This is a genomic window from Cetobacterium sp. (assembly GCF_051658645.1).
Lineage (GTDB): Bacteria > Fusobacteriota > Fusobacteriia > Fusobacteriales > Fusobacteriaceae > Cetobacterium_A.
The window spans coordinates 1-57,671 of sequence record NZ_JBOFMZ010000030.1 but is presented as its reverse complement, the minus strand read 5'-3'; the positions used below and the strand labels follow the sequence as shown (position 1 = coordinate 57,671).

Annotated in this window: 59 protein-coding genes and 1 other RNA gene (1 of these 60 running past the window's edge); 18 read left to right on the top strand and 42 right to left on the bottom strand. The window is 28.4% G+C overall.

The features are described from left to right. The 8 genes from ACRCZX_RS02460 to ptsP form a co-directional block, all read right to left on the bottom strand. Nucleotides 1-333: the 5' portion of a tetratricopeptide repeat protein gene (locus ACRCZX_RS02460; protein WP_438581360.1), read on the bottom strand. The gene continues 225 nt to the left of window position 1, outside the view; the window shows 333 of its 558 coding nt (coding positions 1-333); its start codon is at nt 331-333; its stop codon lies off the left edge, out of view. A 123-nt stretch (nt 334-456) separates the two neighbouring features. Then, nucleotides 457-807: a 50S ribosomal protein L20 gene (gene rplT / locus ACRCZX_RS02455; RefSeq protein WP_438581359.1), complete on the bottom strand. Its 351-nt coding sequence runs from the start codon at nt 805-807 to the stop codon at nt 457-459. 51 nt (nt 808-858) lie between these two features. Then, nucleotides 859-1,065 carry a 50S ribosomal protein L35 gene (rpmI, locus tag ACRCZX_RS02450; protein ID WP_438581358.1) on the bottom strand — a complete coding sequence of 69 codons (207 nt, stop codon included), beginning with the start codon at nt 1,063-1,065 and terminating at the stop codon, nt 859-861. Nucleotides 1,066-1,092: 27 nt separating this feature from the next. Next, a complete protein-coding gene (infC, locus tag ACRCZX_RS02445; RefSeq protein WP_438581357.1) occupies nt 1,093-1,605 on the bottom strand; it encodes a translation initiation factor IF-3 in 513 nt (170 codons plus the stop codon). 256 nt (nt 1,606-1,861) lie between these two features. Further along, a complete protein-coding gene (locus ACRCZX_RS02440) occupies nt 1,862-3,484 on the bottom strand; it encodes a S1 RNA-binding domain-containing protein (RefSeq protein ID WP_438581356.1) in 1,623 nt (540 codons plus the stop codon). Beyond that, entirely contained in the window at nt 3,471-4,343 is an 873-nt protein-coding gene (gene ispH, locus ACRCZX_RS02435; RefSeq protein ID WP_438581355.1) for a 4-hydroxy-3-methylbut-2-enyl diphosphate reductase, read from the bottom strand. The genes ACRCZX_RS02440 and ispH overlap by 14 nt, the downstream gene beginning before the upstream one ends. A gap of 3 nt (nt 4,344-4,346) precedes the next feature. Continuing rightward, nucleotides 4,347-4,616: an HPr family phosphocarrier protein gene (locus tag ACRCZX_RS02430; RefSeq protein WP_438581354.1), complete on the bottom strand. Its 270-nt coding sequence runs from the start codon at nt 4,614-4,616 to the stop codon at nt 4,347-4,349. Further along, entirely contained in the window at nt 4,613-6,370 is a 1,758-nt protein-coding gene (gene ptsP, locus ACRCZX_RS02425) for a phosphoenolpyruvate--protein phosphotransferase (RefSeq protein ID WP_438581353.1), read from the bottom strand. The genes ACRCZX_RS02430 and ptsP overlap by 4 nt, the downstream gene beginning before the upstream one ends. A gap of 181 nt (nt 6,371-6,551) precedes the next feature. Between ptsP and hrcA the strand changes: the two genes are divergently transcribed. The 10 genes from hrcA (at nt 6,552) to smpB (ending at nt 16,385) form a co-directional block, all read left to right on the top strand. Then, entirely contained in the window at nt 6,552-7,547 is a 996-nt protein-coding gene (gene hrcA, locus ACRCZX_RS02420; RefSeq protein WP_438581352.1) for a heat-inducible transcriptional repressor HrcA, read from the top strand. After that, nucleotides 7,537-8,070 carry a nucleotide exchange factor GrpE gene (grpE, locus tag ACRCZX_RS02415; RefSeq protein ID WP_438581351.1) on the top strand — a complete coding sequence of 178 codons (534 nt, stop codon included), beginning with the start codon at nt 7,537-7,539 and terminating at the stop codon, nt 8,068-8,070. The genes hrcA and grpE overlap by 11 nt, the downstream gene beginning before the upstream one ends. 36 nt (nt 8,071-8,106) lie before the next feature. Continuing rightward, nucleotides 8,107-9,918: a molecular chaperone DnaK gene (gene dnaK, locus ACRCZX_RS02410; protein ID WP_438581350.1), complete on the top strand. Its 1,812-nt coding sequence runs from the start codon at nt 8,107-8,109 to the stop codon at nt 9,916-9,918. A gap of 78 nt (nt 9,919-9,996) precedes the next feature. Beyond that, the gene (gene dnaJ / locus ACRCZX_RS02405; protein WP_438581349.1) at nt 9,997-11,154 is read left to right on the top strand and encodes a molecular chaperone DnaJ; all 1,158 of its coding nucleotides are present in this window, start codon (nt 9,997-9,999) and stop codon (nt 11,152-11,154) included. Between the two features lie 73 nt (nt 11,155-11,227). Continuing rightward, nucleotides 11,228-11,500 (top strand): preprotein translocase subunit YajC, encoded by a 273-nt coding sequence (gene yajC, locus ACRCZX_RS02400; RefSeq protein ID WP_438581348.1) that lies wholly within the window; start codon nt 11,228-11,230, stop codon nt 11,498-11,500. Between the two features lie 72 nt (nt 11,501-11,572). Continuing rightward, complete coding sequence (locus tag ACRCZX_RS02395) at nt 11,573-12,604, top strand: N-acetylmuramoyl-L-alanine amidase (protein WP_438581347.1); 1,032 nt, start codon at nt 11,573-11,575, stop codon at nt 12,602-12,604. Between the two features lie 9 nt (nt 12,605-12,613). Further along, nucleotides 12,614-13,153: a GerMN domain-containing protein gene (locus ACRCZX_RS02390; RefSeq protein WP_438581346.1), complete on the top strand. Its 540-nt coding sequence runs from the start codon at nt 12,614-12,616 to the stop codon at nt 13,151-13,153. 53 nt (nt 13,154-13,206) lie between these two features. After that, complete coding sequence (gene yqeK / locus ACRCZX_RS02385; RefSeq protein WP_438581345.1) at nt 13,207-13,770, top strand: bis(5'-nucleosyl)-tetraphosphatase (symmetrical) YqeK; 564 nt, start codon at nt 13,207-13,209, stop codon at nt 13,768-13,770. A 17-nt stretch (nt 13,771-13,787) separates the two neighbouring features. Continuing rightward, complete coding sequence (gene rnr / locus ACRCZX_RS02380) at nt 13,788-15,938, top strand: ribonuclease R (protein WP_438581344.1); 2,151 nt, start codon at nt 13,788-13,790, stop codon at nt 15,936-15,938. Between the two features lie 3 nt (nt 15,939-15,941). Continuing rightward, on the top strand, nt 15,942-16,385 hold the full coding sequence (gene smpB / locus ACRCZX_RS02375; protein ID WP_438581343.1) for an SsrA-binding protein SmpB: 444 nt from the start codon (nt 15,942-15,944) through the stop codon (nt 16,383-16,385). A gap of 56 nt (nt 16,386-16,441) precedes the next feature. On the opposite strand, the gene ACRCZX_RS02370 is transcribed toward smpB, so the two are convergent. The 26 genes from ACRCZX_RS02370 to obgE all read right to left on the bottom strand — a co-directional run bounded on the left by ACRCZX_RS02370 (nt 16,442) and on the right by obgE (nt 39,753). After that, nucleotides 16,442-16,861, bottom strand: a complete 420-nt coding sequence (locus ACRCZX_RS02370; protein ID WP_438581342.1) for a YchJ family protein — start codon at nt 16,859-16,861, stop codon at nt 16,442-16,444. Continuing rightward, nucleotides 16,851-17,243 (bottom strand): hypothetical protein, encoded by a 393-nt coding sequence (locus tag ACRCZX_RS02365; protein ID WP_438581341.1) that lies wholly within the window; start codon nt 17,241-17,243, stop codon nt 16,851-16,853. The genes ACRCZX_RS02370 and ACRCZX_RS02365 overlap by 11 nt, the downstream gene beginning before the upstream one ends. A 16-nt stretch (nt 17,244-17,259) precedes the next feature. Further along, nucleotides 17,260-18,084 (bottom strand): NAD+ synthase, encoded by an 825-nt coding sequence (locus ACRCZX_RS02360; protein WP_438581340.1) that lies wholly within the window; start codon nt 18,082-18,084, stop codon nt 17,260-17,262. Nucleotides 18,085-18,094: 10 nt separating this feature from the next. After that, on the bottom strand, nt 18,095-18,991 hold the full coding sequence (gene ylqF / locus ACRCZX_RS02355) for a ribosome biogenesis GTPase YlqF (protein WP_438581339.1): 897 nt from the start codon (nt 18,989-18,991) through the stop codon (nt 18,095-18,097). A 12-nt stretch (nt 18,992-19,003) separates the two neighbouring features. Beyond that, on the bottom strand, nt 19,004-19,669 hold the full coding sequence (gene rsmI / locus ACRCZX_RS02350) for a 16S rRNA (cytidine(1402)-2'-O)-methyltransferase (protein WP_438581338.1): 666 nt from the start codon (nt 19,667-19,669) through the stop codon (nt 19,004-19,006). A gap of 19 nt (nt 19,670-19,688) precedes the next feature. Then, nucleotides 19,689-20,966, bottom strand: a complete 1,278-nt coding sequence (locus ACRCZX_RS02345; protein ID WP_438581337.1) for a S41 family peptidase — start codon at nt 20,964-20,966, stop codon at nt 19,689-19,691. Then, nucleotides 20,963-21,769 carry a TlyA family RNA methyltransferase gene (locus ACRCZX_RS02340; protein ID WP_438581336.1) on the bottom strand — a complete coding sequence of 269 codons (807 nt, stop codon included), beginning with the start codon at nt 21,767-21,769 and terminating at the stop codon, nt 20,963-20,965. Before ACRCZX_RS02340 ends, ACRCZX_RS02345 begins: the two co-directional genes overlap by 4 nt. Further along, nucleotides 21,769-22,599, bottom strand: a complete 831-nt coding sequence (locus tag ACRCZX_RS02335; protein ID WP_438581335.1) for a phosphohydrolase — start codon at nt 22,597-22,599, stop codon at nt 21,769-21,771. The genes ACRCZX_RS02340 and ACRCZX_RS02335 overlap by 1 nt, the downstream gene beginning before the upstream one ends. Next, nucleotides 22,586-24,409, bottom strand: a complete 1,824-nt coding sequence (gene dxs / locus ACRCZX_RS02330) for a 1-deoxy-D-xylulose-5-phosphate synthase (RefSeq protein ID WP_438581334.1) — start codon at nt 24,407-24,409, stop codon at nt 22,586-22,588. Before dxs ends, ACRCZX_RS02335 begins: the two co-directional genes overlap by 14 nt. Nucleotides 24,410-24,420: 11 nt before the next feature. Beyond that, nucleotides 24,421-24,882, bottom strand: coding sequence for a divergent PAP2 family protein (locus ACRCZX_RS02325; RefSeq protein ID WP_438581333.1), 462 nt, complete (start codon nt 24,880-24,882; stop codon nt 24,421-24,423). 24 nt (nt 24,883-24,906) lie between these two features. Then, on the bottom strand, nt 24,907-25,215 hold the full coding sequence (gene yhbY / locus ACRCZX_RS02320; RefSeq protein WP_438581332.1) for a ribosome assembly RNA-binding protein YhbY: 309 nt from the start codon (nt 25,213-25,215) through the stop codon (nt 24,907-24,909). Between the two features lie 44 nt (nt 25,216-25,259). Beyond that, nucleotides 25,260-27,173, bottom strand: coding sequence for a ribonuclease J (locus ACRCZX_RS02315; RefSeq protein WP_438581331.1), 1,914 nt, complete (start codon nt 27,171-27,173; stop codon nt 25,260-25,262). 1 nt (nt 27,174) lies between these two features. Continuing rightward, a complete protein-coding gene (gene mrdA, locus ACRCZX_RS02310) occupies nt 27,175-28,965 on the bottom strand; it encodes a penicillin-binding protein 2 (protein WP_438581330.1) in 1,791 nt (596 codons plus the stop codon). Continuing rightward, entirely contained in the window at nt 28,962-29,357 is a 396-nt protein-coding gene (locus ACRCZX_RS02305) for a hypothetical protein (RefSeq protein WP_438581329.1), read from the bottom strand. The genes mrdA and ACRCZX_RS02305 overlap by 4 nt, the downstream gene beginning before the upstream one ends. Nucleotides 29,358-29,375: 18 nt before the next feature. Next, nucleotides 29,376-30,359, bottom strand: coding sequence for a LytR C-terminal domain-containing protein (locus ACRCZX_RS02300; RefSeq protein WP_438581328.1), 984 nt, complete (start codon nt 30,357-30,359; stop codon nt 29,376-29,378). Next, nucleotides 30,334-31,656 (bottom strand): tRNA (N(6)-L-threonylcarbamoyladenosine(37)-C(2))-methylthiotransferase MtaB, encoded by a 1,323-nt coding sequence (mtaB, locus tag ACRCZX_RS02295; RefSeq protein WP_438581327.1) that lies wholly within the window; start codon nt 31,654-31,656, stop codon nt 30,334-30,336. Before mtaB ends, ACRCZX_RS02300 begins: the two co-directional genes overlap by 26 nt. After that, the gene (locus ACRCZX_RS02290) at nt 31,646-32,356 is read right to left on the bottom strand and encodes an RsmE family RNA methyltransferase (RefSeq protein WP_438581326.1); all 711 of its coding nucleotides are present in this window, start codon (nt 32,354-32,356) and stop codon (nt 31,646-31,648) included. Before ACRCZX_RS02290 ends, mtaB begins: the two co-directional genes overlap by 11 nt. 9 nt (nt 32,357-32,365) lie before the next feature. Then, the gene (locus ACRCZX_RS02285) at nt 32,366-32,791 is read right to left on the bottom strand and encodes an RrF2 family transcriptional regulator (RefSeq protein ID WP_438581325.1); all 426 of its coding nucleotides are present in this window, start codon (nt 32,789-32,791) and stop codon (nt 32,366-32,368) included. 5 nt (nt 32,792-32,796) lie between these two features. Further along, a complete protein-coding gene (ruvB, locus tag ACRCZX_RS02280) occupies nt 32,797-33,786 on the bottom strand; it encodes a Holliday junction branch migration DNA helicase RuvB (protein ID WP_438581324.1) in 990 nt (329 codons plus the stop codon). Nucleotides 33,787-33,795: 9 nt separating this feature from the next. Continuing rightward, the gene (locus tag ACRCZX_RS02275; RefSeq protein ID WP_438581323.1) at nt 33,796-34,398 is read right to left on the bottom strand and encodes a DUF445 domain-containing protein; all 603 of its coding nucleotides are present in this window, start codon (nt 34,396-34,398) and stop codon (nt 33,796-33,798) included. 276 nt (nt 34,399-34,674) lie between these two features. After that, on the bottom strand, nt 34,675-36,240 hold the full coding sequence (gene rny, locus ACRCZX_RS02270) for a ribonuclease Y (RefSeq protein WP_438581322.1): 1,566 nt from the start codon (nt 36,238-36,240) through the stop codon (nt 34,675-34,677). A 20-nt stretch (nt 36,241-36,260) separates the two neighbouring features. Beyond that, nucleotides 36,261-36,608, bottom strand: coding sequence for an STAS domain-containing protein (locus ACRCZX_RS02265; RefSeq protein ID WP_438581321.1), 348 nt, complete (start codon nt 36,606-36,608; stop codon nt 36,261-36,263). A 1-nt stretch (nt 36,609) separates the two neighbouring features. Then, the gene (locus ACRCZX_RS02260; RefSeq protein ID WP_438581320.1) at nt 36,610-37,002 is read right to left on the bottom strand and encodes an ATP-binding protein; all 393 of its coding nucleotides are present in this window, start codon (nt 37,000-37,002) and stop codon (nt 36,610-36,612) included. Between the two features lie 4 nt (nt 37,003-37,006). Beyond that, complete coding sequence (locus ACRCZX_RS02255; RefSeq protein ID WP_438581319.1) at nt 37,007-37,393, bottom strand: hypothetical protein; 387 nt, start codon at nt 37,391-37,393, stop codon at nt 37,007-37,009. A gap of 107 nt (nt 37,394-37,500) precedes the next feature. Continuing rightward, complete coding sequence (gene miaA / locus ACRCZX_RS02250; RefSeq protein ID WP_438581318.1) at nt 37,501-38,397, bottom strand: tRNA (adenosine(37)-N6)-dimethylallyltransferase MiaA; 897 nt, start codon at nt 38,395-38,397, stop codon at nt 37,501-37,503. A gap of 69 nt (nt 38,398-38,466) precedes the next feature. After that, nucleotides 38,467-39,753 carry a GTPase ObgE gene (gene obgE / locus ACRCZX_RS02245; RefSeq protein ID WP_438581317.1) on the bottom strand — a complete coding sequence of 429 codons (1,287 nt, stop codon included), beginning with the start codon at nt 39,751-39,753 and terminating at the stop codon, nt 38,467-38,469. Nucleotides 39,754-39,939: 186 nt separating this feature from the next. Between obgE and ACRCZX_RS02240 the strand changes: the two genes are divergently transcribed. The 5 genes from ACRCZX_RS02240 (at nt 39,940) to ssrA (ending at nt 43,833) form a co-directional block, all read left to right on the top strand. Next, the gene (locus ACRCZX_RS02240; RefSeq protein ID WP_438581316.1) at nt 39,940-40,932 is read left to right on the top strand and encodes a chorismate synthase; all 993 of its coding nucleotides are present in this window, start codon (nt 39,940-39,942) and stop codon (nt 40,930-40,932) included. A gap of 14 nt (nt 40,933-40,946) precedes the next feature. Beyond that, a complete protein-coding gene (locus ACRCZX_RS02235) occupies nt 40,947-41,435 on the top strand; it encodes a deoxycytidylate deaminase (protein WP_438581315.1) in 489 nt (162 codons plus the stop codon). A 14-nt stretch (nt 41,436-41,449) separates the two neighbouring features. After that, complete coding sequence (trhA, locus tag ACRCZX_RS02230) at nt 41,450-42,079, top strand: PAQR family membrane homeostasis protein TrhA (RefSeq protein ID WP_438581314.1); 630 nt, start codon at nt 41,450-41,452, stop codon at nt 42,077-42,079. Between the two features lie 23 nt (nt 42,080-42,102). Then, complete coding sequence (locus ACRCZX_RS02225) at nt 42,103-43,440, top strand: MATE family efflux transporter (RefSeq protein ID WP_438581313.1); 1,338 nt, start codon at nt 42,103-42,105, stop codon at nt 43,438-43,440. A 45-nt stretch (nt 43,441-43,485) separates the two neighbouring features. Further along, nucleotides 43,486-43,833: a transfer-messenger RNA gene (ssrA, locus tag ACRCZX_RS02220) on the top strand. 73 nt (nt 43,834-43,906) lie between these two features. Here the strand turns inward: ssrA and ACRCZX_RS02215 are convergent. The 4 genes from ACRCZX_RS02215 to ACRCZX_RS02200 form a co-directional block, all read right to left on the bottom strand. Beyond that, nucleotides 43,907-45,073 (bottom strand): class I SAM-dependent rRNA methyltransferase, encoded by a 1,167-nt coding sequence (locus ACRCZX_RS02215; RefSeq protein WP_438581312.1) that lies wholly within the window; start codon nt 45,071-45,073, stop codon nt 43,907-43,909. A gap of 118 nt (nt 45,074-45,191) precedes the next feature. Then, complete coding sequence (locus tag ACRCZX_RS02210; protein WP_438581311.1) at nt 45,192-45,452, bottom strand: hypothetical protein; 261 nt, start codon at nt 45,450-45,452, stop codon at nt 45,192-45,194. Nucleotides 45,453-45,532: 80 nt separating this feature from the next. Next, the gene (gene ppk1 / locus ACRCZX_RS02205) at nt 45,533-47,566 is read right to left on the bottom strand and encodes a polyphosphate kinase 1 (RefSeq protein ID WP_438581310.1); all 2,034 of its coding nucleotides are present in this window, start codon (nt 47,564-47,566) and stop codon (nt 45,533-45,535) included. 81 nt (nt 47,567-47,647) lie between these two features. Further along, complete coding sequence (locus tag ACRCZX_RS02200) at nt 47,648-49,162, bottom strand: Ppx/GppA phosphatase family protein (RefSeq protein ID WP_438581309.1); 1,515 nt, start codon at nt 49,160-49,162, stop codon at nt 47,648-47,650. Between the two features lie 161 nt (nt 49,163-49,323). Between ACRCZX_RS02200 and lon the strand changes: the two genes are divergently transcribed. Beyond that, nucleotides 49,324-51,699 (top strand): endopeptidase La, encoded by a 2,376-nt coding sequence (lon, locus tag ACRCZX_RS02195; RefSeq protein WP_438581308.1) that lies wholly within the window; start codon nt 49,324-49,326, stop codon nt 51,697-51,699. Between the two features lie 28 nt (nt 51,700-51,727). On the opposite strand, the gene yfcE is transcribed toward lon, so the two are convergent. Continuing rightward, the gene (gene yfcE, locus ACRCZX_RS02190) at nt 51,728-52,273 is read right to left on the bottom strand and encodes a phosphodiesterase (protein ID WP_438581307.1); all 546 of its coding nucleotides are present in this window, start codon (nt 52,271-52,273) and stop codon (nt 51,728-51,730) included. Nucleotides 52,274-52,495: 222 nt separating this feature from the next. Between yfcE and ACRCZX_RS02185 the strand changes: the two genes are divergently transcribed. Beyond that, nucleotides 52,496-52,675 (top strand): indolepyruvate ferredoxin oxidoreductase subunit alpha, encoded by a 180-nt coding sequence (locus tag ACRCZX_RS02185; protein ID WP_438581306.1) that lies wholly within the window; start codon nt 52,496-52,498, stop codon nt 52,673-52,675. 130 nt (nt 52,676-52,805) lie between these two features. Continuing rightward, a complete protein-coding gene (locus ACRCZX_RS02180) occupies nt 52,806-53,885 on the top strand; it encodes an SEC-C metal-binding domain-containing protein (RefSeq protein ID WP_438581305.1) in 1,080 nt (359 codons plus the stop codon). A 211-nt stretch (nt 53,886-54,096) separates the two neighbouring features. Here ACRCZX_RS02180 and ACRCZX_RS02175 read toward each other — a convergent pair whose 3' ends face one another. From ACRCZX_RS02175 to ACRCZX_RS02165, 3 genes are all read right to left on the bottom strand, one after another. Further along, nucleotides 54,097-55,629 (bottom strand): AbgT family transporter, encoded by a 1,533-nt coding sequence (locus tag ACRCZX_RS02175; protein WP_438581304.1) that lies wholly within the window; start codon nt 55,627-55,629, stop codon nt 54,097-54,099. Nucleotides 55,630-55,767: 138 nt separating this feature from the next. Continuing rightward, nucleotides 55,768-56,835, bottom strand: coding sequence for an aminopeptidase P family protein (locus ACRCZX_RS02170; protein ID WP_438581303.1), 1,068 nt, complete (start codon nt 56,833-56,835; stop codon nt 55,768-55,770). Between the two features lie 400 nt (nt 56,836-57,235). Next, on the bottom strand, nt 57,236-57,671 hold a 436-nt coding region (locus ACRCZX_RS02165), incomplete at its 5' end, for an HNH endonuclease signature motif containing protein (protein ID WP_438581302.1).

Sequence of the window (57,671 nt, the reverse complement as noted above, 5' to 3'; positions counted from 1 at the left end):
ATTTCCGAGTAAAAAATATATAAACGCATCATTTGGTTCTTTATCTAAAAACATATTAAAATATTTTATACTCTTTGAATAATTTCCTAACTCATAATTTAAGTGTCCTAAAAATCCTATTGTATCGCTATCTTTTTTTCCTAAAGCTCTAAGTTTCTCATAAATTTCTAAAGCACTTTCACAATCTCTTTTGTAAAAAAGAATTGTTCCTAATTTTTCTAAATTTTCAACATCATTAGTTTTTGTTAAAAGTTCAAATCTAATTTCTTGCTCTTGTTTTAATAATTCTTCTTTACTTATGTCTATTCTCTTTAAGATTTTTTTTCTTAGCATTTTAAACCCCCTTAGGTTTTTTAAAACTACTTCTCGAGAAATTATATCATATTTTTGCTTTTTATTTAAGAACTTTTAAAATAAATAAATAAAAAAAAGAGCATATGCTCTTTTTAATTATAATTATAATGCTGCTTTTGCAGTTTCTGCTAATTTAGCAAATTCAGCTGCATTGTTTAAAGCTATATCAGCTAATACTTTTCTATCTAACTCGATTCCTGCTCTCTTTAATCCATTCATTAAAGTAGAGTAAGTTAATCCGTTGATTCTTGCAGCAGCGTTGATTCTGATGATCCATAATTGTCTCATCTTTCTCTTTCTAACTTTTCTATCTCTTGTTGAGAAAGCTTCTGCTCTCATTACTGCTTGTTTAGCTTGCTTGAAAACGTCACCAGACGCTCCTCTAAATCCTTTTGCAGCTTTTAAAACTTTTTTATGTCTTTTTCTTCTAACTATTCCAGTCTTAACTCTCATTTAATTTCCTCCTAAAATTGGTTCTTTAACAATAATATTCCTGAAGAATTATTATCTTCCTACTCCGTATGGTAATAATCCTTTTAAGTGCTTCACTAATGTTGAAGTGATTACTGTATCTTTCTTTAATCTGTTCTTTCTTTTTCTTGATTTCTTAGTTAAGATATGGCTCTTTCCTGGCTTCTTAACAACAAACTTTCCAGTTCCAGTAACCTTAATTCTTTTTTTAGCACCTCTATGAGTTTTCATCTTTGGCATTGTAATGTTCCTCCTCTCAAATATTCACTATTTTTTTGGTGATAAGATCAAATATTTTTGCTTATCGTTATATTTTTTATCAACGTCTGCGATTTCAATGAATCTTTCAGATATATGATTTAACATTTCAATTCCCTGATCAGCGTACATTCTTTCTCTACCATACTGAACAAGAGTTATTTTTACTTTATTATCTTTTTCTAAGAATTTAGTAACATGACTTATTTTTGTATCCATATCATGTTGGTCTATTCTAGCTCTAAATTTAACTTCTTTAAGAATAACCTGCTTTTGATTTTTCTTAGCTTCTTTAGCTTTTCTAGTTTGCTCGTATTTGAATTTTCCATAATCCATAACTTTACATACTGGTGGAGCTGCATTTGGAGATATTTCAACTAAATCAAGTTCTTTCTCTGCTGCTAATTCTAACGCTTCAGATGCTGACATTATACCTAATTGTTCTCCAGTTTCAGAGATAATTCTTAATTCTCTACCTCTTATTTTTTCATTAATTCTAACTTTGTCTGAAATAATAGACACCTCCTAATTAACTATCAAATAAAAAAAAACAGGACGTAAATTTCCTGTTAAACTCAAATAATTATTAAGGATCCCCTTAAATAAAAATTTAGATACCTTTATGAATATAAAGCTCCATAAGGTGAGAAACAGGAAGTTTCTTCTTGATAAATCTTATTAATTGTCTTTAATAATTATAACATAATTATTAAAAAAGTCAACTTTAAATTTGAAATTATTTTAAGTAGTCCTCTTAAATTAAGAGGACTACTTAATTTTATCTTTCGCTAGAAGAAGTCCCATATTTTTCTAATAATTCTTCATTCTCATTTTTCTCATTTTCTAGCTCTATTTTTTTAGCAGAAAGTTTTATTCTCTTTTTTTCAGAATCGATTTCAACTATTTCAGCTGAAATTAATTGCCCTACTTTAAAAGTATCTTTTAAGTTTTTTACAAAATCTCTAGATGCTAATTGAGTTGGGATAAATCCATCTACTCCATCTTCTAATTTAACAAACATTCCAAATTCTTGAATATTTTTTATTTCTTTTTCTACTTTATCTCCTACTTTGTAGTTCGCTAAAGCTACTTCCCATGGACTTTTTGTTAAAGATTTTATACTTCCTTTAATTTTCTGACTTTCTAAATTTAATTCAGATACTTTAAATTCAACTTTGTCTCCTTTAGAATATCTCTTATTTCCTGCCCATACAAAATCTGAATTATGAATAAATCCATCTACTCCCTCTTCTATCTGTACAAAAATTCCAAAAGGCTTAACTTCAACTACTACTCCTTCTAAAACTGAACCAATTGCAAATCTAGTTGCTCCATCTTTCCAAGGATTTACACTCAACTCTTTTATACTTAACTTTAATTTTCTCTCTTCTGGTTTCAATTCATTAATAACGGCTTTTACTTCGTCTCCAATTTTAACAAAATTATTTATATTAACTTTATTACTTGTCCATGAGAAATCAGAACTATGTATTAATCCTTCAACTCCTGGTGTTAATTCAACAAAAGCTCCATAGTTAGTTATTCTTGTCACTTTCCCTGTTACTTCTGAACCTACTGCATTATTCTGAGCAATTACTTCCCAAGGATTTTGCTTCAAAGCTTTTATTGATAACTTAATATTTCTTTTATCTTTTTCAATTTCAATAATTTTAGCTTCAATTACATCTCCAGATTTATATAACTTTTGTAAATCTGCAGTTTTTTTCCAATCTATTTCAGAGATATGAATAAACCCTTTTAAATCTCCTAATTTAACTGTTAGTCCAAACGCTAGAACTTCTAAAACTATAGCTTCAACAACTGTATTTAAAACTAATTTTTCAATTGCTTCTATCTCTTTTTTAGCTACAAGTTCTCTTCTTGAAACAAGAATTTTCTTTCCTTTTTTATCTTCTTTTATTTCTTTTATAGTTACATTTAACTCTTTACCTACAAAAGAGTCTCCTTTATCAAAAGGAATTTCTGATAATGAATTTGGTAAAAAACCTTGTTGTGAGAACATTTCAACTATGTAACCACCGTTAACTCTTCTTACTACTTTTCCAGATACAATTTCATTATTTTCAAATGCAATTTGTAATTTTTTTGCTCCAGCTTCTTGATCTACTCTTCTTTTTGAAGCTATCAGAATCATAGAATCATCTTCTTCTGCTTGCGCTATTACAAGAACTTCAATTTCATCTCCTAATGAATATCCTTCTAATTCCTCTGTTCTTACTCTTACAGCCTTAGGCTCTCCTGCTACTTCTAGATATGAAAAATTTCTATCCTTACTTACTATAATTCCAGTTACTTTACTTTTTATTTCCTCATCCTCTTTTACTGGCATATATTCGTTTAGTAACGCTTCAAAATCTTCATTGTAATCAAAGTTTGACATTAAAGTTCCCCCTTATTTTATTTTCTATTTTTTTTATGATATTTTCTGGAGTTGATGCGCCTGCTGTTATTCCAATTTTCATATTTTCAGAAAATATAGACAAATCCAATTCAGTATCATTTTGAACCAAGTAACTTTTTGGATTCTCAGCTATAGCTACCTCTAGAAGTTTTTTACTGTTTGAGCTTTTTAAATCTCCTATTACAATAACTATATCACATGCTCTAGAAAGCTTTCTAGTAGCTTCTTGTCTTTCACTTGTCGCTCCACATATCCTATCAAATATCTTTGCATTTGGATAGTATTTTTGTAAATATTCTTTTATCTCTACAAATTTTCTTTTATTTAAAGTTGTTTGAGTTAGTACTGAATATTTTTTACTAAGATCCAAAGAGTTTTCTTTTAATTCACTTAAACTTTTAAAAATGTTTATTTTTCTTCCAAAAGATACTATACCTTTTACTTCTGGATGCTCTTTATCTCCAATAAAAATTATTTCATCACCTAAAGATTCTCTCTCTATTAAAATTTCTTTTATTTTATCCACAAAAATACATGTTGCATCAATAATTACTACTTCTTTCAATTTCAACAATTCTATTACTTTATTTGTTGTTCCATGAGCTCTAATAATAATACTATCCCCTTTTTCAAGTGGATCTTTTCCAGATAAAATATCTTCTTCATTTATTATTATAAATCCTATTCTTTCCATTTCTTTTACTACATCTTTATTATGAACTACCATACCTAAAATAAATTTTCTGATTTCTTTTTCTTTAGATAGTTCATAACAAGCTTCAACTGCTTTTTTAACACCAAAACAAAAGCCCATCTTTTCAGCTCTTATTATCTCCACGATTTACTCCTCGTTAAACTTCTTAACTTCAACTAACTCTACTAATTCTTGAATCATTGCGTCTTCATCTTCTCCATCACACTCTAAAGTTAATATTCTTCCTTGCTCTGCTGCTAAAAGCATTAAACCCATTATACTTTTTCCATTTATAATTTCATCTTCAAAGATTACATTTATATCAGAATCATATTTACTGGCTGCTTGAACAAATAAAGAAGATGGTCGTGCATGTAAACCCGCTTTATTTTTTATTGTAACTTCTACTTTTTTCATAATTTACCTCTCCCTTCAACTCTATTTAAATACTCATTTAATATCATTTTTACTTCTGCTGAATCACTTGCATTTAATAAAGCAATTTTAATTTCACTTAACTCTGAAATATTAATTTTTCTAATAAGATTTCTAACTTTGGGTATATATGCTGGTGCCATACTTAAATCTCTTATTCCTAAACTTAATAGTGCTATAACAGCTTGATTTTCTCCAGCCATTTCTCCACAAACAGAAACTTTTTTATTTTTTTGAATTCCTGCTTGTGCAACTAGGTTTATTGCTCTTATAACAGCTGGGTCATAACAGTCATATAACTTTTCAGCTATTGGACTATATCTATCCGTTGCTAATATATATTGAGTCAAATCATTAGTACCTATAGAGAAAAAGTCGACATAATCAGCAAAAATTTCTGCTAATAATACATTTGATGGAACCTCTACCATCATTCCTATCTCTATATCGTGCTTAAATTCTTTTTTTTCTTCAAGTAGCTCTTTTTTACATTCTTCAACTAATTCTTTAGCTTCTCTAATTTCTTTTAAATTAGTTATCATTGGATACATCATTTTTATATTATGATTCTTTGCTGCTCTTAATATTCCTTTAATTTGATTTTTAAAAAGTCCTTTATTTGAAAGTGTTAATCTCATTCCTCTACAACCTAAAGATGGGTTTTCTTCATCTACCATTTTATAATAAGATAATTTTTTATCTGCTCCTATATCTAATGTTCTTATTACTATTGGTTTTTTAGATTGAGATTCTTCAAATTCTTTTGCTATATTTTCATATATTTTTCTTTGCTTTTCTTCATCTGGAAACTCTATTGCATCCATGTAAATTAACTCTGTTCTCAAAAGTCCTATTCCATCAGGATTTTTTTTACTAACTTGAGTTATATCTAATCTACCACCTATATTTAAATGTAAAAATATTCTTTCGTTATCAAGAGTTACTGTTTCTTTATTAATAGATTCATCTATCTCTTTTATTTTCTTTCTATATTTATTTTTTTCCTCATCATACCTATTTAACGTTTTAATATCAGGATTTGTTATAACCTTTCCTTCCATAGATGTTGTATCTAATATAATTTGATCTCCCCAATCTACAGAAAACAAATCATTCCCACCCATCAACGTTGGTATTTCTAAGGCTTTAGCTAAAATTGCTGTATGAGATGTCTCTCCCATATACTCCATTATTATTCCACTTAACTTTATTCCACTATAATAAAGTTTCAAAAGTTCAGATGGAAGGAGCTCTCTAATAACTAAAATTCTACCATTCAGATTTAAATCCACTTCTTCTTCTGAAGTTAAATTCATTATAATTCTTTCACTTATATCTTTTATATCTAGCGCTCTTTGCTTATATATTGGATCCGCAATTTTCTCAAACATTTCTATATATTTATTTGAAACTTTTCTTACAATCGATTCTGCATTACTTTGATCTTTCTTAATACCTTTTTTTATATCTGTAATAAATTGTGGATCATCTAACATCATAATATGAACTGTTAAAATTTGAAGATCCTCTTTATTTATTTTTCCTTCTAAATTGTTTTTAATTTGTTTTATATCATTTTTAGCTTTTTGAACAGCTTCTAAAAACCTTTCAATTTCTTCATCTATTTTTTCTAAAGATATTCTATAATTTTCAATATCAATTTTCTTTTTTTTCTCTATATAAGGTTTCCCGATAATTATTCCTGGGAAAATACTTTTCCCTATGACAACTCCCATTTCGTTACCCCCTTTATTTTTAAATCACTAAAAAAATTATACCGTATTTTTACTAATTTTTAAACTATTATTTCATAATTTTAAAAAAAATATTGACTTTTGTTTTAATTTGTATTATATTTATTTCAAGGTTAGCACTCTAATGATGCGAGTGCTAACAAAAGTTAAAAAGGGTGATTATATGGTTGTCAGTGATAGAGAAAAACTTGTTCTCGGAGCTATTATAGATTTTTATCTTCTTTCTGGAGATACTATTGGTTCTAGAGCTCTTGTAAAAAAGTATAATATAGACCTATCTTCTGCAACAATAAGAAATGTGATGTCCGATTTAGAAGACATGGGATTTGTAATCAAAACCCACACATCTTCTGGTAGAATCCCTACAGATAAAGGATACAAATTTTATCTAGAAGAACTTTTAAAAATTGAAAAAATTTCAAGAGAAGAACAAGCTAGAATAAATTCTGTCTATGAAATTAAAATGAGAGAACTCGATTCTGTTCTAAGAAAAACTTCAACTCTATTATCTAAACTAACTAATTATGTTGGAATAGTGATTGAGCCTACACAAAGAAAAGAAAAAATTAAAAAAGTTGAACTCGTTCATATTGATGATTATATGGCCATGGCTGTAATTGTTATGGAAAACAAAAGTGTTCGAACAAAAAAGATTTTCTTTGATGAAATGTGTAGCGAAGAGCAGCTTGTAACTCTTTCACAAAAAATTAACTACGAAATTAAAAATCATCTAATTGAATCCCACGAAATTGAAAAAATAATTGATTTTGTTTCTGGAGAAGTTGAAGGAAAACTCTTTTGGGAAAACTCTTCTGAAATATTCAAAAACAAACAAGTTAATGAGATTAGTGATGTTTTAGATATTTTTTCAAAGCGTAAAAAAATAAAAGAACTCTTTGAAGATGCGATTAAATTTAAAACTTTCAAAGAAGGTGAAGTAAATGTTATTTTCGGCGAGGAACTCGCTGTAAAAGGATTAGAAGATTATAGTTTTGTTTATTCTGTTTATAATATGGATAATTCTCCTGGAATAATTGGTGTTATGGGTCCAAAAAGAATGTCTTATTCAAAAACAATGGGACTTATACAACATGTTACAAAAGAAGTTGATAAAGTTATAAAAGAAATAAATAATGAAGGAGATAGTAATGACAGATAAAGATATGAATGAAGAAATAATTAATGAAACAGTTGAAAATACTGAAACAACTGAAGAAACTATTTCTCAAGAACAAGAAACTTTAAAATTAAAATCTGAAGTTGATGACTGGAAAAATTCTTATTTAAGAAAGCAAGCAGAATTCCAAAACTTCACAAAAAGAAAAGAAAAAGAATTTGAAGATTTAAAATCTTTTGCTTCTGAAAAAATAATAGTAAAAGTTTTAGATATAATTGACAATCTAGAAAGAGCAATTTCTGCTTCTTCTGAATCAAAAGATTTTGATTCTCTTGTTAAAGGTGTTGAATTAACTCTTTCTCAAATGAAGAGCACTATTGCAAGTGAAGGTGTTGAAGCTATTGAAACTGAAAACACAGCTTTTGATCCTCATTTACATATGGCTGTTGCTGCAGAAGATTCAGCAGATTTTAATAGTGATGATATCATTTCTGAATTTCAAAAAGGTTACAAAATGAAGGGTAAAGTTATTAGACCCTCAATGGTTAAAGTTTGTAAAAAATAAATTTAAAAATTTAGATATATTTAGGAGGTTTTTTTAATGGCAAAAATTATAGGAATTGACTTAGGAACTACTAATTCATGTGTATCAATAATGGAAGGGGGATCTACTACTGTAATCTCTAACGTAGAGGGAGCTAGAACAACTCCATCTGTTGTAAGTATAAAAGAAAATGGTGAAATTATTGTTGGAGAAATTGCAAAAAGACAAGCAATTACAAATCCTACATCAACTATTTCATCTATCAAAACTCATATGGGAACAGATTATAAAGTAGATGTTTTCGGTAAAAAGTACACTCCTCAAGAAATTTCTGCTATGATTTTAAAGAAATTAAAATCTGATGCTGAAGCATACTTAGGAGAAACTGTTACTGAAGCTGTAATAACTGTTCCTGCTTACTTTACAGATGCTCAAAGACAAGCTACAAAAGATGCTGGTGTTATTGCTGGTTTAAATGTAAAAAGAATCATAAACGAACCAACTGCTGCTGCTCTTGCTTACGGATTAGAAAAAGCTGGACAAGAGGAAAGAGTACTAGTATTTGATCTTGGTGGAGGAACATTTGATGTTTCTATTCTTGAAATTGCTGATGGTGTAATTGAAGTTATTTCAACTTCTGGTAATAATCATCTTGGTGGAGATAATTTTGATGATGTAGTAATTAAATACTTAACTGAAGAATTTAGAAAAGAAAGTGGAATTGATTTAGCTAATGATAAAATGGCTTACCAAAGACTTAAAGATGCTGCAGAAAAAGCTAAGAAAGAACTTTCTACATTAACAGAAGCTCACATCTCTTTACCATTCATAACTATGGATGCTACTGGACCTAAGCATTTAGATTTAAAATTAACTAGAGCTAAATTTAATGATTTAACTAGAGAATTAGTTGAAGCTACTCAAGTTCCTACAAAAGATGCTCTGAAAGCTGCTGGATTAAATCCATCAGATATCGATGAGATTTTATTAGTTGGAGGATCTACAAGAATTCCTGCTGTTCAAGAATGGGTTGAATCTTACTTCGGTAAAAAACCAAACAAAGGAATAAATCCTGATGAGGTTGTTGCTGAAGGTGCTGCTATACAAGGTGGAGTTTTAATGGGAGATGTTAAAGATGTTTTACTTCTTGACGTAACTCCATTATCTTTAGGAATCGAAACTTTAGGTGGAGTATTCACTAAGATAATTGAAAGAAACACTACTATACCAGTAAAAAAATCTCAAGTATTCTCAACAGCTGTTGATAATCAACCAGCTGTTACTATAAATGTATTACAAGGTGAAAGAGCTAAAGCTGTTGATAACCATAAGTTAGGAGAATTCAATCTTGACGGAATCCCTGCAGCGCCAAGAGGAGTTCCTCAAATCGAAGTTACTTTTGATATTGATGCTAATGGAATTGTTCATGTTTCAGCAAAAGATTTAGGAACTGGAAAAATCAGTAATGTTACAATCTCTGGTTCTACAAACCTATCTGCTGATGAAATTGAAAGAATGAAAAAAGATGCTGAAGCTAATGAAGCTGAGGATAAAAAGTTTAAAGAGTTAGTTGAAACTAGAAATAAAGCTGATATGTTAATTGCTTCTACTGAAAAATCAGTAAAAGATTATGCTGAAAAAGTAACTGAAGATGAAAAGAAAGCTATTGAAGACGCTATTGAAGAACTAAAAGCTATTAAAGATAATGGAGATAAAGAAGCTCTTGATGCTGCTATTGAAAAATTATCTGGAGCTGCTCATAAATTAGCTGAAGAAATCTATAAGGATGCTCAAGCAAACCAACAAGGTACTGCTAATCCTGAAAATAAAGCTAAAGATGATGTTGCTGACGCTGAGATAGTTGACTAATATTACTAATTAATATATACTTTATTAAGGGATAGAGCTACTCTATCCCTTATTTTAAGAAACGGAGGATTTTTTTAAATGGCTAAAAAAGACTTTTATGATATTTTAGAGGTAGCTAAAGGCGCTTCTGATGTCGAGATAAAAAAAGCATACAGAAAAGCTGCTATGAAATATCACCCTGATAAATTTAGTGGTGCTAGTGATTCTGAAAAAACTGTAGCAGAAGATAGATTCAAAGAAATAAATGAAGCTTATCAAGTTCTTTCAGATGAAAATAAAAGAGCTCAATACGACAGATTTGGACATTCAGCTTTTGAAAACGGTGGTGGTGGTTCTGGATTCGGTGGTGGTGCTGGGTTCGGTGGTGGTTTTGAAGATTTAGGAGATATTTTCGGTTCATTCTTCGGTGGCGGAGGTGGATTCGGTGGTGGTTCTCGTCAAAGAGGTCCTGAACCTGGAGAAGATTTAAGATACAATCTTGAGTTAACTTTAGAAGAAGCTGCTAAAGGTGTAGACAAAACATTGAAATATAAAAGAACTGGTAGTTGCAACAGTTGTAATGGAACAGGTGCTGAAAAAGATTCTAAAATGAATAAATGTTCAAAATGTAATGGTAGTGGTACTATTCATGTAACGCAAAGAACAGTTTTTGGTAATTTCCAAACAGCTCAAGAATGTAATTCTTGTCATGGTAAAGGAAATGTTCCTGAAAAAAAATGTAAAAAATGTCATGGTACTGGTATTGATAATGAAACTGTTGAAAAAACTATCAAAATTCCTGCTGGTATTGATGAAGGTCAAAAATTAAGACTTTCTGGAATGGGTAATGCAAGTACAGAAGGTGGACCAAATGGAGACCTTTATGTTTACATTTCAGTTAAATCTCATCCTTTCTTTGAAAGAAATGGCGTTGATATAGTTTGTGATGTTCCTGTTACTTTTGCTAAAGCAACTCTTGGTGGAGAAATTGAAATTCCTACACTTAACGGAAAGAAAACTATTAAAATTCCTGCTGGAACTCAAAATGAAAAACTATTTAGAATGAAGGGTGAAGGTATTAAAAATCCTAGAAGTCCTTATACAGGAGACCAAATAGTTAGAATTAAAATTGAAGTTCCTATCAATTTAAATTTAGAGCAACAAGAACTATTAAAAAAGTTCGAAGATAGTTTAAAAGACAAAAATCACAAAGATAATAAAAATTTCTTTGATAAACTAAAAAACTTCTTCTCTTAAATTTTATTGAAAAGAGCATATCCTTGTGGTATACTTATCTTATAACAATATTATCTAAGGGGGCTTTAATAATATGAATGAACTATTCTCTAAATATGGTGGAATGGCTATTACATTTGCTATTTGGGCAGCTGTATTCTATTTTCTACTTATTTTACCAAACAAAAAGAAACAAAAGAAACATCAAGAGATGCTAAATTCTCTAAAAGAAGGTGCTGAAGTTATTACTTCTGGTGGTATTAAAGGCACTGTTTCTAATATGGGTTCTGAATTTTTAACTATCAGAATTGATAAAGGTGTTAATGTTCAAGTACTTAGAAGTTCTGTAACAAGAGTTTTAAAATAAAAATATTTACAAAAGATAGGATGGATAACTTTTCCATCCTCTTTTATTATTATAAATTGATGGAGAGTAATTATGAAAAAATATTTTATTTTTTTTATGTTTTGTTTTTTTTCTCTAACTATTTTTGCTAACAGTACTATCCAAAAAGTTCGAATGAATAATAATCCACCTCAACTAGTTTTTGATATTTCAGCTACTACTAAACCTAAGTTTAATAGTAACTATGATGAATACAATAGATTACTTTTCTTAGAGGTTGAAAAAGTTAAAATGGGCTCTAAGTTTAACCCTTCTAAATTTATTGGAAAAAGTATTGAAAAAATAGATTTTATCGATTATGGTTCTAATGTTGGATTTTTTATAAAACTCAAAAAAGGCGCTGGGCATAAAGTTTACTCTCTAAGTAAACCTTATCGAATTGTAGTTGATTTAAAACCTACAATTTCATCTAAAAAAGAATTTACAATTACTATCGATGCTGGGCATGGCGGTAAAGATCCTGGAGCTATTGGATTTAAAAAATATCAAGAAAAAGATATAGCATTGGCTGTTGCTAAAAAGCTTCAGTCTAAATTATCCAAAGATTTTAATATTGTAATGACAAGAAGTAGCGATACTTTTATTAAATTATCTGAAAGAAGTCGTATTGCAAATAAAAATAAAGCTGATTTGTTTATTAGTTTGCATTTAAATGCTTCTAAAAATGCCACTGCACAAGGAATGGAAATTTTCTATTTTTCAAAAAAATCTTCTCCTTATGCTGAAAAAATAGCTTCTTATGAAAATAGTTTTGGTGAAAAATATGGAGAAAAAACTGGCAGTATTGCTCAGATAATGGGTGAGTTATCATACAATAAAAATATGGAGAAATCTATTACTGTTGCTAAACCATTAAATACATCTATGGCTAATCGTTTAAAGATGAGAGATAGGGGTATCTATGGTGCTAATTTTGCTGTACTTAGAGGTTTTAATGGACCTGGAATTCTAGTAGAATTAGGTTTTATAACAAATCAATCTGATGTTGCTAAACTCTCTAAAGAAGCTAACCAAAATATTATGGCAGATGAATTAGCAAGTAAAATTAGAGCATTTTTTTATTAGGAGGTTTCTATGTCAAATAAATTAAAACTATTTTTAGTTGCTTTAATATCTGTTGCTACTATAACTGGAATCTATTCAAAGCAACTTGATAAGAATAGTAAAACTATAACACAAATTTCGGTGCCAAAAATTCAAGAAATTAAAAAATTAGAGTTTAGTACACCTATTTTCTTTCCAGATTTAAAAGCTGGAAAACTTAATACTGAAAATATAGTTTTAACATCTAATTTAAAAGAAAAAGAAGAAATTTTAAAAGAAATTATTAATAATCTCCTAATTAAGTTAGAAAACACAAAAATTATAAAAAAAGAAAATTATAAATATGAGCTATTTATAAAAAATAGAATTCTTTACCTAGATTTAGATTCTAAAATTCTTTTATCTGCTACAACTCCTCAAGAGGAGCTACTTTTAATTTATTCTTTTGTGAATAGTTTATTAACTCCTGGAGGATCAGACACTGTTGTTTTACTCGTAAATGGTATTCCTACAAATAAAGTTAATTTTATTGATATAAATAAGAGCTATAAATTAAACAGTAATATATAATTTTTAGGGAGTTTCTAATTTTTGAAACTCCCTTTTCAAAATTTGGAGGCTATATGAATATTAATTTTCTTAAAGATGAATTAAAATTGGTTGTATCAAAAAAAAGATATGATCACTCGATAAGAGTTTTAAAAACTGCCCTTCATTTAGGGGAAATTTACAATGTTGATTTAAATAAATTAACCATTGCATCTCTTTTACATGATTATGCTAAAGAGATGCCTAAACAAGAATTGATTAAAATTTCTAAAGATAATTTTATAATAGAATCAAAGGATTATCTTGATAATTCTGAAATTTTACACAGTTATGCAAGTGCTTATATTGCTAAAAATACCTTCAAAGTTGAAGACTCTGAAGTTTTAAATGCAATAAAATATCATACTACTGGAAGACAAAATATGAAATTAATTGAAAAAATTGTTTACTTAGCTGATGCTATCGAGCCTAAAAGAGATTATCCATATGTTGAAAAAATTAGAGATTTAGCTCTAGTAAACTTAGATAAAGCCATTTTACTAGAAGTGAATAAAAAAATTGAGTATCTTTTGAAAGAGAATTATGTTATACATATAGACTCAATCGAGATGCGAAATTGGCTTTTAAAAACAAGCTAATAGGAGGATTAAAATTTATGAAAATAAAAACAAAATTAGATAAACAACTTGAAGATTTAAAAAGTATTTTAAAAGAAAGCAAAGCTTTAACACTAGATGAGATTACAAAAGCTCTTGGCTGGTCTCCTAAATATAAAAAAGATAATAGAGATATCGTTGAGCAATGGGTAGAATCTGGCGAAATAATGAAAAACAAACGAAACAAATATAATATTCCTGAAAATCTAGGATTTATCAAAGGTAAGTTTTCAAATATTAAAAATAAATTTGGTTTTGTTGATACAGATACAGAAGGTTACTTCATTCCTAGAACTAAGTTTGGTACAGCTTTGGATGGTGACGTAGTTTTAATTAATGTTACTTCTCCTGAAGGTAAAGGTAAAAAAGAAGGTGAAATTGTTGAGGTTCTTTTAAGAGAAAAAAATACAATTATTGGTATTTTTGAAAAAAAAGAAAACTTTGGTTTTGTTAGGCCTACACAATCTTTTGGAAGAGATATATATATCCCTAGAAATTTCTTTAATAAAGCTAAAGATGGAGAATTAGTTGTTGTAGAAGTTACATTCTGGGGAACTGATGAAAAAAAACCTGAAGGTAAAATTGTAGAACAGATTGGTAATCCTTTTGATACTAGTAACATGGTTAAAGCTCTATTATTAAGAGAAGGTTTATCTGAAGATTTTCCTGATGAAGTTTTAGCTGAAGCTCGTCAAATCCCTGTCTCTATTTCACAAGAAGAGATTAACAAAAGAAAAGATTTAAGACATTTACCTATTATAACTATTGATGGTGATGATGCTAAAGATTTAGATGATGCTGTTTATGTAGAAAAACTTGAGAACGGCTATTATAAATTAATTGTTGCTATCGCTGATGTTTCTCATTATATTCCTACTGGTTCTAAACTTGATAAAGAAGCTGAGAAAAGAGGAAATTCTGTATATATGGTTGATAGAGTTTTACCGATGTTCCCTAGAGAAATTTCAAATGGAATTTGTTCTTTAAATCCCCATGAAGACAAATTGACTTTTTCAGTAGAAATCTTAATTGACTCTCAAGGTAGAGCTATAGACATTCAAACTTATAAATCAGTTATTAAAACAGCTCATAGAATGACTTATACAAATGTAAATAAAATAATTGATAAAGATCCAGAAATGGTTGAAAAATATAGTGACATTGTAGATATGATTTCTACTATGTTAGAACTTTCTAAAATTATAAGAGCAATAAAATACAATAGGGGTTCTATTGATTTTGATCTTCCTGAAGTGAAAGTTATTTTAGATGAAAATAAAAAAGTGAAATATTTAAAAACTATTGAAAGAGGAGAATCAGAAAGAATAATAGAAGATTTCATGATTATGGCTAATGAATCTATCGCAGAAAAACTTTTCTGGTTAGAAATTCCATCTGTTTATAGAGTACATGAAACTCCTGATCCTGAAAGAGTAAAAACTCTAAGTGAAACTCTATCTAAATTTGGATATAAATTACATTCTTCTGAAGATCTTCATCCTAAGAAATTCCAATCTATAATTAAAGACTCTGAAGCAAAAGGAATAAGTATGATTGTTCACAAGATGATTTTAATGTCTCTTAAACAAGCTAAATACGGTGTCGAAAATCTAGGTCACTTTGGGCTTTCATCTAGTTACTATACTCACTTTACATCACCAATTAGAAGATATGCTGACCTTTTAATACATAGAATTTTAAATATTGCCATAAATGGATACCCTACTAAAAAACAATATGGTACTCTTATAAATTATCTTCCTGATGTTACAGCTCATATTTCTCAAACCGAAAGAAAAGCTATGAAAATAGAAGATGAAAGTGTTAAAATAAAAGTTGTTGAATACATGATTGATAAAATTGGTGATGAATTCAAAGCAACTATAGTTGGATTTAATAACAAAAAAATATTCTTCGAAACTGAAGAACATGTTGAATGTTTCTGGGATGTAACTACTGCTCAAAACTTCTATGAATTTAATGATTCTGATTATGTAATGAAAGATACTGATACTGATAGAGAATTCCACTTAGGAGATAAGATGGATATTCTAATTGTTAGAGCTGATTTACAGATGCTTGAAATTGAAGTTATTCCTACAGAATTTCATCAAGAATATACAGGGAGAAGAAAAGAAAGGAGATTTTAGATTATGATATTAGCTAATAACAAAAAAGCTTTTTTTGATTATTTTGTTGAGGATAGGTTTGAAGCTGGAATTGAACTTGTTGGATCTGAAGTGAAATCTATTAAAGCTGGAAAAACTAGTATAAAAGAAGCCTTTATCAGAATAATTAATGGTGAGGTTTTCATAATGGGAATGAGTGTTGTTCCTTGGGCATTTGGAAGTACTTATAATCCTGATGAAAGAAGGGTTCGAAAGTTACTTTTAAATAAAGCTGAAATTAAAAAATTACATGAAAAAGTTACACAAAAAGGATATACTGTTGTTCCGTTAAATGTTCATCTATCTAAAGGTTTTGTTAAAGTTGATATTGCTGTAGCTAGAGGTAAAAAGAATTATGATAAACGTGATTCTCTAGCTAAAAAAGATCAACAAAGAACTATGGAAAGAGATCTTAAAGATAACTACTAATAAAAGGACAGATGAAAAAATTCATCTGTCCTTTTTGGATTATTTAAATAAAATATTTACTTTGCACAACATTTTTTATATTTTTTCCCTGATCCACAAAGACATGGATCATTTCTTCCAATTTTTTCCTCTTTTACTATAGTTCCCTGTAAAGGTAACCAACCATAATATAACCATTGTCCATCAACTTTTATGAATTTACTTTTTTCATGATGAACAATATCTTTACCATTTTCTTTGTATGATGCTTTAAATTCTACAATTCCTTCTTTATCACACTCTAAGCCTTCTTCTGTAGAAACAATCTCTAAACCTATCCATTCAGATTCTAATGCCCATTTTTTTGTTTCTTCAACATCCATATCAACTTTAGTTTCTGGATGATGTGTTTCTACTATAAAGTCTATATCTCCAGTTTCAAAAGCACTATATCTTGCTCTCATTAATTCTTCGGCTGTTTTAAAATTATTTATCATTTTTATTTTGCACCTCTACTTTTTTTAATTCATCTATATCTTTTTCAATTTTTTTTGCTTTTTTATAAATTTCATTTATTCTAAATTCCAAAGAATTCAATATCCAAAATTGAAAATGACTCGCTCTTTGTGATTCATAATACATCCAAATAAGTTTTATAACACCAAATAAAATTGCAACTTGAACAGCTAATTCAGGAGCTATTCTATTAAATACTCCTCCTAAAACTAACAACGCAACTATTATTACAATCAATATTATATTTATAATCTTATTTTGTTTATCGTTTGAACCACCTATTTGACCTACGATACTTCTAATTCTTTCTTTTTCTTTTTGAAATTCTTGTAACTCTTCTCTTAACTGCTCTTCTCCTCTCAAATTTGAGCCTCCTTTTTTAGACTCCCCAATCTCTAGGGTATCTAAAATCTCTTCCTATAGTTCTATTAGATATCTTTGCTATCAAAGGAAGTTTTCTTTTATATTGAGACATCTGGATTTTCCAAATTATTTTATCAATAATTTCTTCTGAATAACCTGCATTTAAAATCTCTTCTTTCTTTTCTCTTCCATCTATCAAAGAAATTAAAATTTCATCAGCTAATTTATAAGAGAATCCTAACTCACTTTCATCAGTTTGCCCTTCCCAAAGATCAGCACTTGGCTTTTTATCAATTAATTCTTTTGAAACTCCCATATGTCTTGACAATTCCCAAACTTGAGTTTTGTATAGATCTCCTATTGCATTTATGGCTGAAGCTGCATCTCCAAACTGAGTACTATAACCTAATAACATCTCAGTTTTATTAGATGTACCTAAAACCAAAGCCTTTTCTTTTGCTGAATAATCGAATAGAATACACATTCTTTCTCTTGCCATTCTATTTCCTTTTCTTAATCCATCCATATCTGGATTCATTTGAAAATATGGTTCAACCATTGGAGTTATCTCTATTAATTTCGATTGTATTCCTAAATCCTCTACTACTAGTTTAGCGTGTTCTACACTTTCTTTACTAGAAGTTTTATAAGGCATAAGTATTCCTAAAACATTTTCAGGTCCAAAAGCTTTTGCCGCTAAATATGCAACTAAAGCAGAATCTATTCCACCTGATAATCCTAATACTACTTTAGAAAATCCAACTTTATTAGCTTCCTCTTTCAAAAAATGAACTAATATCTCTTCAACTAAATTTAAATCTAAATCCAACTTATGACTCATCTTTTCTCTCCTACTTATATAAGTTTTTAATCTCTTCTGCTATATCCATATCTAAACCAAACTTACCTAATTTACAAGCTCTATAATCTCTTAAAATGGTATATGTTGCTTGCTGAACATTTGGAATACCACCTTTTTGTAGCATATTCATTCTAACTGCAATCGACTCTATAATTGCTCCTGTTACTTGTTCAAAATCTTCTTCTAAAAGTTTATATTTATCTTGTAATATATTCTTTTTTCCCATTTTTAGCATTTTTTCTATTAAAAGACATGCAACTTCATCTATTGGAAGTATTTCATCTCTTATAGCTCCTGTTATTGCTAAATTATAACCTACTTCTTGGTTTTCAAATTTTGGCCATAATATTCCTGGAGTATCTAATAACTCTAAACCTTCTTTAATTCTAAACCATTGTTTTCCTCTAGTGAATCCTGGTTTATTTCCTACTCCTGCACTGCTTTTACCTACTATTCTATTAATTAATCTTGATTTACCTACATTAGGTATTCCTACTATCATTAATCTTGTGTTTACTTTTCTTAATCCTTTTTTCAACATTTTTTCTTTTTTTTCTTTAGATACTTTTTCAATAATTGAATACAACATCTTCATATTAAATCCTGTTTCTGCTGATAGTTCTAGAACTTCATCGGCAAAATTATTATCTTTAAAGAATTTTTTCCAAAAATTTATCTCTTCTTTTGTTATTAAGTCAGCTTTATTTATAACAATTACCCTTTTTTTATTCTTCGCAAAACCAGCTATATCTGGGTTTTTACTTGATAAAGGAATTCTTGCATCCACAATCTCAAGAACAATATCTATTAAAGGCATATTTTCTTTTATTATATCCTTCGTTTTTTTCATATGTCCTGGATACCAGTTAATTTTTGTCATTGACATTTTTTCTCACCTCTATTTTTCATTACCCTTTATTAAAAGAACTATCTCTCCTTTTATAGGATTTTGAGATAACTTTTCGATTAACTCTGTAGTTGTTCCTCTTAAAATTTCTTCATATATTTTTGTTATTTCTCTTACTATTACAACATCTCTAACACCAATAAAAGTCTCTATATCTTTTAAAGTTTTTTCTATTCTATGTGGAGATTCAAAAATTATAATTGTTCTTTCTTCTGTCGCTAAAGATTTCAAAAGAGTTTGTCTTCCTTTTTTCTTTGGTAAAAAACCCTCAAAACAAAATCTTCTAGTTGATATTCCTGCAACTGAAGCCGCTGCTGTCATTGCACTTGCACCTGGAATAGGTATAACTTTTATTCCTTTTTTTAGAGCTTCATCTACAACTTCAAATCCAGGATCTGATATACAAGGTGTACCTGCATCTGTTACTAATGCTATTTTATTTCCATTTTCTAACATATTTATCATATTTGAAATTTGATGCATTTTTGTATGTTCATCATATCTATTCACAACTTTTTCTATTCCTAAATGATTTAATAACTTTTTTGTAACTCTCGTATCTTCTGCAAAAATAAAATCTACTTCTTGAAACGTTTTTATAGCTCTCAAAGTTATATCATCTAAATTTCCTATTGGTGTTGCTACTATATAAAGCATTTTATACCTCATTTCTTGTTTATTTTTTCTGTAAAAGTTTAGCCATCTCTTCAATGGCTTTATCTAATTGAACATCTTTTTTTGATATTATTTTATTGCCTTCCTCTTCACCCTTTACTTCTTTGATAATTTCATTTCTATTTTCTTTTGTTTCATCTTCATTTATATTTGTAACAAAACCATTAAAAAATAAAAAATCATCTTTTTCTTCAACTAAAATATCAGGCTCAATTCCAACGCCATGAATAGAAACACCACTTGGTGTATAATATTTAGCTATTGTTATTTTTATTCCATCTCCATCTGGTAAAGGCAATAGTGTTTGAACACTTCCTTTTCCAAACGATTTTTCTCCAATTAAAAGTCCTCTTTTATAGTCTTTTATTGCTCCTGAAACAATCTCAGAAGCTGAAGCACTTCCTTCATTTATTAAAACTATTAAAGGAAAATCTCCGAAGAATTTCCCTTCTCTGTAAGCTACTTCCTCTTCACTATTTTTACCTTTTGTACTAACTATTCTTCCATCTTTTATAAACATAGATGATATCTTAACAGCTTGTCCTAAAGATCCACCTGGATTACTTCTTAAATCAAAAATTATACCTTTGGCACCTTTTTTTAATAAATTTTCCAAGTCTCTACTCAGATCTTTATATACATCTTCTCCAAATTGAGTTAGTCTTAAATAACCAACATCTTTTCCAATCATTTTGCTTTTAACATATTTAAGCTGAATAATTGATCTCTTTAATTCGACTTCTTTTGTTTCTTTGGCTTCTTCTCTATAAACTGTAAGCTTTACTGAAGTTCCTGGTTCACCTTTTAACTTTTTTACACTTTGTTCACTTGTTAGTTTATAAGTACTTTCTCCATCAATAGCTATAATTTTATCTTTTGCCCTTATCCCTGCTAAATATGCTGGGGTATCTTCTATTGGTGAAACTACTATTAAAGGTTCATCTGCTTTTTTCTGAATTACCATACCTACTCCAGCATATTTTCCTTCAATATCTTCTTTAAAACTTTCTAGTTCTTCTTTTGTAAAGTAGTTGGAATGTGGGTCATCTAATGATTCCATTATTCCTTTTAATGCGCCTTGCATTAATGTCGTATTTGTAGGTTCTTTTTCTCCACCAACATGATTTTCTTTTATTATATTCATAATATCAGAAAGTTCTTTTAGTTCTTTTATATTACTAATAAATCCATTATCTACAGAATATGTTGAAACTGAATTTACAAGCATAACCCCGGATAAAAGTAGAGCTACTCCAGTATTTCTTAACAGTTTAATCATAAGGCTCCTCCTAAGTTTTTTCCTAGCTTTACAACTGATTCGATGTTAATATGAGAATCTTCTTCTCCTATCTCAAATATAGATATATACTCAACATTTCCTTTTGTACCTGTTATTGGTGAAAAATCTAGTGCTTTCAATTTAAGCCCAGATTTTTTAGCTTCTTCTATAACCATTTCTATTGCCATTATGTGTTTTTTACTATCTTTTACTATTCCACCTTTTTCAATGTTTTCTTTTCCAACTTCAAATTGTGGCTTTATTAGTGCCATCAATTTTGTATCTTCTTTAAAAAACTTGATTAAGTGCCCTATTACTTTTGTTATTGATATAAAAGAAACATCCATAACTATACAATCTACTTTTTGATTATCTAAATCAGTAAGTTCTAAATCTTTTATATGAGTATTCTCTAAAGATTTCACTCTATTATCTGTTCTCAACTTCCAATCTAATTGATTTGTTCCAACATCTACTGCATATACAAATGATGCTCCATTTTGCAAAGAACAATCTGTAAATCCACCTGTTGATGATCCTACATCTAAAACTCTCTTTTCTTTAAAATCTAATTGAAAAACACTAATTGCTTTTTCTAACTTCATTCCACCACGACTAACATATTTACATGCATCGCCTTTTACTCTTATTGTTGGTTCTTCATCTATTTTTATAGATGTTCCTGGCTTATCTATTTTCTTATCATTTACTATAACTAATCCTGCCATAATTGCTCTTTTAGCTTTTTCTCTAGTTTCATAAAATCCTCTTTCAACTAGTAAAACATCTATTCTTTCTTTCATTACTGCACTTCCTTTTCAAAAATCTGATCATCTTCTAAATAATTTAGCAATAAATTTTCTAAAATAAGATTTTCAAATCCTAATCTATCAACTGATCTTATTAACTTTTCAGTTTCTCTAACTCTTTTTGTGAAAAAGTCATCTCCAATTGGTATTTTTTTCTTACTTTTATAATATCCCAGAAGTTGCTTTGTATTTTTTAATCTTAATTCATGCTTAGCTCTTTTTAAACGATCTTTTATAACTCCTGTTGTACAGTTGAATTTTTTAGCTACTTCATCTATGTTCATTCCTTCACTCATAAGTTTTAAAATTTTATCAGCGCCAATAGGATTTATTCTATGGTATTTAGCTGAATACATATCTGCTCTATGAACTATATGAGCTTCTTTTGTATTAGGTTGAATTTTACCCCATTTTCCATGGTGCGATATAACTATATGAGTTATATTCTTTTTGATTTTATCCACAATTTTTAAATTTAAAGCTTCTTCAATTTCAGATAAAACCCTTTCTGCTTCTTTTATAATATATTCAGGTTTTTTTATCATCATTTGAGAATGCGAAAGTTTTTCATCAGCTTTTCTGATGCTTCCCTTGCTCAAATCATGTATTATTACTCCTACTACAATTGAAAAAAACTCTATTTTTTCTCTAGCTTCTCTTAAATCTCTAAAATCTCTTTTTATCTCTTCAAACGATATTTTTAAAACATCATATGTATGAGTAGTTACTTTAACTCCTTGATCCTCATGATGATCTAAATCTAAAACCATTTCATGATTTAATAAAACTTTTATAAACTCTAATGCATTACTATTTTTCGCCATTAATGCTGTCCTCAATTCTCTCTATTAGTTTTTTACCTCTTAGTCCATATTCCTCTAACAGTATATTCCTTGTACCATGAGGTATTGCTACACTTTCTAATGCTATTATATTTATATTAATTGCTATTTTTTTCTTATTTAAGAAATTTAATATTTCATCTCCAAATCCACCTCTTTTATAACCATCTTCAAAGGTAAATATATTTTCATACTTAGAGAACTCTCTTAATATAAAACTTTCATCTAAAGGTCTTATTGATGAACAACTTACTATAGCTCCATCTAACCCCTTTTCTAAAAGTTGATTTTTTATATTTATAACCTCTTTCAACATAGATCCAGTTGCCAAATAAAGGTTTTTTTCTCCTTTTTTTACCTCTTGCCATTTCCCTATTTCAAATTTTAATTCTAGATTTTCTTCTAACTCAAAAGCACTTCCTCTAGGGAATCTTATTGTTAGAGGTCCTTCTTCAAAATTTTTAGAAAATTCCATTATTTCAGCTAGTTCTTTTCCTGTTGTTGGAGCTAGAACTCTATAATTTGGCATAGTTAAAAATATATTTATATCATGTATTCCTTGATGAGTTTTTCCATCTTCTCCAACAATTCCTGCACGATCAATTATAAATCTAACTGGTAAATTTTGTAACCCAACATCATGAATTAATTGATCTTGCGCTCTTTGGAAAAATGTTGAGTAAATTGCGACATAAGGTTTTTTTCCAGAAATTGCTAAACCTGCTGAAAATGTAACTGCATGGCCTTCTGCTATTCCTACATCTACACATCTATCACTATACTTACTTTGGTATTCTCCTAATCCAGTTCCTTTCACCATTGCTGCTGATATAGCATATATATCTTTATCAGTTTCAGCTAATTCTACTAATTTTGAACCAAAAATATTAGAATACGTTCTTCCAGTTAATTGAACTTCACCTGTTTCAGGATTAAATGGAGAAATTCCGTGGAATTTTTCTTTATTTTCCTCTGCTAATTGGTATCCTTTTCCTTTTTCTGTTTTTATATGAATAAAAACAGGTCCCTCCATCTCTTTTGCTATTGTTAAATTCTTTATTAACTCTTCAATATTATGACCATCAATAACTCCTAAAAATTGATATCCTAAAGTTTCTGAGATACTAGATGGTAAAAAAAACTGTTTTACAGAATGTTCTATTCTTTCTAGTAAACTTTTGACTTGTATGCCCACTTTTCCTTTACTTATTACACTTCTAACATCTTTTCTAATATTCATATAAGCATTGCTAATCATTAATTTTCCAAAAAAATTTGATAATGAACCTACATTTTCTCCAATAGACATTTCATTATCATTTAATATTACTATTAGATTTTTTATATTGTTTCCAATATTATTTAAGGCTTCTAAAGAGTGCCCATTGGCAATTGAAGCGTCACCTATTACTACAATTATCTTCTCATTTGGATTCGCCACTGCTATCCCTGCTCCAGCTGAGAGTGCACTTCCTGCATGACCAGCTATAAAGAAATCATACTCACTTTCTTTGGGATCAGAAAAAGGACCTATTCCATCTTTTGTTCTTAAAGTTTTAAATCTTTCTTTTCTATCTGTTAGTAATTTATATACATACGATTGATGTCCTACATCAAACAACAATTTATCTTTTGGTAAATTAAATACCTCTATTATAGATTGAGTCAATTCGACTACACCTAAATTTGGTCCTAAGTGTCCACCGTTTTTACTTGTTATTTTTACTAATATGTCCCTAATCTCTTGACTCTCTTCTTTTAATATATTTATATACGTCTTATCTACCTTCATCTTTTCCATCCTTAAGCTTGAATATAACCTTTAAATAAAAAGGCCACAACCACTCCCAATATAGCCCCCACTAAAACTTCTAAAGGACTATGTCCTAAAAGTTCTTTTAGTTTTTCATCATGTAACCTCTCGCCAACTTTTGCTGCAAATCTATCCAACAAAGTATTTAAAAGACCTGCATGTTTTCCTGCTGCTCTTCTAATTCCTGCTGCATCATACATAACTACTCCTGCTAAAACAAATGAAATAGCAAATATTGTACTCTGTGTTCCATGAGCCAAAGCGACTGCTGTACTTAATGATGACATAGTTGAAGAGTGGGAACTTGGCATTCCTCCAGTTTCAAAAATTCTTTTTATATTTAATTTTTTATCAATAAATATTGTAGTTACAACTTTATAAAACTGTGCTATAAACCAAGCTATAAATACTACGTCTAGAATCCTACTACCTAAAATTATTCCCTTTTGCATAGTTTCCCCACTCTCTTTAATATTTTATTTAACTGACTTTAATTCTAATGATATTGTAGGTTTATCTTTATTTTCTTTGAATAAAATAATAGTTCTTCCAATTACTCCTACAAGTTCTGCTTCAATTGCATCTGCTAATTGTTGAGCCACTTCATTTTTATTTACTTCAGAGTTTTGAAGAATTTTTACTTTTATTAATTCTCTAGGAATTAAAGCTTCTAAAACACCTTGTGTTAAAGATTGAGTAAATCCATCCTTTCCTATTCTAAATATTGGATCTAATTTGTGTGCCTTCTTTTTTAAAAATGCTCTTTTTTTACTTGTTAAATTCATTTTATCTCCTCTTAAATCTTTGGTTTTTATTTTATATAAATTTTTTATACATCCATTATTATAGGCAATATTACTGGTGTTCTTTTGATTCTATTATAGAAGAATTTGCTCGCTAAATCTCTTACACTATTTTTTATAACTGCCCAATCTTTTGTTCCAGCAACTTCAAACTCTTTTAATTTAATTTTAATTTGGTCATTTGCTTCATTTAGTATCTGATCTGAATCTCTTGAATAAACAAATCCTCTAGTTACTATATCAGGTCCACTTAAAACTTTTCCTGTTTCTTTATCCAATGTAAATACAACTATTACTACTCCATCTTGAGATAATTGCTGTCTATCTTTTAGAACTATATGCCCTATATCTCCAACGCCTAATCCGTCAACTAATGTAGCTCCTGCATTTACTTTACCTTTTATTTTTGCACTTGATTTTGTAACTTCAACTTTACTTCCATTTGTTGCAATTACAATATTTGCTCTTGCAACACCTGTTTCTATAGCTGTTTCTTTATGTGCTTTTAACATTTTAAATTCACCATGTACTGGCATAAAGTGTTTTGGCTTTATTAAATTAAGCATCAATCTTTGTTCTTCTTTACTTCCGTGACCTGATACATGTATTCCTGCAATTTTTTTGAATACAACCTCTGCATCATATTTTAAAAGACTATTTATATTATTTGATACAGCTTTTTCATTTCCTGGAATAGGTGTAGCTGATATTATTACTGTATCTCCCTCTTTTACTTTTGTATGCTTATGCATATTTTTAGCAATTCTTGATAAGGCTGCCATTGGTTCTCCTTGTGTTCCAGTACAAAGAATAACAACTTTATTATCTTTCATTTTATCTAATTCTGATAAATTTACCATAATATTTTCTGGTAACTTTAGATATCCTAATTTTGATGCAATATCAAATATTCTTATCAAACTTCTTCCATCTATTGCTATTTTTCTTCCGTGCTCATTTGCTATATTTACTACTTGTTGTAATCTATGCACATGTGATGCAAAAGCAGCTATTATAATTCTTCCTTTTGCTTTAGCAAACTCAACTTTAAAAGCTTCTCCTACACTTCTTTCTGAAGGTGTAAAGCCATCTATTTCTGAATTAGTAGAATCCGAAAGTAATAAATCTACTCCTTCTTCTCCTATTTGAGCTAATCTTAAAAAATCTACTCCCTTTCCATCAACTGGTGTTAAATCTATTTTAAAGTCTCCTGTATACATAACTCTTCCTGCTGGTGTTGTTACAACTACACAATATGCGTCAGCTATTGAGTGAGTCACTCTAATAAACTCAACTTCAAAATATTTTCCAACTTTTACTTTATCTCTTCCAGTTACTTCTCTCATTTTAGGGGCAATTTTAGAAACTTCTCCACTATCAAATTTAGATTTAATAAGTGCTAATGTTAGCTTTCCTCCATGAACAGGAATATTTTTATCGATTTTTTGGTATAAATATGGAATTGAACCTATATGATCCTCATGTCCATGAGTTATAAATACACCTTTTACCTTATCTTTATTACTTTCAATATAGCTGAAATCCGGTATTACTAAATCAATCCCTAGAAGTCCATCATCTGGGAAAGTTACTCCTGAATCAATTATTATGATTTCATCTCTATATTGAACTAAAGTCATATTTTTACCAACTTCATCTAATCCACCAAGAGGAATAACATACATTTTTTCTTCTTTTTCAGTTTTCACTGCTGGCTTTTTTACTTCATCTTCAGAATCATTTTTTTTAGTTGGCTTTTTTTTAGGTTTTTGAACTTTTTGTTCTTCAACAATTTCAACTTTTTCTAACTCTGATGCTTCTTTTACAACTTCAGCTGACAAAACTTTTTCACCTTGTTTTCCTTTATTGTAATATTTCCTATGTTTTGGTTTCTTTTTTTCTACTTCTTTCTCCTTTTCAACAACATTTTCTAAATTCATTTTATTTTATCTCCTCATTGTAATATTTCAAATATTCATCTACAAATTTCTTAGCAACTCCACCCGCAACACTTCCGCCTCCACCGGCTCCTTCTAACAGAACTGTAAAGACAATTTTTGGCTGTTTATCTGCTGGAAAATACCCTGCAACAAGAGCATGTGTTTTATCAAATCCTGAATTTTGAGATGATCCACTTTTTGCTCCTACAACCAATCCTTTTGTTCTTAAAGCTTTTGTTGTTCCATTGTTTTTTTCAACTGTATTTATTAAAGCTTTATTCAAAGCCTCATAATACCAACCAGGATAATTTGTTTCATATAAAATCTCTGGTTCTATATTTATTCTATCTTTTCCATTTTCCATGTAATCTACAACATGAGGTACATAAGCTTTACCTCTATTTGCAAGACCCATATACGATACTGCAACCTGCATTGGGGTTGCTAATAAGTATCCTTGACCAATAGATAATATTATTGTATCGCCTTTAAACCAAGATTGTTTAAATTTTTTCTTTTTCCACTTTTCATCTGGTAATACCCCCGCTCTTTCTCCAGAAACATCAATTTTAGATAACTTTCCATATCCAAAACTACCTGCAGTTTCAATTATTGGTTCAAGACCATATTGATCTGCAAATCTATAGTAGTATGGATTTACTGATTCAACTATTGATTTTTCAAAATCAACTGTTCCATGCCCACCTTTTTTCCAAGCTTTCCAACTCCATTTTCCTATACTATAAACTCCATTATCAAAGATTTTAGTTTTTGGATCTAATCCATTATTGAAAAATGCAAAAGCTGAAAATGGTTTAAATACTGATCCAGGAGGATATTCTCCTGAAATAGTTTTATTTGTTAGAGGTTTTCTTGTATCACTACTTATTCTACTCCATTCCTCTTGAGATATCTTTGAGCTAAATGTTGTTAGTGAATATGTTGGATAACTTACCATTGTTAATACTTTTCCTGTTTGAGCATCTAAAGCAATTAAAGCTCCTGATAAATTTTCTTCTTCAAAAATTTTTTCCATGTGTTCTTGTAATCTCATATCTAGTGATAAATGTAAATTGTACCCAGAAGTCGGTTCTTTACTTTTTTCAATTTTTTGAGCTTTATTTAATGCATTTACTTCTATATAGTCATAACCAGGTTTCCCCTTCATATTTATATCATAAACTTTTTCAATTCCAGTTTTCCCAACAATATCTCTTGGTGAATATCCTTCTTCTCTTAATTTTTCATATTCTTTTTCTGTAATTTTTTTCACATAACCAATTGTATGTGCTGCTAATGAGTCATATATATATTTTCTTTTAGAATAACTCTGAACTTCTAGATATGGATAATCACCTATTTTTTCCATTAATTTATGGGCTAGCTGTAATTCTAAATCTTCTATTAATATGTTCTCTTTTGTATAAGTAACAATTTCACCATATTTTATTCTTTTCTGAAGATAATCACTTGTATATCCTGTAGCTTCTACCATCTCTTCTAATTGACTTTTACTAACCGTTCTTTGATTTAAATAAACTAATCTATAACCCAAAGTGTTTGTTACTATAAGCTGTCCATTTGAATCATATATATTTCCTCTTTCAGCATCAATCTTTCTTAATTTAACTCTATTTTTTTGAGCTAAATAATTATATTTTTCTTTTTTTATAATTTGTAAATATGCCATTCGAGTTCCTAATAGCACAAAAATTATAAATATAAATACTTTATATATATCTCCTCTAAACTCAAAACTTTTACCTAACTTTATTCCAAGATTTTTTTTCACTTAGTTGCTCTCCTCATGTACAACAAATTTATTATAAAATAAAATACTGAAAGTATCATTATATTTACTATAACAAACGGAATATTTACATAAAATTTCCAAGCTACAATTTGTAAAATAGATAATAAATATACATTCCCAATATTGTAATCAAAGTTTATAAAGTATAGGTAATAAAAAACTATATTTAACCCTACAAATAAAAAAGAATGTGCAGGTTCTCCTGAATGAAGAGCTAATATAATCGATAGTATTGGAAATAAAAATGCTATCTTTTTATCTTTTCTATAAGATAGATAAGCCAAATAAGGCATTATTAAAAAACCTTTTGATGTTGTTTGAGGAATATTATCCAATATAAAAACAAATAAAATTGAGATAAGATCTAGCATTTTCACTCCTTCTAATTCTTAATCTATTAGTACATTTATTCTATTGTTTAAAGAATTGTTTTCTAACATATTAGTAATACTTAATTTTTTAGCAATTTTTAATGCTGTATAGTAATCCTCTTTATTGTATTCAATAACAGCTTTATCTATACTTTTAGACTCTTCTTTTAAAGATAAATTTCTATATCCTAATGCATCTAAATCTTTATAAGCAGATTTAGCTGTTGCTGAAGTTCCTTTAATCTCAACTTTAAAATTGATCTCTTTTTCTTTTCCAAGAACTAAAACTACACTTGCTAATGTAGGCATTCCTGTATCTTCTTTTACTTTGAAGTATTTTTCATTAACATTAATTAATATATTCTCTATATTTTCTTTACTTATCTCATTTATACTGATTAAGCTATAGTCTGTATTTTTTTCGTAGTTGGCTGCTGTATATGTTAATGATAATTTGTTTTTCAAATTTTCACCAGTTTTTCTAGCGTAGCCACCTACACCATTTGCATTAAGTATATCAACAACTAGATTAGTAGAATTTTTTAAACTTCCACCATATAAATCTGCAAACAAAGATTGTGTTCCTGATGTAAGAATATATTTCTTATCATCTATTACCATTTCTGGGATATTTCTAGCGTTCTTTACATTTAAAGATACTTCGCTATATTTAACAACTTTATAGTTTTCAACTTTTTCAGGTAAAAAATTATTTATAGATTCCATAACCATTTTATAGTTCTTAGAATCTACCAACTTTTTTATTGTTGTCTCTTTATCAACTTGAACATCAAATGGTATTTTTACTGCTAACTTATCTTCATAAACTACAATAATGTTATTTTTTCCAATAACTGCATACCTATCCCAATCTTCTAATCTTTTACTATCTCTATTTAGATTATAACCCAAGAAAACTCCTAATACACCTATAACCAATAGAGCTAATATAAGCCCACCTAAATTTTTACTTTGTCTATTCAGTCCTTTTTCCCTTTTCATTTGCAATTAGTAACTCCTTTTCTAAGTTTGAAATACCTACTTTTACTAATTCATTCACACCAGATGTTGCAACCAACGTTTTTATTCTTAAATAATTTTGACTATAACCATAAGAACAACCATCATCCTTAACTTCTTCAACTAAAACTTCTAACTCTTTTCCTATATATTTTTCTCTTCTTTCTTTTGCCATTTCTTTTCTTAACTCTTCTAACTTTTCTGCTCTCTTTTTCTTTATATTTACATCAATTTTATCTGTAAATGTATTTGCTAAAGTTTTCTCTCTATCAGAATATTGGAAAACATGTAAATCTGAGAAACCAATACTCTTTATAACATTGTATGTGTTTTCGAACATCTCATCTGTTTCTCCTGGGAAGCCTACAATTACATCTGCCGTATACTCCATATTTTGAACAGCATTTCTAAGTTTTAGAAGTCTTTCTAATATAAGTTCAGAACCATAATTTCTTCTCATTCTTTCTAAAACGTTATTATCACAAGATTGTAAAGAGATATGAAGATGTGGCATAAGTTTTTCATTTTCTTTCATAATATTAATAAATCTATCTGAAATTTTGTCTGGATACATTGAACCTATTCTAACTCTTTCCACACCTTGTTGCTTTACAACTGTTTCTAATAGTTTTTCTAAATTTACATCTGAATTTAGATCTTCCCCATAAGCACCTAAGTTAATTCCTATTATTATAAACTCTTTGAATCCTTCTCGAGTTAAAACTTCAACTTCTTTACATATACTCTCTAAAGAACGTGATCTGCTCTTTCCTCTTCCAAAAGGTATTTTACAATAAGAACAAAAATTATTACAACCATCCTGTATTTTTATATATGCTCTAGACATTTCTCTTAATGTTGCAAATTCATACTCTTCATATGCTCTTTCTTCAAAGATATTTTCTGTTAAAATCTTAGATTTTTTACTTTCAATATCTTGAATAAAGTTAACAAGACCACTCTTATTACTATTTCCAACAACAAAATCAATCTCTTCAATTTCCAATAACTCTTTTGAATTAGTTTGAGCATAACAACCTGTTACAATAACAATAGATTCTGGATTCATTTTCTTTGCTCTTCTTAATACATTTCTAGTTTTCTTATCTGCTATACTTGTTACAGTACATGAGTTAACTATATATATATCAGCTTTATTTTCAAATTGCTCTTCTTCATACCCTATTTTTACCAATTGGTTTTTTAAACTTTCACTTTCATACTGATTAACTTTACATCCTAAAGTATAAAATGCAACTTTTTTATTTTTAATACTCATTTACTAATATTCCTCCTACTATAATTGAGGCTGTTTCAGCTCTTAATATTCTTTTTCCTAAAGATACAGGAGTCACTCCTTTTTCAATTAAAAACTCAATTTCCTCTTTTTCAAATCCACCTTCTGGGCCAACTATATAAAGAATTCTTTTAGGCTTATTTTTATTTTTATTTAAAATATTTCTCAAAGAATTTTCATCTTCACATTCATAAGGAACTATTGCTAAATCATACTTACTAAAATCTAGATCTTGTAATTTTTTAGGCTCTTCTATTTCTACTAATTTAACCGCTTGGCATTGTTTTGTAGCTTCCTTTACAATCAAATCCCACTTATCTTTCTTTTCTACAATTTTAGCTATACCTCTTTTTGTTAATAAAGGAACTATTTTTGTTATTCCAATTTCAGTTAATTTTTGGATTGTTAAATCCATTTTATCATTTTTTAAAATGCCAATTGCTGCATCAATTTCAACTTTTGAAGAAAATTTATCTTCGTTTTTCTCTAATATCTTTACCTCTATTATTTTTTTTTCTATAGATAAAACTTCACAAATATATTCATATTCACCATCGACTGCTCTTATAATCTCACCAATTTTTATTCTAAAAGCATTCTTTAGATGATTAATGTCACTTTTCTCTATAATTTCTATTATTTCATTTCCTATATTTTCTTTAGATATTATAACACTTATCATTACAAACTCCTATATCATATCCTTATTTTTTATTAACTCTGCTAGAGTTGTGTCCTCTAAAATTTTAGTCATTGCTATATCTAATTTACTCCAAATACATGTTGTTGAACATTCGTCAACTTTACTTGAGCAATTTTTACTTTTATTATTTTCATTACAATCAATAACTCTTACTTCCTCATCTAGTATTTTATAAAGTTCATGTAATGTTATTTCCTCTGGATTTATTGAAAGTTTATATCCTCCGTTTGGTCCTCTTTTCCCTTGAATTATATTTTCATTTTTTAATTTAAATAAAATCTGTTCTAAATATTGAACAGATATAGCTTCTGATTCAGAAATTTGTTTTATTCTAGCTAGATTTCCTTTTTTTGTAGCTTCTGCTATATATACTAATGCTTTTACACCATATCTAACTTTTGTACTTATTTTCATGCTCATTACTCCTTTATCTCAAAATGATTATAAGCTTTTTCTGTAACCATTCTACCACGACTAGTTCTTTTTATATAACCAATTTTAACTAAATAAGGCTCATAAACTTCTTCTATTGTTCTCTTATCTTCTCCAAGCATCAAGGCTAATGTTTCAACACCAACTGGGCCACCTGAATAATTATTTATTATTGATTTTATTATATCTCTGTCTAATTCATCTAATCCTTGTTTATCTACGCCTAATATCTTTAAAGCTTTTACTGTACTATTAAAATCTACAACTCCATTTCCTTTTATTTCGCAATAATCTCTTACTCTTTTTAAAAGCCTATTTGCTATTCTTGGAGTTCCTCTACTTCTCAGAGCTATCTCTTTAGCTCCATCTTCCTCTACTTTAATACCTAGAATTAATCCTCCACGTCTCACTATTCCTTCGAGTTCATCCTCTTTGTAGTAATCCATTCTATGAACTACTCCAAATCTATCTCTAAGAGGTGAACTTAAAAGTCCTGCTCTCGTTGTTGCACCTATTAATGTAAATGGTGGTAATTCAATTCTTATTGATCTTGCTGAAGGCCCTTTTCCAATAATTATATCCAACTCTCCATCTTCCATTGCAGGATATAATATTTCTTCAACGGATGTATTCAGTCTGTGTATTTCATCTATAAATAAAATATCATTTTCTTCTAAAGATGTTAAAATTGCTGCAAGATCCCCTGCTTTATCAAGTATAGGACCAGAAGTTATTTTCAAATTAACTCCCATTTCAGTCGCAATTACACCAGCTAAAGTAGTTTTACCTAATCCTGGTGGCCCATATAAAAGAACGTGATCTATGCAGCTTCCTCTTCTTTTTGCAGCTTCCATAAAAATCTCCATTTTTTCTTTTAAAGATTCTTGTCCTATATATTCGGCTAAACGCTTCGGTCTTAAATTTTTTTGAATCTCACCTTCAAATTCTAACTCTTCATTAGAAACTATTCTATTCATTTTTTCTCCTTAAACAAACAATGTTATTGCAAATTGTGCTACTCCAATAAGAGCGCCTAAAATTGCACCAACTATCTCTATATGTTTCAATTCTTTTTTAGCTAAAGAAAATACAATTCTTTCTAACTCTTCTAAAGAAAACGCATCTACTTTCTCAACTATAATCTCTTTAAAATCAACATTTTTTTCTAAAGATTCAAATAACATATTTATTATTTGATCTTTATTTTCCATTATTGAATTTTTTATTATTTCTTTTATTTTATTTAATGTTGATTCATTTAAAAACATTGCTAACATCGGAAACTTGCTAGTTATTTCTGAAGCGAGTTTTTTTTCTAAAATATCTTCAATTACTGTTTCCATTTGAACTTCTATATTTGCATTTTCTAACTTTTTAGTTATATCATCCATTGATATAAATTCATTTTGAATTGTTTCAGCTAAACTCAATCCAATCTCACATCTTCTTTTAGGTATTAATCCTTGAATTTTAAAGAAACCTAAATTTATCTCTTTATATGGTCTAAATAACATTTTTATTGCAATATAGTTCGTAATCCATCCAATCATAGATCCAATTATAATTAAAAGTGCAGCTTTTACTAACATTTTTCCCCTTTACAATTCTTTATCAATTTTATAAATTATTATTTATTATACCATTTTATACTTAATATATCCAATACATTTTTTCCACTTCTACACTATGAAAACAGTAGTTTTTTTATTTTTATTATTATAATTAAACCTCACCGAAAGAAGAAAAGTTATATAAAAAAAATTAGGTGAAATATTTAAATAGAAAAGGAGATGCTATATAGCATCTCCTATATAGCATCTCCTTCAAATAATAAGAAAGAAAAGAATCTTCTCTTTTTCAAACAATTATTTTGCGTATTCAACCGCTCTAGTTTCTCTTAAAATAGTTACTTTTATCTGCCCTGGATATTGCATATTTTCTTCTATTCTCTTAGCTATATCTCTAGCCATTTTTGTAGCAGCATCATCTGATACAATTTCAGGGTTGATTATTATTCTTATCTCTCTTCCAGCTTGAATTGCATATGAAGATTCTACTCCCTCAAACGAAGTTGCAATCTCTTCTAATCCTTCAAGTCTTTTTAAGTAAGTTGATAAAGTTTCTCTTCTAGCACCAGGTCTAGAAGCTGAAATAGCATCTGAAGCTTGAACTAATACTGCTTCAACACTTTCAAATTCAACTTCATTATGGTGAGCCATAACCGCATTTATAACTGCAGGTTTTTCTCCAAACTTCTTTAAAAACTCTCCACCAATTATAGCATGTGAAGCTTCAATATCATGATCTAAAACTTTTCCTACATCATGTAAAAGACCTGCTCTTTTTGCTAATTTTGTATCCGCTCCTAATTCTGCTGCTAAATTTGCTGCTAACTTTGCTACTTCAATTGAATGTGTTAAAACATTTTGACCATAACTAGTTCTATACTTTAATTTTCCTAAAGTCTTAATAATTTCCATATGCATTCCTGGAATTCCTAACTCTAGTAAAGCTTGTTCTCCCGCTTCAACTATATCCTTTTCAATCTCTTTTCTAGACTTATTTACAACCTCTTCTATTTTACCAGGATGTATTCTTCCATCATTTATTAATTTTTCAATTGCTCTTCTAGCAACTTCTCTTTTTACACCATCAAAACTTGATAAAACTACAGCTTCTGGAGTATCATCAATTATTATATCTACACCCGTTAAAGCTTCAATAGTTCTAATATTTCTTCCTTCTCTTCCTATAATTCTACCTTTCATCTCATCATTTGGTAAATTTACAACTGATACTGTAGCATCTGCAACAAATTCAGATGAAGCTTTTCCTATCGCAGTTGATAAAATTCTTTTTGATAATCTATCTTTTTCATCTTCTAGCTTGTATTCAAACTCTCTTATTGCTAAAGCTGTTTCGTGAACTAAATCATCTTTTAATTTTGAAATCAACATATCTTTTGCTTCGTTTTTTGTCATTTCAGATATTTTTTCTAATGTTTCTTCTTGAACTTTTTTCAAATCTTCAATTTCATTTCTTTTATTTTCTAAAGATAAATTAACTTCTTCTAATTCCGTTGCTCTTACTTCTATTTTTTCTATTTTAGATTCAAGATTTTCTTCCTTTTTAGTTAATCTCAACTCTTTTTGTAGCATATCATTTTTAGCTAATTTTATTTCTTTCTCTGCTTCTTCTTTTAAATGATAAGCTGTTTCTTTTGCTTTTATTTCAATTTCTTTACTTTTAGCTATAGATTCTTTTTCTGCTCTTTCTAAGATTTCTTTTGCTTTTATTTTCGCTTTTAACTTTTCATCTTCTAAATTATTAAGTTCTTCTATTTTTTTATCTATAGTAGATTTTTTATACATCACACTAAATATGATAGCTAATCCAATTATAGCTAATCCAATTCCAATTATTAAATTCATCGTATCTCCTTTTTATAATATTATTTAAAGCTAGCTATTGCTTCTTCTTCAGTTATATAAATATCAAATAATTCGTCTAATCCAATCATCTCAAATATAGTCTTAATATGATCATTTAATCCTACTAATTTTATATCTCCTCCAATTTCTCTAACAACTCTTAATTTACCTCTTAAAATACCCATTGCCAAACTATTTATATGAACTAAATCTGTAAAATCTATAACAAATTTATTTACATCAAGTTCTACTTGCTTAGCTATTCTCTCTTTTAATTTTGGCGCTACTAATGCATCTAATTCTCCACAAACTTTTATCACTCTTATATCTTCCACTGTCTTTTCAATTATTTCAAAATTTATTGTCATTTTATACTTCCTCCTTGACTTTTTTTTCTACTTTTATTTTTGTTCCGTTGATTTTTCTTTCTACTTTAAAATTATCTGCCATAGCTTTTGCTAAAAAAAGTCCCATTCCGCCTTCATCTTTACTAATTTTAGATTCGTCAAAGCCAATTCCATTATCTTCTACAACTAAATGTATAACGTCATTATTTTTTTGAAGTTCTATAATTATATCACCAGTTTTATACTCATAGCCATGTTCTATAACATTTGTAGCAAGTTCATCTACTATAGATAATATTTTCATAATATCCTTTTGATCTACTTTTTGATGTTCTAAATATGTCTTTGTCATAGCTCTAATGATAGAAAGATTTTTTAAAGATGATGGAACATACAGTTTTATTTCATTCTGCATTTTTTCACCTTCTCTCTGTAAATTTGGTTATTTTCCAATCACCATTTAAATATTTGTATTCTACATTAAAATAAAAAATCTCTTCACTAAATCCAAAACCTATTACATTACTGCCTGAATTTTTAAAAAATTTTGGTTTTGTGAAATAAAAGTTAACTTTAGATAAATCATATTGAAGTAATTTATTTATTTCATACTTTTTAATTAATGAGACATCTAAACTTTCTTTTAATATTTTTGAATCATTCACCTTCAAATCTTTTTCAATAAGCTCTAATTTAGATAATAATTTATTTTCAACATTCAAATAATTTTCATCACTTATTTTGTCCAAATTTGAACAAGAAGCAGTCAAAATAATTAAAAATATAACATAAATCTTCTTTATCATCCAACACTTCCTTTTAAAGCTTTTCTGTACAATGATACCATATGAATACTTTTTTATCAAGATTATTCTTTTAATGATTTATAGTAAACTATGTGTTAATTAAGGCTTTATAAGGTATTGAATCTTTCTAAAATATCTTTAAATATTTCATCTTCATTCATCTTATCCAAATCATACCATTTGTACTCTTGATCATTTTTAAACCATGTAAATTGTCTTTTAGCATAATTTCTAGAATTTTTCTTTATTAAATCCTTGGTTTCCTCTAAGTTTATCTCTCCGTTCAGATATGATATTATTTCAGAATAACCAATTATATTTATTTTTTTTAAAATATCTCCATATTTGTCGTAAAGAATTTTTACTTCTTCTAAAAATCCTTTTTCCATCATTAAATCAACTCTCAGATTTATTCTTTCATATAGAGAAGATCTATCTCTCTCTAAAGCGACCTTTAAAAATTTAAAATCATTTCCTTTTACATTTCTTTTGGATAATATCGAAAACTTTTCTCCTGTTTGATAATAAACTTCTATTGCTCTCTCTACTCTTCTTTTATTATTTTTATGAATACTTTCTGCACTTTCAGGGTCCACTTCATTTAAAATCTGAAATAAAGTATCTACATCCTCTGCCATTAATTTTTCTCTAATAACAAGATCACTTTCTGGCAAATCAGAAAGTCCCCTAATTACAGAATCTATATATAGTCCTGTACCTCCTACTAATAAAACATTTTTTTCTTCAATATCTTTTAAAATTCCATTTACTTTTCTTTGATAATCTCCAACGCTATATTTTTTTGTCGGTTCTACTATATCTATCATATAGTGAGTTATACCTTTCATTTCTTCTTTGTTTATTTTAGCTGTTCCTATATCCATACCAGTATACACTTGTGCTGAATCAGCCGAAATAACAGCGGCATTTAAAGCTTTTGCTATTTTTATTGACAACTCTGTTTTCCCTACTCCTGTAGGTCCCACAATCACTATACCTTTCAAATCTCTCACCTCTCAAAATTTAAATACAAAAAAGCTGAACCTACTGGCTCAGCTAAAAAAAACATTCAATTAATCAACAAATTCAAATTCTGTTTCTGCAATTCTTATTGTATCTCCATCTTCTACTCCAGCATCTCTTAGTGCTTCTTCTAATCCTAAAGTTCTAAGCATATGTAAGAAGTTTACTACTGATTCTTCGTCATGAGTTATAATATATTTAGCTAAAACTCCATCAATTATTGAACCATCAACAACAAATACTCCTTCTTCGTCTTCAGTTACAGTAAATGGTTCTTTTTGAACTTTATTAGCTCTTAATACTTCCATGATGTTAGCTTCTTCTTCTAACTCTTCTCTTGGAGTATCTTGTAGCACATGCCAAGCTTTATTTAAGACTTCTTTTAATCCATCTCCTAATATAACAGATACAGGAAAAACTTCATTCCCTTGAGCTTCTACATATTTTTTAAATTCTTCATACTTTTCCATATCCCAAATTAAATCCATTTTGTTAGCTAAAACAATCTGTTTTTTATTTGCTAATTTCCCACTGAATTTTGTCAATTCATTGTTTATTCTTTCATAATCTTCTATTGGATTTCTTCCTTCAATTCCAGCAACATCTACTATATGAAAAATCATTTTACATCTTTCAATATGCTTTAAGAATTTATCTCCCAATCCTACTCCTTCATGAGCTCCTTCAATTAATCCAGGTATATCTGCTACAACAAACGATCTTTCTTCTCCAAGTCTAACTACACCTAACTTTGGTTCTAATGTTGTAAAATGATAACTTCCTACTTTAGAATTTGCTGCAGATATTTTGTTTATTAAACTTGATTTTCCTACTGAAGGATAACCAACTAATGCAACATCAGCTAAAAGTTTTAGTTCTAATTTAACTCTTAATTCTGATCCTTCTTTACCTTTACCTGCCATTGTAGGTGTTCTTCTAACTGCAGTTTTGAAGTTTGTATTTCCTAATCCACCTCTTCCACCTCTTAAAAGAATTCTTTCTTCGCCTAGATTATTCATATCTAAAAGTAATTTACCTGTTTCAACATCTCTAACTTGAGTACCTACAGGAACTTTTATAACTAAAGTATCTCCAAATTTTCCAAACATATTCTTTTTAGCTCCGTTTTCACCATTTCCTGCTTGGAATAATTTTTTATATTTGAAATCTATTAATGTATTAATATTTGAATCGGCAATAAATATTAAATCTCCGCCTCTTCCTCCATCTCCACCATTTGGACCTCCAAATTGTATGCATTTTTCTCTTCTAAAAGTAGCCGCTCCGTCTCCACCGTTTCCTGCTTTTACCGTTATAGTTACCTCATCTATAAACATAGTTATCTCCTCCACTATCTTTCAAATCTATATTAACAATTATAATTAATTCACACTAGTTAATCATTATATTCTACACTTTTTTCTAATATTTTGCAATTAATTTTACTATGTTTTTATTTAATCTTTATGAAGTTTTGTGTTAAAATTGATTAGTGTAGATATTTTTGATTTAGGAGGATTTTTATGAATAGTTTTGGTTCTCAATTTAGAGTTCATATTTACGGAGAATCTCACGGTTCTGGGATTGGAGTTTTAATAGATGGTGTTCCTGTCGGTCTCAAACTTTGCGTTGATGATTTTATTGTAGATCTTTCAAAAAGAAAACCTGGAAAGACTGGTACCACTTCAAGAATTGAAGAAGATATACCTAAGCTTACTTCTGGTATATTTAATAATTTTACTACTGGAGCTCCAATTAATATTTTTTTTGAAAATAGTAACACTGATTCAAAAGTTTATTCTGATTTTAAAACTCATCCTAGGCCTGGGCATGCAGATTTTTCTGCAACTAAAAAGTTTTTAGGATACAATGATATTAGAGGGGGTGGTCATTTTTCTGGCAGACTCACACTTGGTCTTGTAGCAGCTGGTGTTATAGCTAAAAAAATCTTAAAAACTATAACTTTCGAAACTGAAATTGAAAAAATAGGCATATTAAACAAAAATGACTTCAATTCAAAGCTAGAAAATTATCTTCTTGAAACTGGCAATTCTGGAGATTCTTTAGGTGGTACAATCTCATTAAAGGTAATGAATTTACCAATAGGTTTAGGAGAACCTTTCTTTGAATCAGTTGAATCAGTTTTAGCAGCCATGATTTTTTCAATTCCTGGAGTTAAAGGACTTGAGTTTGGAGCAGGATTTAAAGGAACTGAATTTCTAGGAAGTGAATTCAATGATATTTTTATAGAAAAGAATGGTAAAACTAAATCTAATAATAATGGTGGAATAAACGGTGGAATCACAAATGGAAATGATTTAGTTTTAAATGTTGCTATAAAACCAACTTCTAGTATTTTCAAAACTCAAAATACTTTTAATTTCAAAGAAAATTCTATTCTTCCATTACAAATTAGCGGGAGACACGATGTTGCTTTTATTTTAAGAGTTCCTATAGTTTTAGAAAATGCAGTTGCTATAGCTCTTGCTGATTTATATTTAAAAAGTAAAATTTAATTTAGGAGGATTTTATGTCAAAAAGAATTGATTATATTGATTGGGATGAATATTTTATGGGAGTGGCTATTCTTTCTGCTAAACGTAGTAAAGATCCTGGAACACAAGTTGGAGCTTGTATTGTAACTCCAGACAAAAGAATTGTTGGAGTTGGCTACAATGGCCTTCCAGCTGGATGTTCTGATGATGATTTCCCTTGGAATAGGGATGGAGATTTTCTAAATAGTAAGTATGCATATGTTTGTCATGCTGAGCTTAATGCTATTCTAAATAGCACTAAAAATCTTCGTGAATGCACTATATATGTTGATTTATTTCCTTGTAATGAATGTGCTAAGAGTATTATTCAAAGTGGAATTAGTGAGATTGTATATCTTTCAGATAAATATAAAGACACCGATTCAAACATTGCTTCTAAAAAACTTTTAATGGCGGCTAAAATTAATTTAAGACAATTAGATCCAAAATTTGATGAACTTGTTTTAAATTTTAAAAAATATTAATTGGAGGATTTTATATGGGGAATACTTTAACACGATTAGAAGAATGGATTAACTCAATGACTCATTATTTCGGAGCTTTTTTAGCTCTTATAGGCACTGGTGCTTTACTAATCCATTCTTTAAGAACAGGTAATATTGGTTATGTTATTGGTTCTATGATCTTTTGCTTTTCACTGGTACTTTTATATTCAATGTCTGGAACATATCATATTTTATATGTTGGTAAAGTAAAAAAAATATTTAAAATACTTGATCACTCGGCAATATATATTTTGATTTCAGGATCATACACTCCCTATTTATTAGGTGTTTTCGATGGTAAAATAAAATGGATTCTTTTTTTCACTCAATGGGGAATGACTCTCATTGGAATTATTTTCAAAGTTTTTTTTGTTGGTAGATTTAACCTTCTCTCTACTTTAATTTATCTTTTAATGGGTTGGATGATAATGTTTGTATTTAAGGATTTAAAAACTTTAGCAACACCATTATCTTTAAAATTTTTAATTTGGGGTGGTATTAGTTACTCTATTGGTACAATTTTTTATCTGATGAAAAACAAAAAATTTACCCATGGAATTTGGCATCTTTTTGTATTAGCTGGAAGTATTTTTAATTATCTATCAGTTTATTTTTTAATATAGTTTTTAATTAAGGAGTGGTTTAATTGCAAAATTTAAGTTCTAAATTTGAAAATGAAAGCACTCTATCAACAATCTTAAAGTTTAGTATTCCATCTTCTTTAGGAGCTGTAATAGGTATGCTCTGTGTTTTAACAGACAGATACTTTATTGGGCAAGTTGCTGGTAGAGAAGGTATGGCTGCTGTTGCTCTTGTTTTTCCTTATGCAATGATTATAAATAGTTTTAGCTTTGCATTTTCTGGTATTGCTATAATCATTGGAACAAAACTTGGAAAAAAAGATAAAAATGGTGCTGAAGAAATTCTTTGTACTGGATTTTTATGGATTTTTATAATCGGTATTATTTTAACACTATTTCTTTTCACATTTAATATTCCTATTTTGAAACTGTTAGGTGCAAGCCCTAATAATATTTCATCTGCTATTAAATACACAAATTTTTTAATACCTATAACTACATTTCAAATTATTTTAGGTCAAAGTAGTTTAGTTAGAGGAATTGGAGATTCTATTACAGCTATGGGTGTTAATATTTTCACAGGTTTATTTAATGTTGTGTTAGATTATATTTTTATAATTAAACTTGATATGGGAATTGGTGGCGCTGCTATAGCTACACTTATTGCAACTGCTCTTAGTGCACTATATATTCTTTTATATTTTATAAAATCTGATATTATTTGTTTTTCTAAAAAAAATATGAAATTAAATCCTAAAATTTTAAAAGAAATATTTAAAATTGGAAGTCCTAGGTTTTATAATCAACTTCTTCAGTCATCCGTTATAACTGTAACTAATAGACAAGCTGGAATATATGGTGGTGACATTGCAACTGCTGCTATTGGAATTATATCTATTTGTAGAAGTGTTTTAAACACTAGTTTACAAGGTTTTAATCAAGGAACTGCTGCTATTATTTCATATACTTTCGGAGCTGGTAATTATAAAAGAGTTCGTGAAGTTTTGAAAATTCAATTAATAACAGTTATCACTGTATCAACAGTTTTAATTTTATTATTACTTTTTAACACAAAAGAGGTAGTTCAATTTTTTATTAAAAACGATCCAACACTAGTTCGTTTTACTGTTTCTGCAATGAGATTAAATTTATTTTTAATGCCTTTTACTGCTATATTTTTAGCATGTAATAATTTTTTTCAATCTATAAAGGAAAGTCGTCTTGCAACAAGATTTTTTTTAATTAGAATTTTGATTTTAAATATTCCATTAGTTTATATTCTTGGATATTTTTTTAAAGAAATTGGAGTTTGGCTTGCTTTTCCTATTTCAGATACTTTAGTTGCAATTGGAATGTTTTATCTTGCTAGAAAAAAAATTAGAAAGATATCTATATACAATTGAGTTTAATGAAAAACTATGCTATAATACTTTATAATTGAATAAATTGGGGATGCAAAGGTTTCGACAGGGTTGTGAGGTTATAAGTAGCAGGCCAGGTTGACCGCTGTGAGAGGTTAACTCATCATTTAGATGAAAACAATAATTACGCTTTAGCTGCATAATGTCAGCTCACCTCTGAACATTCTCTTCTGTAGGAGCGTTCAATCAAGGTGTCACTTAAATACAGATTACCCTAAGTAATTTCTCTAAGCTATAGGGGACATTTTAGAGGATAGCTTTAGTTAGCCCTGTTTGCGGGAGTAACTATCGCGAAGCTAAATAGCAAACTAAGCTTGTAGAAGCTTATAACGCTTGCAATTTTGGACACGGGTTCGATTCCCGTCATCTCCACCAATGAATAAAACAACTAAGCATTAGTTGTTAAAATATAAAAACAGCCACATTAATTAAATTAATGTGGCTGTTTTTATATTACTCTTACTAAGAATCCTTTTAGATACTCTGTTTCTGGAACTGCTACTGAAATTGGATGACAAGGACTTTGATGTAGTTGATTAACTATTATAGCTCTAACTCCTGCATCTTTAACCGCAAATGCTAAAGCCATTCTTAAATCAGAACTAGTTACAGCTCCACTACAGCTATAAATTGAAAGGAATCCACCTTTTCTAGTTAATTTTAAGCCGTTTAAAATTATATCTTTGTAAGCTTTTAAAGCTTTGGGTAAATCTCTTCTATTTGGAGCTAATTTTGGAGGATCTAAATTTACTAAATCCCATTGACGTCCTTCTTTTACTAAGTCTCTTAAAACATTGAATATATTTCCCTTTATAAATTCAACACTTTCATAAGAGCTTAAATTTTTTCTAGCAACATTCAAAACATCTTCACTCACATCTATTAAAGTTGATGAATTTGCACCATTTACCATTGCATGAAGAGAAAATCCACCTGTATAACTACATACATCTAAAAAATCTTTACCTTCAGATAAACTTCCCATTAAAACTCTATTATCTCTTTGATCTGAATAAAAACCTGTTTTTTGTCCTTTTAAATCTATAGTGAATTTAGATTTTCCTTCATAAATTTGAATTTCATCTGGAACTTCTCCAAAAAGTATTCCAGATATTTCTGGAAGTCCTTCTAATTTTCTTCCATCACCTTCACTTTTTTCATAAATCCCTTTTAAATTAGGTATCTCTTTTTTCAATGCTTCTACTAAAATATTTTTATCTTTCTCCATTCCTAAAGTTGAAGCTTGAACTACTAAATAGTCTCCGAAGCTATCCACTATAACTCCTGGTAAAGAATCTGATTCGCTATGAATCAATCTATAAGCATTACTATCAATTTTTACCATCTTTCTTAAAGTAAATGCTTCTCTGACTTTTTCAGAATACCAGTTTAAATCTATTTTTTTATCTATATTTTTTTCTAGCATTCTTAACATTATTTTGGAATTTTTATTATAATGTGCATATCCTATAAACTCTTGTTTATAATTATAAACCTCTACAACACTTCCACCCATAGGGTTTCCTTCTATTTTGTCCACTGCACCTGAATACATCCATGGATGACCTGTATACCACATTTTTTCTCTATCTTTTTTTATAAAAACTTTACTCAATTTGTCACATCCTTTTATTTAGAAAATATAGTTATATTACATTATATGATATAACTATATTTATAAAAATACAACTAAAAAAAAAGCCATATAAACATCTGTTTACATGGCTTAATAATTAATGCCCGCAGCTACATCCACATCCTGCTGACGACTCTTTTTCATCAATAAATTTAGCAATTTGATCTAAACCTACATATGATTGTGTTCCACTACATTTTTCTACAACTAAACACGGTACAGATCTTATTCCATACATTGTAGCTAAATCCTCATTTTCTAAAGCGTTTAGAATTTCTACACCTTCTACTGCCGCTACTAACTCTTTTGCTGGTCCACAATATTGACAAGTTGGTGTTGTAAATAACATAATTCTCATAACTAACTCCTCCATCCATACTTATTTTGTATATAATACTATAGTATAAAACTTTAGTTTAAAAGTCAAGAATTTTTATTTTAATTATATTTATTTAAATATAATTCTTGATAGTTATATTTTTGTTTTTTTGCTTTATTATTATTACTTACTAGAGAATAACTACCATCTTTATTCTGCACTCTTAACTTTGTATTATCTTTTAAAATATCCTTTAAAAGTTGAAGTACTTTCTTTTTATTATGCTTATCTTCTAAAGGAAATATTATTTCAATTCTTCCATCTAAATTTCTTCTCATACAATCAGGACTTCCTAAATACAGTTCATCCGCTCCATTATTTTCAAAATAGTATATCCTATCATGTTCTAAAAGTCTACCAATTAAACTGTAAACTTTGATGTTTTTACTTAAATCTTCTATCCCACTTTTTAGGCAACAAGTTCCTCTAACTATCAAAGTTATCTCAACTCCTTCTCTTGATGCATCATAAAGCTTCTCTATGACTCCTTGATCTGTAAGTCCATTAATTTTAATTATTATTCTTCCAGCTATATTTCTTTTTACATTCTCAATCTCTCGATCTATGAGTTTGTATAAATGATTTCTTAAATTAATTGGAGCTACTACAAGTTTTTTCCAATCATCTATTTTTGAAAAGCCTGTAAGCTTATTAAAAAGATTACTTGCATCAATTCCCATATCCTCATCTTTAGTGAAAAATGAATAATCTACATAAAGTTTAGCTGTAGAGTCATTATAATTTCCTGTTCCTAAATGAATATATCTTTTTATTCCATCATTTTCTTTTCTTATAACCAATAAGCACTTTACATGGGTTTTTAAACCACTTAATCCATAAACTACATGGCAGCCAGCTTCTTCAAGTTCTCTTGCCCATTTTACATTTCTCTCTTCATCAAATCTTGCTTTTAGCTCTACAAGAACTGTTACTTGCTTTCCATTTTCTGCTGCTTTTTTAAGATGTTTTATTATTGGTGAATCTCCGCTAAGTCTATAAAGAGTTTGTTTTATAGCCAATACTTTTGGATCTAATGCTGAAGTTTTTATTAAATCAATTACATGTTCGAAACTTTCAAAAGGATGTCTCAACAGAATATTTTTTTCTGTAAGAACTTTAAATATATTTTCTCCTGCTAACTCTTTATAATATTTTGGATTTTTTTTAAAAAATTTAAATTTTTCTACTCCATCTATCTCTAGAATTCCCAATAGAAAACTTAAATCTAGTGGTCCAAAAATATGATAAAAATTTTGTTCTTCTAGTTCAATTTTATTTTTTAAAAAATTCAAACTTTTTTTAGATAAATTATCTGCATACTCTACCCTAACTGGATTACCCCACTTTCTATTTTTCACTTCTTTCTCTATTTCAATTAAAAGATCTTGTGCACCATTACTATCATAAACTGCCAATTCTTCATCCCTTGTAATTCTAAAATAACCAACGTCTAATATTTCATATCCGTTAAAAATTTTTTCTAGATTATTTTTTACAACATTTTCAAGAAGAATAAAGTTATTGGCATCTGGAAGCTTTATCAATCTATTTATAACTCTAGGAACCTCTACTATAGCAAATGATATACCCGCTTTTTCTTTGACGTTTAATATCAAATTTATAGCTCCACTATTCAAATGAGGAAATGGTCTAAAAATATCTATTGCCATTGGTGTTAATATTGGAAAAATAGTTTCTTTATAATAATTCTCTATAAAACAAAGCTCTTTTTCTGTTAGCTCTTCATAACTCTTAATATTTATTTCACCTTCATCTCTAATTTTTAACATTATAGATTTATATAACTTATATTGTTTACTAACTATTTGAGCAACCTTTTTTTTTATAGTACTTAACTGTTCTTCTGGAAGATATCCTGTTATATCTCTAAGTTCTAGATTTGATTCATGTTGAGCTTTTAAGCCTGCTACTCGAACTTTAAAAAATTCATCAAAATTTGAACTTACAATAGCTAAAAACTTAAGCTTTTCTAAAAGTGGATTAGTTTGATCTTCCGCTTCTGATAATACTCTTTTATTGAACTCTATCCAGCTTAGTTCTCTGTTATAGAAATCTTTCTCTTTATATTTCATTACTTTTCCTCTCCCTCTAGAGATATAAACTCAATATCTAAATTAAATAGATCACTGAATAGTTTTTATTTATATTTCATTCTAATTTTTCAATTTAAACTTTAATTTTTTATCAAATGTATTTATAAATTTCTTTTCTGATATAAATAAATCTATAATTTTCAAATCGTTTTCTTCTTTGTATTTTATATAAAAAACAATTTCATCTTTACTTATTTCTAACTCGAAGTCATTTTCTTGTAACAATAAATTATCATAAAATATATTTGTTATGTTTAAAATTTTAGAAAGCATCATCAATTCTTCAACTTCTTCGTCTTTAAATAAGTCTCTATACTTCTCTAAGTCTCTATACTTTTTATTTCCTTTTGCCACTACAAGAGACGATGCTATTAACTCTTTTTGTTCTATACCTTTTATTCCTAGATTTAAAATCATATATGATGAATGTAGTGGATAGTTGACATAATTCATAACTTTTCCTATGTCATAAAGATACGTAACTAGCTTTATAATCTTTTTATTTTCAAGTTTAAAATTATAATTTTCAGCTAATTTTGAATATATTTTTTTAAAAATTTCATATTGTTTTTCTTTTACAAAGTGATTGATATTCAAAACTTCTACTATATCTTTAAATCCATCTTCAAATGGTTTTTCAATAACTTTTCCGCATTCACTTAAACGCTCATAAAGAACTCCTTCTCTAATTCCATACCCACTAATTATTAAATTTTCTAATTCAAAATATTTTAATACCTCTTCAACTGCTATTGCAGCTCCTACAAACATATCTGCTCTTGCTTTTGATAATCCTTGAATATCTTGTTTTTCTTTAAAGTTCATATCTTTCAAACTATTTACAATAGAAGTAACTCCATCAATATCAACTTTATAATTATGTAAAAGTTCTAGTGGATAGTTGTTCATATACAAATGGATTCCACCTATATTTCTTACCGTTCCACCTACTCCTATTAATGACAAACCTTTTATTTTATCTTTCCAATCTACGTTTTCAAGATTTTTTCTTATAAATTCTCTCAAAATATTTTCATCTTTTTTTCCTAATTTCCCTTTCAAATCTACAATTTCTGACAATGTTACTGCCCCAAAATTTAGACTTATTCTATCTAAAGCTTCTCTATTTTTGAAATGAACAATTTCTAAACTCGAGCCTCCTAAATCAACAACAACACCATCCTTTATATCTAAAGTATTGATTGCTCCTTCAAATGAAAAATATGCCTCATCCTCTCCTTTAAATATAATTACATCTATTCCCGTAGTTTTCAGAATCTTTTTTAATAAAACCTCACCATTTGTTGCAATTCTTAAAGCAGCTGTTCCAAAGGCTATTATTTCATCCACATTGTTTCTTAAGCATACCTTTTTAAATAACTGTATCGTTTTCAATGCTAAATTTATTTTTTCTTCTTTCAGCTCTTTTTTATCATTTATTCCTTCTCCAAGTCTTATTGTTTCTTTTATATCTTCTATTGGAACAAATGCTTTATTTGGAAACATTTCATAAATAACCATTCTGATTGAATTAGAACCTATATCAATAACACATATTCTTTTTCTTGAGTTCATTTTCCCTCCATCACTTCAATTTAAAAGTTTTTACAATTTTTTTACTCTTCTTCCTTTCAAAATAAATTTCTAAAATTTTATTTTGAATTTATAAAAGGAAATTGATAATTTTATATGTAATCTTAATTTAAGAAATAATTATAAATTACAGGGAGGCCATTATGTGTCCAAACAACAATTCTACAGACCTTATAAATATAAAAGATTTATTACCTGAAGACATTCCTATTCTTCCACTTGTTATAAGACCTATTTTTCCAAACATTTTAACTCCTATAGCTTTTACAGGTGAATATTTTTTAAAAGCTATAAAAGATGCCGAAGAAAATTACAATGGATTTATTGGATTAGTTTTTGTAAAAGATATTGATGACGATGATTATTTCAATTCTAATTTATATGATGTTGGAACTGTTGTTAAAATAAATAAAGTTACATCAATATCACAAGATTCTGTTCAAGCTATTGTTTTTGGTATAGAGCGTTTTAAAAAGAAAAAGGTTATTAATGGAAATTCTAAAATTTGTTGGAAAGTTAAATACAATAAGGAAACAAGTGATTCTTCTATTGAATTAAAAGCTTATATGCTTGCTATTATGACATCATTAAAAGAAATTTTTGAAGTAAATCCTATTTTAAAAGAAGAATTAAAACTTTTAGTTTCTCAAGCTTCTTATGACCATCCTAGTATTTTTATAGATTTTGTTTCTTCTATGTTAAAAGCAGAAGCTAAAGATTTACAAGAACTCTTAGAAGAATTCAATATAAATGGACGCTCACAAAAACTTTTAACTATGCTAAAAAAGGAACTCGAAATTTCTCAGCTTCAGATCAAAATTTCAAGACAAATTGATGATAAAGTAAGTAAACAACAAAAAGAATATTTCTTAAGAGAACAATTAAAACTAATAAAGCAAGAACTCGGTTTAGAAAAAGATGAAAAATCTACTGTTATAGATAAAATATTGGAAAAAATAAGTCATATTCATCTATCTTCAGAAGCTGAAAAAATAGTAAATGAACAGTTAGAAAAACTTTCTCTTCTAGATCAAAGTTCACCTGAATATCATGTTGCTCGAACTTATATAGAGTCTATTGTTGAACTACCTTGGGGTATTTTTTCAAAAGACAGATTAGATATAAAAAAATCTAAATCAATTTTGGATAAAGACCACTATGGATTAGAAGATATTAAAAACAGTATTTTAGAATTTATAAGTACCGTTATCAAAACAGGAAATGTTAATGGTTCAATACTTTGTTTAGTTGGTCCTCCTGGAGTTGGAAAAACTTCAATTGGTAAATCTATTGCCGAATCCTTAAATCGAAATTTTTATAGATTTTCAGTTGGTGGAATGATTGACGAAGCAGAGATAAAAGGTCATAGAAGAACTTACATTGGGGCAATGCCTGGAAAAATAGTTCAGTCTCTAAAACTTGTTCAAACATCTAATCCAGTTATAATGATAGATGAAATTGATAAAATTGGAAATAGCTTCAGAGGAGATCCTGCTTCTGCACTATTAGAGGTTTTAGATCCAGAACAAAATAAAGAATTTTTAGATCATTATTTAGATATTAGGTATGATTTATCTAAAATTTTATTTGTTACAACCGCTAATCAATTAGACACAATTCCCAGACCACTGTTGGATAGAATGGAGGTTATACATCTTTCAGGTTATATACTTGAGGAAAAACTTCAAATTGCTTTAAAATATCTAATTCCTCAACAGCTAAAAGCACACTCTTTAGATAATAAAGAGATTACAATAAGTAAAAATGCTCTAAAATTTATAATTGATAAATATGCTAGAGAAGCTGGTGTTAGAACTTTAGATAAATGTATCAAAAAAATCATGAGAAAAGTTACTCTGAAAATTGCAGAAGGAAATACAGACAAAATTCGAATAAGTGAAAGTAATATTGAATCTTATTTAGGAGTTCCTATTTTCACAACTGAAGAACTTTATGAAAAAGAAATTCCAGGTGTTACTCTTGGATTGGCTTGGACTTCTTTAGGAGGAGCAACTTTATATATTGAAGCAACTAGTATTAGTAATAAAGATAGTGGCTTAAAATTAACTGGACAATTAGGAGACGTTATGAAAGAGTCTGCCGAAATTGCATATTCATATATCAGATCTTTAATTTTTAAAGATAATAGTTTTTCAATAGAAGTTAAAGATTACTTTGATAAAAATAAAATCCATTTACACATTCCAGAAGGTGCAACTCCGAAAGATGGTCCTTCTGCTGGTATTACAATGGCTTTAGCTCTTTATTCACTCGCAAATAATACACCTATTAGAAAAGGACTTGCTATGACTGGAGAATTAACCCTAACAGGGAAAGTTTTGCCTATTGGAGGTGTTCGAGAAAAAATAATTGCCGCTCGAAGAGTTGGCATTTTTGAGTTGATTCTTCCAAAAGATAATAAAAAAGATTTTGATAGACTTCCCGACTTTTTGAAAAATGGAATAGTTATTAATTACGTTGACTATTTTACAGATGTTTTAAAAGCTGCTATAAAATAAAAATTAAGAGTGCGAGCACTCTTAATTTTTATTTTAATTCAATTTTTTTTATAGTTTCTCCTAATAAACTTTTTATATAAAAAAAACCATTTTCAAAAATTCCATAACTATTTAAATTTCCACCTTTTGGTAATGTAATTGAACCTGGATTTAATATAAAAATATTTTCTTTTTTATATGCTACAGGTAAATGTGTGTGCCCATAAATAAAAATATCATTTTCAGATAAATTTGGTAATTTTTCTTCACTATAAATATGACCATGTGTTGCAAAAATTCTTTTCCCATTCATTAGTAAAATTGTATAATCACTCATCATAGGATATTCCAATAACATTTGATCTACTTCACTATCACAGTTGCCTCTAACTGCTATTATTTTTTGTTTGTATCTATTTAAAATTTCCGAAACCTCTTTAGGATTGTAATCTTGTGGAAGAGAATTTCTTGGCCCATGATATAATTCATCACCTAAAATCAAAATATAATCCGCTTTTTCTTTTTCATAAGCTTCTAAGGCTTTTTTTAAGAAATAACTTGAACCATGAATATCAGATATTACAAAAATTTTCATAATAACTCTCCTTAAATTTTTTATTATTATATATCAATTTTTTATAAAAAAGAAGTGATTTATTTATTTATTTATTAAAATGATATATAATAATATCAATACTTAAAAAAAGTAAGTTTACTTAATCAAAAAAATCTTGCCTTTTAAATATCTAAATGGTATACTTTTGTTGAATATAGATTCACATTGTATATTCAAACTTAATATTTTTAGGAGGTTATTATGGCTCATAGAATTAATGAAGATATCTGCATTGGATGTGGAACTTGTGAAGCAATCTGTCCTGTTAGCTGCATTTCTGAAGTTGAAGATGGAAAAAGAAGAATCGATGAAGATCAATGTATTGATTGTGCTGCTTGTGCAGGTGCTTGTCCTGTTTCATGTATCGCTTCAGCTGAATAGTTTTACTAGAGATCAATTTTTTTGGTCTCTTTTTTTTAGTAAATTTTGAATTTCTAGACCAAATTTGTTTACACTTTTGTATTTTTATATTTTTATGATATAATAATAAGAAAAATGCTTGGAGGCCAACGTGGAAGACAAATTTTTAATTGAATCTTTAAATAACCTACTTAAAGATGATCTTTTTAAAATCTTAGCTAAATTTAATATTAAAATTGCTAAAAGCACTATTAAAGTAAAAATTATTGAGAAGATTATTGAAGCTTATAAAGAAGATTCTAAAACCTTTTTAGAAATATTTTCTAAAGATACATTAAACTATTTAGCTCAATTTAATAATGAAAACATCTTAATTAGTGAAAAGGAATTCTTTGAATTTGAAGAATATCTATTACCTTTACAGAGCTTTGGATTTATTTCTAAAAGTGTTATTAAAGAAAAAGATAATAACCATTATATAATATCTAATTGGTTTATAGAAACTATAAAAACTCTCTCTATAAATGATGAAAATAAACTTTTAATAGACAAATATCAAGAACTTGAAATGTTAATCTTAGGAATGATTAGATTCTATGGTGTTATTGATGAACATAAATTATTGGAATTATTAATTCCTACATTTAATGATATGTCACTTAAAGAAATACACAACTTCATAGATTCTAGATGGATATTAAATGTATTTGTATCAAAATTAGAAGACTCTGGAAGTCATATTATATACTTCGTTGCAGACTCAGTTTCTGAACCTGTAGACATTTTACATGAAACTATAAAATATGAAAGTTTAGATTATAAAATTTTAACAAATGACGATTATAAAAATTACTGGAACTATTTCTTTATTGAAAAAACTCAAGATGTTGCTGATTTAATAAGCCTTTTAATATCTTACGAATTGGAAGGATCACAAATCGGTTTTGAAATCACAACTATTATTGATAGATTAAAGAACAATGTTTCTATAGAAAATATTCTTAATGATATAAAAACTAGAGTTGTATTTAAAAATTCAAATGATGAAGCTATATTTATAGCTTTATTAACAAGAATCTCTAAATCTTTACCTCTTTGGGTTTTAAAAGGAAATTCTTATACTGATGTTTTTGGAATAAATCAACCACCTAGAACTGTTAATAAAATAGGAAGAAATGATAATTGTCCTTGTGGTTCTGGAAAAAAATATAAAAAATGTTGTTCAAAATAAATAATATAAATTTAATAAAAAAGCTACTAGTTGGGGGACTAGTAGCTTTTTTAGGTTGTTATGGTTTGCCTGTAATATTAATTTTTTCTTACCAGGGGGGATAGGAAAGAAAAATCTATACTTGAATCATAAGTCAAAAAACGGAAAATTGCAAGCTTTTTTTTATTTTTTTTATAATATTATAAAAAAAAATCGGATTACTCCGATTTTTTTAAAATCTTGATAATAATATTGAAGCTCCTGGTCCTATTGGAAGACCACTTATCATCCAAACAGCCAAGAAAATTGACCATCCAATTAAGAAAACTATTGAATACGGTAACATTACTGATATTAAAGTTCCTAAAGATGCTTTTTTATCATACTTTTGCATAAATACAATTATCATTGCAAAATAAGACATTAGAGGTGAGATTATATTTGTTGTTGAATCTCCTATTCTATAAGCTAATTGTGTAAATTCTGGTGAATAACCTATTCTCATAAGCATAGGTATAAATACTGGAGCTAAAATAGCCCATTTTGCAGAAGCCGAACCCATAAATAAATTTAAGAATCCTACGATTAATATAAATCCAATTATTAATGGTATTCCACCAATTCCAGCACTTTCTAAGAAATTTGCTCCTTTTACTGCTAAAATAGTTCCTAAATTTGTATATCCAAAATATGCTATAAACTGTGATGCAAAGAATACTAAAACTATATAACCAGACATTCCTTGCATTGATTTAGTTAGCATTAGCATTACATCACTATCGTTTTTTATTGTACCAATCGATTTACCATAAGCTAAACCTGGTAAAGCAAAAAATAAAACTATTACTGGAACTAACCCGTTTCCTAAGAAATTTTTTCCTAAAACTAAATAAATTGGCACTAATAAAATTAGCATTAAAATTGTTGCTATTCCCGCTGACTTCAATGCTTTTTTTTCAGAAGATGTTACTTCTTGGAAATCACTTGAATTCTCACCTAAATATTTTCCTAATCTTGGCTCAACTATTTTATCATTTATTAGTGTTCCTAAAAATGTTATTACAAATGTTGACGCCATCATAAAATACCAGTTTGCAGTTGGTAAAACTTCATATGTTGGATCTAATATTCTAGCTGCTTCTGTTGATATTCCTCCTAATAATGGGTCTATTGTTCCTATTAATAAGTTTGCAGAAAATCCTCCAGATACTCCTGCAAATGCAGCTGCTAACCCTGCTATTGGATGTCTTCCAAATGACATAAATATCAAAGCTGCAAGAGGTGGTAAAACTACATACCCTGCATCGGATGCAACATTTGACATTATTCCTAAAAACACAACCATTACTGTTACTAGTTTTTTAGGTGTTGACAATGCTATCTTTTTTAATAAAGTAGCCATTAATCCAGATCTTTCGGCTATTCCTATTCCTATTATTGCAACTAAAACTGTTCCCAAAGGTGCAAATCCAGTAAAGTTTTTTACCATTGTATTAAATATATAATTTATACCTTCTTTTGTCATTAAAGACTTAGTTGTTATTAACATCTCTTCTGTCTTCATTGTTTGTCTATTAATCCCAGTAAAATTAACTGACCATCCTAGAACACTACCTATTCCAGATATAATTATAACTGCTAATGCTAAAATTCCAAATAATGTTGCTGGATGTGGTAGTGCATTCCCACCTTTTTCAATCACATTTAAAAACTTATCAATAAAACTTTTCTTTTGAAATTGATCTTTTCTCAATTCTTTATCCATACTTCCCCCTGTTTTTGAAAAATTATTTTTATTTATAATTAAAATGATCAAAAAAATATTTTAATTATAGAATATCATACTTTTGTCCAAATTGAAAAGATTTGTTTTATATATGTTTTATAAATGAGATATATAGCTTTATAACTTTAATGTTTTAAATTCTTTTTTTAATGATGTTAAAACTTCACAAGAATCTTCTTTTACCAAAATATCATCCTCTATTCTTACCCCTCCAAAACCAGGTATATATATTCCTGGTTCAATTGTTATTACCATTCCTTCTTTTAACACTTTATTTTCGGCTTTAAAAGATACTCCTGGATATTCATGTATTTGTAATCCAATTCCATGTCCTAAACCATGTCCAAAATAATCTCCATATCCTTTTTCTTTTATGAAATCTCTTGAAATTGAATCTAATTCATGAACTGTAATTCCTGCTCTGACTTTTTTTATTGCTCTTTCATTTGCTTCTTTTACAACTTCGTATATTTCTAAATGTTTTTTTGTTGGATTATCTCCTACATAAAATGTTCTTGTTATATCTGATGCATATCCATTATAAAAACAACCAAAATCTATTGTTAAAAATCCCTCTTCAATCACTTTTTCACTTGCTACTCCATGTGGTAAAGCTGATCTTTCGTTTGAGGCTACTATAATATCAAACGACGCTTTTGAAGCACCTAATTTTCTCATTTGATACTCTAATTCTGCTGCTACTTCTCTTTCTTTTATTCCAATTTTTATTCTATATATAGTTTTTTCCAAAGCTTCTTCCGCTATTTTAATTGATTTTTTTATTATAGAAATCTCTTCTTCTGATTTCACCTCTCTTTCCTTTGTGAAAATATCATTTAAATTTATATACTCTATTTTTGAGAAATTATTTTCAAATGATTTAAATTGTTCTAAAGTAACCATCTGATTTTCAATACCTAACTTTTTTACATTAAATTGCTTTAATAATTCCGCTACTTTCTTTAACGGTGATATATTCTCACAAATCAATTGGAATCCTTTTTTTTCAACTTCTTCCATTGCTTGTGAAACATATCTAAAATCCGTTATAAAAAATTTATTTTCACCTATAACTAAAGCTATTCCTGTTGTTCCTGTAAAACCTGTAAAATATCTAATATTCAGCAAATTTGTAATCAATAAAGCATCTACACTTTTTTCTTGAATTAATCTTTTTAATTTCATCACAATACTCCTTTATAACATTATTTTTTAGATATATGAATTGATCCAACATTATATTTTTTTATTTCATCACCTACAAAAACCTCAAGAGTTCCATCTTCTAATATATCTCCTGCTACCCCACTTTCTTTTTTCTCTAAAGATACAACATCTATTCTTTTCCCAAATAGATAATTAACTTTATTTATTTTTTTTAAAATATCATTCCATTTTCCTGCTTTAAACTCTTTAAATTTCTCATAAAAATCTTTTACAATTATTCCAATTACCTCTTATAGCAATAGGTAAGGATTTGAAGTTATCTCCACCTTTTCCCCTGCTCCACACCGTGCATGCGACTTTCATCGCACACGGCGTTCCATCATAATTTTAAATTTTATTTATATTTAGAAATTGTTTTTTATATTCTTACATAATTCTCATTGTCTTTATAGTAATCCTCTCTATTGCTACTTTTCAGTAAGGTCTTGAATGACGAATCTAGTAACATTAAATTTTCAAGGTCATCACTTCCTCCATGTTCTTTTGGGACTAGCCTATGAACATAGAAGTTGTCATTTCCCTTTATATATTCGCCTGTTACTTCACAAGTTGAGTTTCTTTTGACTCTCAAGATTGCTCTTATTTGAGGGTCTTCAATTTCGTTTATCTCAATTTGTTTTTCTACATCCATAACTTTCTTTTTCGCTGAAAATAATTTAGGTATTTTAAACTTTATAGCTTGTAGCGTGAAAACTGTAGTGCTTGCTACGTTCCATACTTTAAAGTTGTACCCTTTATAGCGGAGCTTATACTTTTTATACTTTTTGTCAGAAGGTTTCCCTATTCTGTTTCTA

Bases quoted from the DNA above. Each gene is read 5' to 3' on its own strand.
- ACRCZX_RS02175 (WP_438581304.1), bottom strand. From the start codon at position 55,629: ATGGATAAAGAATTGAGAAAAGATCAATTTCAAAAGAAAAGTTTTATT.
- ACRCZX_RS02265 (WP_438581321.1), bottom strand. From the start codon at position 36,608: ATGACAATAAATTTTGAAATAATTGAAAAGACAGTGGAAGATATAAGA.
- ruvB (WP_438581324.1), bottom strand. From the start codon at position 33,786: ATGAATAGAATAGTTTCTAATGAAGAGTTAGAATTTGAAGGTGAGATT.
- ptsP (WP_438581353.1), bottom strand. From the start codon at position 6,370: ATGGGAGTTGTCATAGGGAAAAGTATTTTCCCAGGAATAATTATCGGG.
- ppk1 (WP_438581310.1), bottom strand. From the start codon at position 47,566: ATGAAATATAAAGAGAAAGATTTCTATAACAGAGAACTAAGCTGGATA.
- ACRCZX_RS02430 (WP_438581354.1), bottom strand. From the start codon at position 4,616: ATGAAAAAAGTAGAAGTTACAATAAAAAATAAAGCGGGTTTACATGCA.
- ACRCZX_RS02170 (WP_438581303.1), bottom strand. From the start codon at position 56,835: ATGAAATTAAAAAGATTAATTCAAGAAAAAAGTGTAGATGCTTTATTG.
- hrcA (WP_438581352.1), top strand. From the start codon at position 6,552: ATGGTTGTCAGTGATAGAGAAAAACTTGTTCTCGGAGCTATTATAGAT.
- lon (WP_438581308.1), top strand. From the start codon at position 49,324: ATGTGTCCAAACAACAATTCTACAGACCTTATAAATATAAAAGATTTA.
- ACRCZX_RS02315 (WP_438581331.1), bottom strand. From the start codon at position 27,173: ATGAATTTAGAAAATGTTGTTGAAAAGGAGAAAGAAGTAGAAAAAAAG.
- ACRCZX_RS02370 (WP_438581342.1), bottom strand. From the start codon at position 16,861: ATGATAAATAATTTTAAAACAGCCGAAGAATTAATGAGAGCAAGATAT.
- ACRCZX_RS02395 (WP_438581347.1), top strand. From the start codon at position 11,573: ATGAAAAAATATTTTATTTTTTTTATGTTTTGTTTTTTTTCTCTAACT.
- obgE (WP_438581317.1), bottom strand. From the start codon at position 39,753: ATGTTTATAGATGAGGTAACTATAACGGTAAAAGCAGGAAACGGTGGA.
- ACRCZX_RS02340 (WP_438581336.1), bottom strand. From the start codon at position 21,769: ATGAAAGAAAGAATAGATGTTTTACTAGTTGAAAGAGGATTTTATGAA.
- rnr (WP_438581344.1), top strand. From the start codon at position 13,788: ATGAAAATAAAAACAAAATTAGATAAACAACTTGAAGATTTAAAAAGT.
- ACRCZX_RS02360 (WP_438581340.1), bottom strand. From the start codon at position 18,084: ATGAGTCATAAGTTGGATTTAGATTTAAATTTAGTTGAAGAGATATTA.
- ACRCZX_RS02335 (WP_438581335.1), bottom strand. From the start codon at position 22,599: ATGGCGAAAAATAGTAATGCATTAGAGTTTATAAAAGTTTTATTAAAT.
- ACRCZX_RS02200 (WP_438581309.1), bottom strand. From the start codon at position 49,162: ATGAACTCAAGAAAAAGAATATGTGTTATTGATATAGGTTCTAATTCA.
- dxs (WP_438581334.1), bottom strand. From the start codon at position 24,409: ATGAAGGTAGATAAGACGTATATAAATATATTAAAAGAAGAGAGTCAA.
- smpB (WP_438581343.1), top strand. From the start codon at position 15,942: ATGATATTAGCTAATAACAAAAAAGCTTTTTTTGATTATTTTGTTGAG.
- rplT (WP_438581359.1), bottom strand. From the start codon at position 807: ATGAGAGTTAAGACTGGAATAGTTAGAAGAAAAAGACATAAAAAAGTT.
- yajC (WP_438581348.1), top strand. From the start codon at position 11,228: ATGAATGAACTATTCTCTAAATATGGTGGAATGGCTATTACATTTGCT.
- dnaK (WP_438581350.1), top strand. From the start codon at position 8,107: ATGGCAAAAATTATAGGAATTGACTTAGGAACTACTAATTCATGTGTA.
- yqeK (WP_438581345.1), top strand. From the start codon at position 13,207: ATGAATATTAATTTTCTTAAAGATGAATTAAAATTGGTTGTATCAAAA.
- grpE (WP_438581351.1), top strand. From the start codon at position 7,537: ATGACAGATAAAGATATGAATGAAGAAATAATTAATGAAACAGTTGAA.
- rsmI (WP_438581338.1), bottom strand. From the start codon at position 19,669: ATGCTTTATATAGTAGCAACACCAATAGGAAATTTAGATGATATAACT.
- ACRCZX_RS02305 (WP_438581329.1), bottom strand. From the start codon at position 29,357: ATGCTAGATCTTATCTCAATTTTATTTGTTTTTATATTGGATAATATT.
- rny (WP_438581322.1), bottom strand. From the start codon at position 36,240: ATGAATTTAATAATTGGAATTGGATTAGCTATAATTGGATTAGCTATC.
- yfcE (WP_438581307.1), bottom strand. From the start codon at position 52,273: ATGAAAATTTTTGTAATATCTGATATTCATGGTTCAAGTTATTTCTTA.
- ACRCZX_RS02285 (WP_438581325.1), bottom strand. From the start codon at position 32,791: ATGAAAATAAGTACAAAAGTTAGATATGGTGTAAAAGCATTAGTATAT.
- ylqF (WP_438581339.1), bottom strand. From the start codon at position 18,991: ATGTCAATGACAAAAATTAACTGGTATCCAGGACATATGAAAAAAACG.
- ACRCZX_RS02210 (WP_438581311.1), bottom strand. From the start codon at position 45,452: ATGAGAATTATGTTATTTACAACACCAACTTGTCAATATTGTGGACCA.
- ACRCZX_RS02185 (WP_438581306.1), top strand. From the start codon at position 52,496: ATGGCTCATAGAATTAATGAAGATATCTGCATTGGATGTGGAACTTGT.
- ACRCZX_RS02345 (WP_438581337.1), bottom strand. From the start codon at position 20,966: ATGATTAAACTGTTAAGAAATACTGGAGTAGCTCTACTTTTATCCGGG.
- dnaJ (WP_438581349.1), top strand. From the start codon at position 9,997: ATGGCTAAAAAAGACTTTTATGATATTTTAGAGGTAGCTAAAGGCGCT.
- yhbY (WP_438581332.1), bottom strand. From the start codon at position 25,215: ATGAATTTAACAAGTAAAAAAAGAGCATTTTTAAAAAAGAAGGCACAC.
- ACRCZX_RS02235 (WP_438581315.1), top strand. From the start codon at position 40,947: ATGTCAAAAAGAATTGATTATATTGATTGGGATGAATATTTTATGGGA.
- mtaB (WP_438581327.1), bottom strand. From the start codon at position 31,656: ATGAGTATTAAAAATAAAAAAGTTGCATTTTATACTTTAGGATGTAAA.
- ACRCZX_RS02275 (WP_438581323.1), bottom strand. From the start codon at position 34,398: ATGTTAGTAAAAGCTGCACTTTTAATTATAATTGGATCTATGATTGGA.
- ACRCZX_RS02300 (WP_438581328.1), bottom strand. From the start codon at position 30,359: ATGAAAAGGGAAAAAGGACTGAATAGACAAAGTAAAAATTTAGGTGGG.
- ACRCZX_RS02325 (WP_438581333.1), bottom strand. From the start codon at position 24,882: ATGCAAAAGGGAATAATTTTAGGTAGTAGGATTCTAGACGTAGTATTT.
- trhA (WP_438581314.1), top strand. From the start codon at position 41,450: ATGGGGAATACTTTAACACGATTAGAAGAATGGATTAACTCAATGACT.
- rpmI (WP_438581358.1), bottom strand. From the start codon at position 1,065: ATGCCAAAGATGAAAACTCATAGAGGTGCTAAAAAAAGAATTAAGGTT.
- ACRCZX_RS02440 (WP_438581356.1), bottom strand. From the start codon at position 3,484: ATGTCAAACTTTGATTACAATGAAGATTTTGAAGCGTTACTAAACGAA.
- ACRCZX_RS02255 (WP_438581319.1), bottom strand. From the start codon at position 37,393: ATGATAAAGAAGATTTATGTTATATTTTTAATTATTTTGACTGCTTCT.
- ACRCZX_RS02390 (WP_438581346.1), top strand. From the start codon at position 12,614: ATGTCAAATAAATTAAAACTATTTTTAGTTGCTTTAATATCTGTTGCT.
- ACRCZX_RS02260 (WP_438581320.1), bottom strand. From the start codon at position 37,002: ATGCAGAATGAAATAAAACTGTATGTTCCATCATCTTTAAAAAATCTT.
- ACRCZX_RS02290 (WP_438581326.1), bottom strand. From the start codon at position 32,356: ATGATAAGTGTTATAATATCTAAAGAAAATATAGGAAATGAAATAATA.
- ACRCZX_RS02240 (WP_438581316.1), top strand. From the start codon at position 39,940: ATGAATAGTTTTGGTTCTCAATTTAGAGTTCATATTTACGGAGAATCT.